At 59.1% G+C, this 57,671-nt stretch carries 51 protein-coding genes and 1 tRNA gene (2 of these 52 cut by a window edge); 19 read left to right on the forward strand and 33 right to left on the reverse strand.

Going from position 1 to position 57,671, the window contains the following annotated elements; all coding sequences use genetic code 11:
* The 3 genes from iscR to trmJ all read right to left on the reverse strand — a co-directional run.
* Positions 1-335: the 5' portion of a Fe-S cluster assembly transcriptional regulator IscR gene (gene iscR, locus J4D25_RS10030; protein WP_007903581.1), read on the reverse strand. It extends 157 nt beyond the left edge of the window; the window shows 335 of its 492 coding nt (coding positions 1-335); it begins with the start codon at positions 333-335; its stop codon lies off the left edge, out of view.
* Between the two features lie 254 nt (positions 336-589).
* Positions 590-1,366: a serine O-acetyltransferase gene (gene cysE / locus J4D25_RS10035; RefSeq protein ID WP_007982740.1), complete on the reverse strand. Its 777-nt coding sequence runs from the start codon at positions 1,364-1,366 to the stop codon at positions 590-592.
* A gap of 2 nt (positions 1,367-1,368) precedes the next feature.
* The gene (gene trmJ / locus J4D25_RS10040) at positions 1,369-2,139 is read right to left on the reverse strand and encodes a tRNA (cytosine(32)/uridine(32)-2'-O)-methyltransferase TrmJ (RefSeq protein ID WP_008053257.1); all 771 of its coding nucleotides are present in this window, start codon (positions 2,137-2,139) and stop codon (positions 1,369-1,371) included.
* A 146-nt stretch (positions 2,140-2,285) separates the two neighbouring features.
* Here trmJ and suhB point away from each other — a divergent pair, with 146 nt between their 5' ends.
* Positions 2,286-3,104: an inositol-phosphate phosphatase gene (gene suhB, locus J4D25_RS10045; RefSeq protein WP_008053258.1), complete on the forward strand. Its 819-nt coding sequence runs from the start codon at positions 2,286-2,288 to the stop codon at positions 3,102-3,104.
* Positions 3,105-3,364: 260 nt separating this feature from the next.
* Here suhB and J4D25_RS10050 read toward each other — a convergent pair whose 3' ends face one another.
* From J4D25_RS10050 to queA, 6 genes are all read right to left on the reverse strand, one after another.
* Positions 3,365-3,913, reverse strand: a complete 549-nt coding sequence (locus J4D25_RS10050; protein WP_057716304.1) for a glycine zipper 2TM domain-containing protein — start codon at positions 3,911-3,913, stop codon at positions 3,365-3,367.
* Between the two features lie 121 nt (positions 3,914-4,034).
* Positions 4,035-4,949, reverse strand: a complete 915-nt coding sequence (secF, locus tag J4D25_RS10055; RefSeq protein ID WP_057716305.1) for a protein translocase subunit SecF — start codon at positions 4,947-4,949, stop codon at positions 4,035-4,037.
* Positions 4,950-4,958: 9 nt separating this feature from the next.
* Positions 4,959-6,827: a protein translocase subunit SecD gene (gene secD / locus J4D25_RS10060; protein ID WP_057716306.1), complete on the reverse strand. Its 1,869-nt coding sequence runs from the start codon at positions 6,825-6,827 to the stop codon at positions 4,959-4,961.
* Positions 6,828-6,891: 64 nt separating this feature from the next.
* Positions 6,892-7,227 carry a preprotein translocase subunit YajC gene (gene yajC, locus J4D25_RS10065; RefSeq protein ID WP_007956696.1) on the reverse strand — a complete coding sequence of 112 codons (336 nt, stop codon included), beginning with the start codon at positions 7,225-7,227 and terminating at the stop codon, positions 6,892-6,894.
* 43 nt (positions 7,228-7,270) lie between these two features.
* Entirely contained in the window at positions 7,271-8,386 is a 1,116-nt protein-coding gene (gene tgt, locus J4D25_RS10070; protein WP_162130301.1) for a tRNA guanosine(34) transglycosylase Tgt, read from the reverse strand.
* Between the two features lie 14 nt (positions 8,387-8,400).
* On the reverse strand, positions 8,401-9,465 hold the full coding sequence (queA, locus tag J4D25_RS10075) for a tRNA preQ1(34) S-adenosylmethionine ribosyltransferase-isomerase QueA (RefSeq protein ID WP_056721282.1): 1,065 nt from the start codon (positions 9,463-9,465) through the stop codon (positions 8,401-8,403).
* A 107-nt stretch (positions 9,466-9,572) separates the two neighbouring features.
* Here queA and J4D25_RS10080 point away from each other — a divergent pair.
* Together J4D25_RS10080 and J4D25_RS10085 are read left to right on the forward strand one after the other, a co-directional pair.
* Positions 9,573-9,657: transfer RNA gene (locus tag J4D25_RS10080), tRNA-Leu, on the forward strand.
* 158 nt (positions 9,658-9,815) lie between these two features.
* On the forward strand, positions 9,816-10,145 hold the full coding sequence (locus tag J4D25_RS10085; RefSeq protein ID WP_057716307.1) for a hypothetical protein: 330 nt from the start codon (positions 9,816-9,818) through the stop codon (positions 10,143-10,145).
* Between the two features lie 795 nt (positions 10,146-10,940).
* On the opposite strand, the gene J4D25_RS10090 is transcribed toward J4D25_RS10085, so the two are convergent.
* The 4 genes from J4D25_RS10090 to J4D25_RS10105 form a co-directional block, all read right to left on the reverse strand.
* Positions 10,941-11,573 carry a hypothetical protein gene (locus J4D25_RS10090; RefSeq protein ID WP_057716308.1) on the reverse strand — a complete coding sequence of 211 codons (633 nt, stop codon included), beginning with the start codon at positions 11,571-11,573 and terminating at the stop codon, positions 10,941-10,943.
* Positions 11,574-12,023: a hypothetical protein gene (locus J4D25_RS10095; protein ID WP_131726894.1), complete on the reverse strand. Its 450-nt coding sequence runs from the start codon at positions 12,021-12,023 to the stop codon at positions 11,574-11,576. It lies immediately after the preceding gene.
* Positions 12,024-12,596: 573 nt separating this feature from the next.
* The gene (locus J4D25_RS10100) at positions 12,597-13,547 is read right to left on the reverse strand and encodes a retron St85 family RNA-directed DNA polymerase (protein ID WP_079246809.1); all 951 of its coding nucleotides are present in this window, start codon (positions 13,545-13,547) and stop codon (positions 12,597-12,599) included.
* Positions 13,544-14,491, reverse strand: coding sequence for a retron St85 family effector protein (locus J4D25_RS10105; protein WP_057716311.1), 948 nt, complete (start codon positions 14,489-14,491; stop codon positions 13,544-13,546). Before J4D25_RS10105 ends, J4D25_RS10100 begins: the two co-directional genes overlap by 4 nt.
* Positions 14,492-15,360: 869 nt before the next feature.
* Between J4D25_RS10105 and J4D25_RS10110 the strand changes: the two genes are divergently transcribed.
* The 5 genes from J4D25_RS10110 (at position 15,361) to J4D25_RS10130 (ending at position 21,550) form a co-directional block, all read left to right on the forward strand.
* Complete coding sequence (locus J4D25_RS10110) at positions 15,361-15,672, forward strand: DUF3077 domain-containing protein (protein WP_057716312.1); 312 nt, start codon at positions 15,361-15,363, stop codon at positions 15,670-15,672.
* Positions 15,673-16,423: 751 nt separating this feature from the next.
* Positions 16,424-16,900, forward strand: a complete 477-nt coding sequence (locus tag J4D25_RS10115) for a formate dehydrogenase subunit gamma (protein ID WP_057716313.1) — start codon at positions 16,424-16,426, stop codon at positions 16,898-16,900.
* The gene (locus tag J4D25_RS10120) at positions 16,900-18,459 is read left to right on the forward strand and encodes an NADH-quinone oxidoreductase subunit NuoF (protein ID WP_057716314.1); all 1,560 of its coding nucleotides are present in this window, start codon (positions 16,900-16,902) and stop codon (positions 18,457-18,459) included. The genes J4D25_RS10115 and J4D25_RS10120 overlap by 1 nt, the downstream gene beginning before the upstream one ends.
* On the forward strand, positions 18,456-21,332 hold the full coding sequence (gene fdhF, locus J4D25_RS10125) for a formate dehydrogenase subunit alpha (RefSeq protein WP_057716315.1): 2,877 nt from the start codon (positions 18,456-18,458) through the stop codon (positions 21,330-21,332). The genes J4D25_RS10120 and fdhF overlap by 4 nt, the downstream gene beginning before the upstream one ends.
* Positions 21,329-21,550 carry a formate dehydrogenase subunit delta gene (locus tag J4D25_RS10130; protein WP_057716316.1) on the forward strand — a complete coding sequence of 74 codons (222 nt, stop codon included), beginning with the start codon at positions 21,329-21,331 and terminating at the stop codon, positions 21,548-21,550. The genes fdhF and J4D25_RS10130 overlap by 4 nt, the downstream gene beginning before the upstream one ends.
* 154 nt (positions 21,551-21,704) lie before the next feature.
* Here J4D25_RS10130 and J4D25_RS10135 read toward each other — a convergent pair whose 3' ends face one another.
* From J4D25_RS10135 to J4D25_RS10170, 8 genes are all read right to left on the reverse strand, one after another.
* Positions 21,705-22,046 (reverse strand): potassium channel family protein, encoded by a 342-nt coding sequence (locus tag J4D25_RS10135; RefSeq protein WP_057716317.1) that lies wholly within the window; start codon positions 22,044-22,046, stop codon positions 21,705-21,707.
* A gap of 293 nt (positions 22,047-22,339) precedes the next feature.
* Positions 22,340-23,983 carry a fatty acid--CoA ligase gene (locus tag J4D25_RS10140; protein WP_057716318.1) on the reverse strand — a complete coding sequence of 548 codons (1,644 nt, stop codon included), beginning with the start codon at positions 23,981-23,983 and terminating at the stop codon, positions 22,340-22,342.
* Positions 23,984-24,007: 24 nt separating this feature from the next.
* The gene (locus tag J4D25_RS10145) at positions 24,008-25,786 is read right to left on the reverse strand and encodes an acyl-CoA dehydrogenase C-terminal domain-containing protein (protein ID WP_057716319.1); all 1,779 of its coding nucleotides are present in this window, start codon (positions 25,784-25,786) and stop codon (positions 24,008-24,010) included.
* Positions 25,787-25,792: 6 nt separating this feature from the next.
* Complete coding sequence (locus J4D25_RS10150; protein ID WP_057716320.1) at positions 25,793-28,312, reverse strand: RND family transporter; 2,520 nt, start codon at positions 28,310-28,312, stop codon at positions 25,793-25,795.
* Between the two features lie 16 nt (positions 28,313-28,328).
* A complete protein-coding gene (locus tag J4D25_RS10155; RefSeq protein ID WP_057716321.1) occupies positions 28,329-29,420 on the reverse strand; it encodes a YCF48-related protein in 1,092 nt (363 codons plus the stop codon).
* 246 nt (positions 29,421-29,666) lie between these two features.
* Positions 29,667-31,025 carry a DUF1329 domain-containing protein gene (locus J4D25_RS10160; RefSeq protein ID WP_057716322.1) on the reverse strand — a complete coding sequence of 453 codons (1,359 nt, stop codon included), beginning with the start codon at positions 31,023-31,025 and terminating at the stop codon, positions 29,667-29,669.
* Positions 31,026-31,066: 41 nt separating this feature from the next.
* Entirely contained in the window at positions 31,067-33,070 is a 2,004-nt protein-coding gene (locus tag J4D25_RS10165) for a DUF1302 domain-containing protein (protein ID WP_057716323.1), read from the reverse strand.
* A gap of 124 nt (positions 33,071-33,194) precedes the next feature.
* A complete protein-coding gene (locus J4D25_RS10170; RefSeq protein WP_057716669.1) occupies positions 33,195-33,761 on the reverse strand; it encodes an alpha/beta hydrolase in 567 nt (188 codons plus the stop codon).
* A gap of 356 nt (positions 33,762-34,117) precedes the next feature.
* Here J4D25_RS10170 and J4D25_RS10175 point away from each other — a divergent pair, with 356 nt between their 5' ends.
* The gene (locus J4D25_RS10175) at positions 34,118-35,134 is read left to right on the forward strand and encodes an AraC family transcriptional regulator (protein ID WP_057716324.1); all 1,017 of its coding nucleotides are present in this window, start codon (positions 34,118-34,120) and stop codon (positions 35,132-35,134) included.
* A 307-nt stretch (positions 35,135-35,441) separates the two neighbouring features.
* Here J4D25_RS10175 and J4D25_RS10180 read toward each other — a convergent pair whose 3' ends face one another.
* From J4D25_RS10180 to J4D25_RS10210, 7 genes are all read right to left on the reverse strand, one after another.
* Entirely contained in the window at positions 35,442-36,452 is a 1,011-nt protein-coding gene (locus tag J4D25_RS10180) for a YeiH family protein (protein WP_057716325.1), read from the reverse strand.
* Positions 36,449-36,775, reverse strand: a complete 327-nt coding sequence (locus J4D25_RS10185) for a Rieske 2Fe-2S domain-containing protein (protein ID WP_057716326.1) — start codon at positions 36,773-36,775, stop codon at positions 36,449-36,451. Before J4D25_RS10185 ends, J4D25_RS10180 begins: the two co-directional genes overlap by 4 nt.
* Positions 36,772-37,434 (reverse strand): DsbA family oxidoreductase, encoded by a 663-nt coding sequence (locus J4D25_RS10190; protein ID WP_057716327.1) that lies wholly within the window; start codon positions 37,432-37,434, stop codon positions 36,772-36,774. The genes J4D25_RS10185 and J4D25_RS10190 overlap by 4 nt, the downstream gene beginning before the upstream one ends.
* Entirely contained in the window at positions 37,431-38,762 is a 1,332-nt protein-coding gene (locus J4D25_RS10195; protein ID WP_057716328.1) for an MFS transporter, read from the reverse strand. The genes J4D25_RS10190 and J4D25_RS10195 overlap by 4 nt, the downstream gene beginning before the upstream one ends.
* A gap of 92 nt (positions 38,763-38,854) precedes the next feature.
* Entirely contained in the window at positions 38,855-39,907 is a 1,053-nt protein-coding gene (locus tag J4D25_RS10200; protein WP_057716329.1) for a 3-keto-5-aminohexanoate cleavage protein, read from the reverse strand.
* Between the two features lie 115 nt (positions 39,908-40,022).
* Positions 40,023-40,871, reverse strand: a complete 849-nt coding sequence (locus J4D25_RS10205) for a TauD/TfdA family dioxygenase (protein WP_057716330.1) — start codon at positions 40,869-40,871, stop codon at positions 40,023-40,025.
* Positions 40,872-40,884: 13 nt separating this feature from the next.
* Positions 40,885-41,865: a quinone oxidoreductase gene (locus tag J4D25_RS10210; protein ID WP_008050013.1), complete on the reverse strand. Its 981-nt coding sequence runs from the start codon at positions 41,863-41,865 to the stop codon at positions 40,885-40,887.
* A gap of 205 nt (positions 41,866-42,070) precedes the next feature.
* On the opposite strand from J4D25_RS10210, the gene J4D25_RS10215 reads away from it, so the two are divergent.
* Positions 42,071-43,993 carry an alkaline phosphatase D family protein gene (locus J4D25_RS10215; RefSeq protein WP_057716331.1) on the forward strand — a complete coding sequence of 641 codons (1,923 nt, stop codon included), beginning with the start codon at positions 42,071-42,073 and terminating at the stop codon, positions 43,991-43,993.
* Between the two features lie 209 nt (positions 43,994-44,202).
* On the opposite strand, the gene J4D25_RS10220 is transcribed toward J4D25_RS10215, so the two are convergent.
* The gene (locus J4D25_RS10220) at positions 44,203-45,351 is read right to left on the reverse strand and encodes a hypothetical protein (protein WP_057716332.1); all 1,149 of its coding nucleotides are present in this window, start codon (positions 45,349-45,351) and stop codon (positions 44,203-44,205) included.
* A 467-nt stretch (positions 45,352-45,818) separates the two neighbouring features.
* Between J4D25_RS10220 and J4D25_RS10225 the strand changes: the two genes are divergently transcribed.
* From J4D25_RS10225 to J4D25_RS10240, 4 genes are all read left to right on the forward strand, one after another.
* On the forward strand, positions 45,819-46,745 hold the full coding sequence (locus J4D25_RS10225) for a hypothetical protein (RefSeq protein ID WP_057716333.1): 927 nt from the start codon (positions 45,819-45,821) through the stop codon (positions 46,743-46,745).
* Between the two features lie 252 nt (positions 46,746-46,997).
* A complete protein-coding gene (locus J4D25_RS10230; protein WP_057716334.1) occupies positions 46,998-47,489 on the forward strand; it encodes an adenylate kinase in 492 nt (163 codons plus the stop codon).
* 208 nt (positions 47,490-47,697) lie between these two features.
* On the forward strand, positions 47,698-47,952 hold the full coding sequence (locus J4D25_RS10235) for a type II toxin-antitoxin system prevent-host-death family antitoxin (RefSeq protein ID WP_057716335.1): 255 nt from the start codon (positions 47,698-47,700) through the stop codon (positions 47,950-47,952).
* Positions 47,949-48,203 carry a Txe/YoeB family addiction module toxin gene (locus tag J4D25_RS10240; protein ID WP_057716336.1) on the forward strand — a complete coding sequence of 85 codons (255 nt, stop codon included), beginning with the start codon at positions 47,949-47,951 and terminating at the stop codon, positions 48,201-48,203. The genes J4D25_RS10235 and J4D25_RS10240 overlap by 4 nt, the downstream gene beginning before the upstream one ends.
* Before the next feature lie 8 nt (positions 48,204-48,211).
* On the opposite strand, the gene J4D25_RS10245 is transcribed toward J4D25_RS10240, so the two are convergent.
* Entirely contained in the window at positions 48,212-49,387 is a 1,176-nt protein-coding gene (locus J4D25_RS10245; protein WP_057716337.1) for an aspartate aminotransferase family protein, read from the reverse strand.
* Between the two features lie 102 nt (positions 49,388-49,489).
* On the opposite strand from J4D25_RS10245, the gene J4D25_RS10250 reads away from it, so the two are divergent.
* Positions 49,490-50,407 carry a LysR family transcriptional regulator gene (locus J4D25_RS10250; RefSeq protein WP_057716338.1) on the forward strand — a complete coding sequence of 306 codons (918 nt, stop codon included), beginning with the start codon at positions 49,490-49,492 and terminating at the stop codon, positions 50,405-50,407.
* Between the two features lie 9 nt (positions 50,408-50,416).
* Here J4D25_RS10250 and msrA read toward each other — a convergent pair whose 3' ends face one another.
* From msrA to msrB, 3 genes are read right to left on the reverse strand one after another with little or no spacing between them, the layout of a single operon-like run.
* Positions 50,417-51,124 (reverse strand): peptide-methionine (S)-S-oxide reductase MsrA, encoded by a 708-nt coding sequence (gene msrA / locus J4D25_RS10255; RefSeq protein ID WP_057716339.1) that lies wholly within the window; start codon positions 51,122-51,124, stop codon positions 50,417-50,419.
* Positions 51,125-51,154: 30 nt separating this feature from the next.
* Entirely contained in the window at positions 51,155-52,930 is a 1,776-nt protein-coding gene (locus J4D25_RS10260; RefSeq protein ID WP_057716340.1) for a cytochrome c biogenesis protein DipZ, read from the reverse strand.
* Between the two features lie 33 nt (positions 52,931-52,963).
* Complete coding sequence (gene msrB, locus J4D25_RS10265) at positions 52,964-53,482, reverse strand: peptide-methionine (R)-S-oxide reductase MsrB (RefSeq protein WP_057716341.1); 519 nt, start codon at positions 53,480-53,482, stop codon at positions 52,964-52,966.
* 297 nt (positions 53,483-53,779) lie between these two features.
* Between msrB and J4D25_RS10270 the strand changes: the two genes are divergently transcribed.
* The 4 genes from J4D25_RS10270 to J4D25_RS10285 form a co-directional block, all read left to right on the forward strand.
* Entirely contained in the window at positions 53,780-54,499 is a 720-nt protein-coding gene (locus J4D25_RS10270; protein WP_057716342.1) for a response regulator transcription factor, read from the forward strand.
* A complete protein-coding gene (locus J4D25_RS10275) occupies positions 54,496-56,016 on the forward strand; it encodes a HAMP domain-containing sensor histidine kinase (protein ID WP_057716343.1) in 1,521 nt (506 codons plus the stop codon). Before J4D25_RS10270 ends, J4D25_RS10275 begins: the two co-directional genes overlap by 4 nt.
* 323 nt (positions 56,017-56,339) lie before the next feature.
* On the forward strand, positions 56,340-57,044 hold the full coding sequence (locus J4D25_RS10280) for a hypothetical protein (protein WP_057716344.1): 705 nt from the start codon (positions 56,340-56,342) through the stop codon (positions 57,042-57,044).
* Positions 57,045-57,279: 235 nt separating this feature from the next.
* Positions 57,280-57,671, forward strand: the beginning of a protein-coding gene (locus J4D25_RS10285; protein WP_057716345.1) for a PLP-dependent aminotransferase family protein. The gene runs 1,039 nt beyond the window's last position; only the first 392 of its 1,431 coding nucleotides appear in the window; the start codon lies at positions 57,280-57,282; its stop codon lies beyond the right edge, outside the window.

Raw genomic sequence — 57,671 nt, forward strand, 5'->3', positions numbered from 1 at the left:
TCGCACCACAAGTGGTGGGTCAGACAGGTATCGCCTTGATGGCAATCACCCTGGCCCTGGCATTTGGTTGCATCGACCGATTCGTTCACCGCATCGATCACCTGGGCGACCTGGATGCCCTGCATGTCGCGGGACAATTGGTAGCCACCACCCGGACCACGCACGCTGGACACCAGATTGCTGCGGCGCAGCTTGGCGAAAAGCTGTTCGAGGTAGGACAGGGAGATGCCTTGGCGCTCGGAGATATCGGCCAGGGACACGGGCCCGTGCTGCGCGTGTAACGCCAGGTCAAGCATGGCGGTCACGGCGTATCGGCCTTTTGTAGTCAGTCGCATGGACAATTACCACGGAGTTCGGAATGAGGCGAGTATGCAATTCCCGAGTATTTAAGTCAACTATAAGACCTAGTACTTTAGTCAGGTTTACCCGCAAAAGAGCGGCAGCATCATAGCAAAGGCTGGCCATATACAGCCAGCAGTACCGCGTTATCGTTCATCGCGAGCAAGCTCGCTCCCACACTGGAACGCGTCAGCCTGTACAACGTGATCACCTGTGGGAGCGAGCTTGCTCGCGATGAATTCGACTCGGTTTAGCTGGCCTGACTCTGATCCTTGTCCTTCACGCAGGCGAAATCTTCTTCGCGCAGCTCAGGCAGATCTTTCGCACAGTAATTGCTGCCCAGGTCCTTCAACGCCCCGCACATCCCCTCCAGACGACCATCGACCGCCTGCAGGTGATCGAGCAACTGGTTAATGGCGCGAGCCACCGGGTCAGGCATGTCTTCAGTCACACCGTAGGCATCGAAGCCGATTTTCTCGGCCATGGCCTTACGCTTGGCATCTTGCTCTTCGTCGGATTTGACGATGATTCGCCCCGGAATACCCACCACAGTGGCACCCGGCGGCACTTCTTTAGTCACAACGGCGTTGGAACCGACCTTGGCCCCGGCACCAACCGTGAACGGGCCGAGCACCTTCGCGCCCGCCCCGACCACGACGCCATCACCCAAGGTCGGGTGACGCTTGCCCTTGTTCCAGCTGGTGCCGCCCAGGGTCACGCCCTGATAAATAGTGACGTCATCGCCGATCTCGGCGGTTTCACCGATGACGATGCCCATGCCATGGTCAATGAAGAAACGACGACCGACCTTGGCCCCCGGATGGATCTCGATTCCGGTCAGCCAGCGGCCGAAGTTCGACACCAGCCGCGCCAGCCATTTCAGGTCCGCGCGCCACAGCATCGCCGACAAACGGTGGATCCAGATGGCGTGCATGCCCGGATAGCAAGTCAGGACTTCAAAAGCGTTACGCGCCGCCGGGTCTCGGTGGAATACGCTCTGGATATCTTCACGCAAACGCTCGAACATCATTAATCCTTCCGCTTAAGGAGCTCACCACGGGCCGCTTTTTGGGTTTCCGTGAGGATGCCACGCAAAATATTCATTTCCGCCCGGCTGACCGAGCTGCGTCCGTACAACCGGCGCAGGCGCGCCATCAAGTGCCGTGGCTTTTCCGGATCGAGGAATTCGATGGCCACCAGGGTCTGCTCCAGGTGCTCATAGAATCGCTCCAGTTCGTCCATGGTCGCCAGCTCAGCGCTTTTGACCGAGGCCACTTCTTCCTTCTCGACCTTGCTCGGCTGACCTTGGGCCGCCAGCCAGGACATGCGCACTTCATAACCCAACACCTGCACCGCCGCCCCAAGGTTCAGCGAACTGAACTCAGGGTCCGATGGAATGTGCACGTGATAATGACATCGCTGCAGCTCTTCGTTGGTCAAGCCGGAATCTTCACGACCGAACACCAGAGCGATTTCCGCACCCTGCCCCGCCTCCTCGACCACCTTCGTTCCGCATTCGCGGGGATCGAGCAGCGGCCAGGGAATGCGCCGGTCGCGAGCACTGGTACCAAGCACCAGGTTGCAACCGACCAAGGCATCTTCCAAGGTGGCGACGACTTGCGCGTTTTCAAGGATGTCCCCGGCACCGGAAGCACGGGCATCGGCCTCGTGATGCGGGAACACACGAGGCTCGACCAGCACCAGCCGCGACAGCCCCATGTTCTTCATGGCACGCGCAGCCCCGCCGATATTGCCCGGATGGCTGGTATTGACCAGGACGACACGAATGTTTTGCAGCAAGGGAGGCGCTCTCGAACACAATAATCGGGAGCCGAATCTTACAGCTCATCCTACCGTTAAGCCATGAAAGCGAACGTCGTCCTTCTCCTGTAGAAACTTTCTGATAGAATGCCCGGCTTTCTTTAACAACCTTAGGTGACACATCCATGCAGCCCATGCTGAATATCGCGCTGCGCGCCGCCCGCAGCGCCAGTGAATTGATCTTCCGCTCCATCGAGCGCCTGGATACCATCAAGGTCGACGAAAAAGACGCCAAGGATTACGTATCCGAGGTGGATCGCGCCGCCGAACAGAAAATCATCGATGCCCTGCGCAAGGCGTACCCGAATCACTCGATCCTGGGTGAAGAGACCGGCATGCACGCCGGCACCGGCATCGAAGGCGAAGAGTACCTGTGGATCATCGATCCGCTGGACGGCACCACCAACTTCCTGCGCGGCATTCCTCACTTCGCTGTCAGCATCGCCTGCAAATACCGCGGTCGTCTTGAGCACGCTGTTGTTCTGGACCCGGTTCGCCAGGAAGAATTCACCGCCAGCCGTGGTCGCGGCGCTCAACTGAACGGTCGTCGCCTGCGCGTCAGCGGTCGCACCAGCCTCGACGGCGCCCTGCTGGGTACCGGCTTCCCGTTCCGTGACGACCAGATGGACAACCTCGACAACTACCTGGGCATGTTCCGTGCCCTGGTTGGCCAGACCGCCGGCATCCGCCGCGCCGGCTCTGCAAGCCTGGACCTGGCCTACGTGGCCGCCGGCCGCTTCGACGCCTTCTGGGAGTCGGGCCTGTCCGAATGGGACATGGCGGCAGGCGCCCTGCTGATCCAGGAAGCTGGCGGCTTGGTGAGCGACTTCACCGGCGGTCACGACTTCCTTGAAAAAGGCCACGTCGTTGCCGGCAACACCAAATGCTTCAAGGCAGTCCTGACGGCCATCCAGCCGCACCTGCCAGCCTCGCTGAAGCGCTAAGCTTCCAGCGACAGAAAAAGCACCCTTCGGGGTGCTTTTTTTATGCCTGGAATTTGCCCCTCAAAACACCGAAATCCTCTGTAGGAGCGAGCCTGCTCGCGAAGGTCGTCAACGATAACGCGGGAATTCTGGATAAACGCGGCGCCCTTGGGTTCTTCGCGAGCAGGCTCGCTCCTACAGGGGATTGCGGTGGCGCATAGATCGCGGGCACAAAAAAAGCACCCCGCAGGGTGCTTCTTTTTTAATCCAGCGTCAGCAGATCAGTGAGCCGTCTGATTCTCCGACAAGATCAACTTGCCTTCCTTATCCACCGGAATCTGGTTGCCTGGATCACGATCCATGCGCACCTTGCCTTCCTTGCCGTCCAGCGAATAACGCACGTCGTAACCTACAACCTTGTCACTGATGTCGTTAACCGTGTTACAGCGGGTCTGGGTGGTGGTGTAGGTATCACGCTCCTGCATGCCTTCCTGCACCTTGTTACCGGCGTAACCGCCACCGACAGCACCTGCGACCGTGGCGATCTTCTTGCCGCTGCCGCCACCGATCTGGTTACCCAGCAAACCACCTGCCAATGCACCGACCACCGTACCGGCGATCTGATGTTGATCTTTCACCGGCGCCTGCCGGGTGACCGCTACATCCTTGCACACTTCACGTGGAGTCTTGATTTGTGTCTTGACCGGCTCAACGGCGAGTACTTGTGCGAACTCCGGACCGCTTTTAACCAGGCTGTAGGTGGCCACAGCACCCCCGGCAGTCACACCGACAGCACCCAGTACAGCACCAACCAGCATCGACTTGTTCACATGAACCTCCTGGACCATCACATGCGGGATAAACCCGCGCTTCTCCCTGCCTTGGAGCACAAAAAAAGGCGCGAGTTCAACTCGCGCCTTTTTCGGACTACATCGCTGAAAGAAGCTTCCTTCAAGGACGGTCGTCGACTTCCTTCTCGGCATTGGCCGGAGGAATCAGGTCTTCCGTGCTCAGGTTCAGCCAGATCAGCACCACGTTCGCGATGTAGATCGACGAGTAAGTACCCGCCAGAACACCGATGAACAGGGCGATGGAGAAGCCGAACAGGTTGTCGCCACCGAAGAACAGCAGGGCCGCGATCGCCAGCAAGGTGGAAATCGAAGTCGCCATGGTCCGCAGCAGGGTTTGCGTGGTCGAGATGTTGATGTTCTCGATCAGGCTGGCCTTGCGCAGTACCCGGAAGTTCTCACGAACCCGGTCGAATACCACGATGGTATCGTTGAGCGAGTAACCGATGATCGCCAGCACCGCCGCCAGTACCGTCAGGTCGAAGGTGATCTGGAAGAACGACAGGATACCGATGGTCACGATCACGTCGTGGATCAGGGACACGATCGCACCGACCGCAAACTTCCACTGAAAGCGGAACGCCAGGTAGATCAGGATGCCGCCCAGCGCCATCAGCATGCCGAGGCCGCCCTGGTCGCGCAGCTCTTCACCTACCTGCGGGCCGACGAACTCGACGCGCTTGACCGTCGCCGGGTTCTCGCCGCCCACCTTCTGCAAGGCTTCGGCCACCTGGTGACCCAGTTGCGGGTCTTCGCCAGGCATGCGCACCAACAGGTCGGTGGTTGCACCGAAGTTCTGCACGATGGCTTCGTGATAACCCGCGGTCACCAGCTGCTCACGCACCTGGGTGACGTCGGCCGGACGCTCGTAGGTCAGCTCGATGAGCGTACCGCCGGTGAAGTCCAGGCCCCAGTTCATGCCCTTGGTGGCGACGCTGAACAAGGCCAGCACCGTAAGGAACAATGTGACGCCGAACGCAAAGTTGCGAACGCCCATGAAGTTGATTGTACGTAACATGGCAGCCCCTTAAATCCACAACTTCTTGAAGTCACGACCGCCGAAGATCAGGTTGACCATCGCGCGGGTCACCATGATGGCCGTGAACATCGAGGTAAAGATCCCGAGGGACATGGTCACTGCGAAGCCCTTGACCGGGCCGGTGCCCATGGCAAAGAGGATGCCGCCGACCAACAGTGTTGTCAGGTTGGCGTCGAGAATCGCGGTGAATGCCCGGCCGAAGCCTTCGTTGATTGCGCGCTGCACGGTCATGCCGGCGGCGATCTCTTCACGGATCCGCGAGAAGATCAGCACGTTGGCGTCGACCGCCATACCCATGGTCAACACGATACCGGCGATACCCGGCAGGGTCAGTGTTGCACCCAGCAGAGACATCAAGGCCAGCAGCATCACCATGTTCACCGTCAACGCGACGGTGGCGATAATGCCGAAGAAGCGGTAGATGGCGATGATGAACAGCGAGACGAACAGCATGCCCCACAGCGATGCATCGATACCCTTGGTGATGTTGTCGGCACCCAGGCTTGGACCGATGGTGCGCTCTTCAGCGAAGTACATCGGAGCGGCCAGACCACCGGCACGCAGCAACAGCGCCAGTTCGGACGACTCGCCCTGGCCATTCAGGCCAGTGATGCGGAACTGAGCACCCAGCGGCGACTGAATGGTCGCCAGGCTGATGATCTTCTTCTCTTCCTTGAAGGTCTGAACCGGCACGTCTTTCTCGACGCCGTTGACCACCTGCTTGGTGTAAGTGGTAACCGGACGCTGCTCGATGAAGATCACCGCCATGCTGCGACCGACGTTCGAACGGGTCGCACGGCTCATCAGCTCGCCGCCGTGGCCATCCAGACGGATATTCACTTCTGGCCTGCCGTGCTCGTCGAAGCCAGCCTTGGCGTCGGTTACCTGGTCACCGGTGATGATCAGGCCACGCTCGATCAGTGCAGGAGGACGGTTGCCCTCACGGAACTCGAAGGATTCGGAAGTGGCTTTCGAAGCACCCGGCTCAGCCGCCAGACGGAACTCGAGGTTGGCCGTCTTGCCGAGGATACGCTTGGCTTCGGCAGTGTCCTGCACGCCCGGCAGCTCAACCACGATGCGGTTGGCGCCCTGACGCTGGACGATCGGTTCGGCAACACCCAGCTCGTTGACGCGGTTACGTACCGTGGTCAAGTTCTGCTTGATGGAGTATTCACGGATTTCCGCCAGCTTGGCCGGGGTCATCGCCAGACGCAGCACCGGTTGACCGTTGAGGTCGGCCGGAACAATGTCGAAATCGTTGAAGTTCTTGCGGATCAGCGTACGGGCCTGTTCGCGGGCTGCTTCATCAGTGAAGCCCAGCTGAATGGCACCGCCCAGTTGCGGCAGACTGCGATAGCGCAGCTTCTCTTTACGCAGCAGGCTCTTGACGTCGCCTTCGTAGACTTTCAGGCGCGCGTCGAGGGCTTTGTCCATGTCCACTTCCAGCAGGAAGTGCACACCACCGGACAAGTCCAGACCCAGCTTCATCGGGTGCGCAGCGAGGTTGCGCAGCCATTGCGGAGTGGTTTGTGCCAGGTTCAGCGCGACGACGTAGTCATCACCCAATGCCTTGCGCACGACGTCCTTGGCCGGCAGCTGGTCTTCAGCCTTGGTCAGGCGAATCAGACCGCCCTTGCCGCCCTCTGCCAGCGTGGCAGCCTTGACGTTGATCCCGGATTCCTTGAGCGCAGCGCTCACGCGATCCAGATCAGCCTGATTGACTTGCAGCGCAGTGCTTGCACCGCTGACCTGAATGGCCGGGTCATCAGGATAAAGATTGGGAGCGGAATAAATCAGACCGACCGCCAGCACCGCCAGGATCAGAATGTATTTCCACAGAGGATATTTGTTCAGCATCACGCCGCCCGTTTATGACGCGGGGCGCCTTGCGCGCCCCGTCGATTGAAAATGAAGTTGAAACTTAGATCGCTTTGAGCGTGCCTTTTGGCAGCGTGGCGGCGATGGCGCCTTTCTGGAACTTCATTTCGACGGTGTCGGAAACTTCCAGAACGACGAAATCGTCGGCCACTTTAGTGATCTTGCCGGCGATGCCGCCGGTGGTCACAACTTCGTCGCCTTTCTGCAGGCTGCTCAGCAGGTTTTTCTGCTCTTTGGCGCGTTTGGCCTGTGGACGCCAGATCATCAGGTAGAAGATGACCAGGAAGCCGACCAGGAAAATCCACTCGAAACCGCCGCCCATAGGGGCTGCCGCAGGTGCAGCAGCGTCTGCCATGGCATTAGAGATAAAAAAGCTCATTTAGCACTCCAGTTGCAAATGTTGAATCTTGGGGTCAGTAAACTCAGTCCAAAGGCGGAACAGGCAACCCGCGTTTGGCGTAGAAGGCATCGACAAAGGCGGCCAATGTACCCTGTTGAATAGCCTCGCGCAAACCAGCCATAAGCACTTGATAATGGCGCAAGTTATGGATGGTATTGAGCATGCTTCCCAGCATTTCGCCGCACTTGTCCAGGTGATGCAGATAAGCGCGAGAGAAGTTCTGGCAGGTATAGCAATCGCAGGTCGGATCGAGCGGCGAATCATCATGGCGATGGAACGCGTTACGGATCTTCAGCACGCCGGTATCAATGAACAGATGCCCATTGCGGGCATTACGGGTTGGCATCACGCAATCGAACATGTCCACACCGCGGCGCACACCCTCAACCAAGTCTTCCGGTTTGCCAACGCCCATAAGGTAACGAGGTTTGTCAGCGGGCATCATGCCCGGCAGGTAATCCAGCACCTTGATCATCTCGTGCTTGGGCTCGCCCACCGACAGGCCGCCGATGGCCAGGCCGTCGAAGCCGATCTTGTCCAGGCCTTCCAGGGAGCGCATGCGCAGGTCCTGGTGCATGCCGCCCTGAACGATGCCGAACAGCGCCGCCGTGTTGTCGCCATGGGCTTCTTTCGAACGCTTGGCCCAACGCAGGGACAATTCCATGGAAATACGGGCAACGTCTTCGTCGGCCGGGTACGGCGTGCATTCGTCGAAAATCATCACGATGTCGGAGCCCAGGTCACGCTGGACCTGCATCGACTCTTCCGGGCCCATGAACACCTTGGCGCCGTCGACCGGAGAAGCGAAGGTCACGCCCTCCTCCTTGATCTTGCGCATGGCGCCCAGGCTGAACACCTGGAAACCGCCGGAGTCGGTCAGAATCGGGCCTTTCCACTGCATGAAATCGTGCAGGTCGCCGTGCTTCTTGATCACTTCCGTGCCCGGGCGCAGCCACAGGTGGAAGGTGTTGCCCAGAATGATTTCAGCGCCGGTCGCCTCGATATCCCGTGGCAGCATGCCCTTGACCGTGCCGTAGGTGCCCACCGGCATGAAAGCCGGGGTCTCGACGGTACCGCGCGGGAAGGTCAAACGACCGCGACGAGCCTTGCCATCAGTGGCCAGCAGCTCGAAAGACATACGACAGGTGCGACTCATACAGTTTCCTCTGGGCCCGATTCTTTAGGGGCAGTCGGCGCAGGATTACGCGTGATGAACATCGCATCACCGTAGCTGAAAAAGCGGTAACCGTTGTCGACCGCGGCCTTGTAGGCGGCCATGGTCTCGGGATAACCGGCGAACGCCGAAACCAGCATCAACAGCGTGGATTCGGGCAAATGGAAGTTGGTGACCAGGGCATCGACCACATGAAACGGCCGGCCCGGGTAGATGAAAATGTCGGTGTCGCCACTGAACGGCTTGAGCACGCCATCGCGGGCGGCGCTTTCCAGGGAACGCACACTGGTGGTCCCCACCGCCACCACACGACCGCCGCGAGCACGACAGGCGGCAACGGCATCCACCACGTCCTGGCCGACTTCCAGCCATTCGCTGTGCATGTGGTGGTCTTCGAGCTTCTCCACGCGCACCGGCTGGAACGTGCCGGCGCCGACGTGCAGGGTCACGAACGCGGTCTCGACGCCCTTGGCGGCAATCGCCTCCATCAGCACCTGATCGAAATGCAGCCCCGCCGTCGGCGCCGCCACCGCGCCCAAACGCTCGGCGTAGACGGTCTGGTAACGCTCGCGGTCGGCGCCCTCGTCCGGGCGGTCTATATAAGGAGGCAGCGGCATGTGCCCGACACGGTCGAGCAACGGCAACACCTCCTCGGCGAACCCCAGCTCGAACAACGCATCGTGCCGCGCCAGCATTTCAGCCTCGCCACCGCCGTCGATGAGAATCTTCGACCCAGGCTTGGGCGACTTGCTGGAACGCACATGGGCCAGCACGCGATGACTGTCGAGCACCCGCTCCACCAGGATTTCCAGCTTGCCGCCGGAAGCCTTCTGGCCAAACAGCCGCGCCGGAATCACCCGGGTATTGTTGAACACCATCAAGTCGCCAGGGCGCAAATGCTCCAGCAAATCAGTGAATTGACGGTGTGCCAGGGCGCCGCTGACCCCATCCAGGGTCAACAGGCGACTATTGCGCCGCTCGGCCAGCGGATGGCGGGCGATCAGCGAATCAGGGAGCTCGAAGGTAAAGTCAGCAACGCGCATGATGGGGTTCGTCTAGCAGGGCCGGGAAGTCTAGCGGAATTATCAAAAATTCTCCATGTACCTGATTGACCAGCGGTTATCTCATCTCTATACTTCGCCGCCATTGAGCCCTGATGGCGGAATTGGTAGACGCGGCGGATTCAAAATCCGTTTTCGAAAGGAGTGGGAGTTCGAGTCTCCCTCGGGGCACCAAAATTAAGAAAGGTCTTGCTTTGCAAGGCCTTTTTTTTCGTCCGCAGAAAAGCACCTGACACCCCACCGCCCCGTAGGAGCCGGCTTGCTGGCGATGCTTTTGACCCTGCTCTTCCACCCCACCCGCACCGCCGGAACATTTCACAAGGATTCCCCCCATGGAATTGCACCTGGAAACCGTCGCCCTCTTCTCCCTCAAACTGGCTTATGAGTCGGAAGGTTCAAGCCCGATTTTGCGGGATGATTTGGTGATGGGGGATTACCAGCGGGATGTGTTTGAGTTGCTGGTGCGGCGGGGGGATGTTGAGGGGATACAGGTGAAGGTGGGTGAGTGTGTGGGGTTGGCGTTGGAGGCGGTAGGGGGTGTGGATAAGCCGTTGGGGCGGGAGTTGGGGAGATTGGCGGGTGAATTTGCCAGTGTTCAGACGCTGGAGCAGCTTGATGACCCGCTCATTGCGCTGAAGGACTATTTAAAAGATATTCAATGAAGAACGCGAGGGGCCTTAAAGCGATAGTGCCCGATAACCGAACCGACGTTGGTCGTTGCGTTTTAACCGATAAAAAATCTGTCCCTTTTTTCCTCCGCCCCCTTTCCCCCGGTTTTTTTACCGTCTATTAGCGTTTAGCCAAGTCCGCTTCCGGCCAGAAGCGGACGCTTGAGCAAAAGCTTGTAAATATGGGAGTGGCCACCTCGACATATGTGTATACCCCATCAACAAGCCTGCCTGTTACTTGCAAGGCTTGGAGGGGTGGGGGGATGACTTCCTGTTGCTAAACGTCCAGATTTCACCTCGAACCCCCTACCCTTTCCTGGTTATTTTTTGCTTGTTGCTGAAAGTCCAACGGCCAGTTGTGAAATCATGCCACACACAAATAAAAACCAATTCAGCTTTAATTAAACGAATTTTTCATTGACAGAAGAGATCGATATAAAAACCCCGGTTCTTTAATGTTTTTTACGGCCTCGACAAGTATCTTTCGACATAGCTTAAAGCTACTACTCTCAACAAGTAACTTATCTTTTGAAATTGCGACTATTTGGGAATCCTGCCTTAGCAAAACTGGCGAAATGAGGCTATAGGTCATATAGGGAAACATTTCCTGAGGCGTACTATAAAATCCCCCTACTGCGTGGGTAGGTATAATTTTATAGGGCGCCTCAATTTTATACGCCCATCGGCGATACTGCCCCATATGGCGTTCTGCAACAATAGGAGATATATGTGAAGGGAAAATATTAAGCTTGAAATCTTCGTAGGCACCAACCACATAAAATCTTGGCATCAAGTCTCGCGCCCCTCTATTCCATATTTTGGATTATACGTAACAATCTTACCCTTCAGTATACTGCTTAGCTCTCTAATTGTGGAGTTGAACATGTATGTATTAGGTATAAACATTTTCTCTATATGCCTTTCTGTAAGTGCGTAGCCGCCATCTAGGCAGAACTCAAAGAGCCAAGCATGGGGGTTTGTTTCGCTGTACATAAAATCTATTACGGCAGTAGAAAAATATTTTTGAATGACAGGCTTTAAAGAGTTGCAGGCTCTGTGAGAATTTAGTTTCTCCAGTGATGGGCTGGGCAGGCTGAATAGATCTACTGTCAGTGCGTGAAACTTCTCATAATCGCAACTTACCATTTGCAGGAAGAGGTCCCTGTCGATATTTGGCTTAAGAAACCCGAACTTAAGACTCCCTGTATCAACAGGACTACCCGCCTTGAAATACTGACGATTATCAGTTAAGAACAGAATATTCATATCTATAACAATTGACCCCCTAAGAAGAGGCGGATTCCCAATAGGGGAGCCAATATTGAAATAGTCAGCCTTCAGGCTGCCATTACCGACAGAGCCAATAACATTATCAATAATATGCAGTTTGTTTAGCGTAAGCACTTTAGAGAATTTTTTCATTTACTTTGGTTTTTTACTTTTCTGTATGTGTTTTTGCCACTGTCCATTCGCCGCGCTCAAAATGCGCTGGTATCGATCTTGATATGACTCGACTTTATCAAGTGTTATTTTGTGATTTCCCTCATCATCTTCTTCCTTCTTTTTATCCATGGTAATTGTGTGACTTAGTTCGTACAGAGCGCAAACTGTAGCGATATTCATAGCCATCCTTTCTTCATACATATATTTGCTCAGAAGCTGGCCGGCCAGACTAGCCAGCGAGCTAGTTATCAGAGTGGCTACAGTGATAGAGAAAAGGGACGCTTTAGTATTGACGGCTATCAGCAAAGTGGTCAGAGAGCTCAGGAGTATCTGACCTAGTGAATATAGCTGGTTGCTCTTTTGGTTTTTGGCGCGTTTTGCATTAAACTCTGCAATGCGCCTTCCGATCTGGACTTCCAGTTCAGTCAAGCTCTTTAACTTGTGATCTGTATTCACGAAACACCATTTGTCGGTTAGTCTGCGATTCAACATACATATGACATCATATTGATGTCAATAAAAGTCATGACCACGAAGGGTATTTTTTCATCATCAAGAGAGCTTTCGAATTGGCCATAAACGACGTGGCGTCGCTAGATATAGGTAAGGCATGCAAAAGGCAGTATATGTAATTTTAATCTGGCCGAGGTGTACCAGGGAAGTTTCGATTAAGCCGGCACAGGTCTGCTGAACTGTCCTAGAATAACCATCTTCTTAGCCACCTTCAGCAATAGGCTCGACGCCGTTCTAGGGGAACTGAACGTCCCAAAGTGGCGCTTACGGTCGCTTGTCAGCAGTTGAGATCATTGAGGGTCGCTAACTGCTAATCACCAGAGTGTGCTTCTGGTCGTGAACTGCCCTCTGCGAAGGGCAACTATGGGGCGGCTGCAGCCCTTTGCGACGGGCAGCAATCGGCCAATAGCCGCCCGTCACGGAAGGACGAAAGCTAGTACTTCACTGCACCTACGGAATTAGGAGCAACTCAGGCACTAACGATTCCACTTACATTTTTTTTCCTCTCTGCCTGAGCAAATCCGAGATTAGTCGGCCTGTATACTTGCCTCTCATTTTTGCAACAAACAGCGGCTCAATATCTTGTGCGAAGCCCATCAGCCCTTGAAGATGGAGAATTGATTTTTCATCTAATTCATGATGGGCGTAACGATGTATCATGGCGCTAATCAATCTTTTTTTATCGCGCCCTAAAGAAACCTCATTATCATTGGATATAATTAGCCCAGTGATGCGACGCTGCTTTTTCTTTGAAGCATAGACTGTTTTTTCGTGATTTAACTGAAGGCGTGGGTAAGGAATGCTTCCAAGCGTTTCCAAGATAAGCTTCTCAATCTCAGATGTTGCACCCTTATCATTTGTGGAGAATGTAAGGTCATCTGCATAACGAGAGTACACTATATTACGCTCTAAGCACCAGGACTCCACTGCCAGATCAAAATAATACATTATTGAATTCGACAAAATTGGAGAGCTAGGCGCTCCAATACTGAGAGCAAGCCGAGTTGTAATCCGATCTCTAACGCAGCTTACTCTTGCAATATCTTTAATGCTTTGCACTGATAATTTTCCGCAAAGCTCGTAGGAAAGGTGTTTAACTAAGTCCGACTCGGTTATAGATCCATAAAAATTGGAGAAGTCGAACTTGGCAATATAGCTGTTCTGCTTGTGCCGCTCGGCATTTGCCTTGATACTTGAGCCTTGTCTGTAGGCGGCAGCGCATTCATGGACAGGGAGCTGAGAAAACCAGTTTTCAACAAGTAAACCTTGTATTACTTTAGTTTCTTTTGCGGGCTGTGCGATTGGCCTCACTCCGCCAGATTTTTTTGGTATGAAGTATCTTTTGTAAGCATAAGGCGCCCTTACAATCAATCGGGCCACATCATGCTCAGACAAAGACAACATCTCTGACATATGCTTGCGAAAGTCATATAGGCTCATTTTTGGCCTCCCAGTTTCGCACGGTCGATTGCTCTGTTACGGTTACGTTCGGTTCCTGTGACCTTGTAATAATCCACACACTCAACACGCAAACGCAGAGGGTCAACGGCTACACCTGATTTCAGAACAAGGCGGAGGCTGTGAAAAGTATCATCATCGCAGGCATAAAATGTTGAATCGCTGTATTCAATTTTTCTTACAAGCCTGAACTCCTGGAGAAGAAAAAGCTTTCGCCTCAAGTCGTCCCTATGCACTTCCCGACCTAAAGCTTTGATTGAATCAATCAGCTCTTTCTCCTTTAATGCGACGAATAGCTTGAGCAACTCGTAAATTAAAACGATAAGATGAATATTGTTATTCACATTAAATGATTGGGTTTTTTGAAGTTCTAATATTTCGCTGGCAATATCTTCAAGGACGTCAGTTACAACGTCTTCAGTTATGTCGCCTGGAAACTTCGGGCTCCAAGGGTATACTTTTACCCCTGTCCCATGCTTCTCTTTAATATGACGAAGAATGCCTAGATTAATGAAAGAGTTAGCACCTGCATACTCTTCAGGAACAAAAACAATCAATTTTTTATTGAAGTCTGGCAGCTGAGAAAATGCACCCAACTCTGCAATCGCACCTTCACTTTCAACAGCAATCGCCACCAATGAGCAAACACTTCCGAGATCCGCCTCGAAGTCCATCAGGTTTCTGAACACGCCATCTTCATGCCAAGACTTGATTTCTTCTGGGCGGAATATATGAGGTGACGCAGCCATCTGAAGTGCTTTGCGCTTCACCGCGTCGCGAAGGGACCTGATTGGTGGGTCGTCGGCGTCCGCATGTTCCTTTTCTGGAACGAATCCTCCGCAAAGTAAAACGATAGGATTTTTTGAGAAATGAACCTTGCTTTGCTCAAGATCAACGTCTGCAAGAATTCTTTGTCGCGGATCCATGCGATTGGGGGCTCTTTACCAAGAATCAGCCGCAGACAAGATCTGTGGACCGGAGTGAGCGAAGCGAGCGTAGGGCCGCAGATCTTGTCTGCGGAATAAAACAACGCAATGTAATTGAGTCTGGCGAACCGCCTGACTAAGCCATCGACGGAAACCGTCTAGCTATGTACGCGTAAAGAGATGCCGAATCTAGATCAGAGTGCCATCACTGTCAACGTTTCAATATCGACGCCGCCGCTCCATACCATCTAGCTGCTTTAACTGGAGGAAAATTGAAGGTGGCATATTGGGGAAAAACGCTTACGGAGCGGCGGTTGACGGATCAAGAGCAAGCGGCTCTAACTATTCGTGGCAAGCTGCTGACGCTGCTTTATGGCGAACGTCTGCTTCTGGCCGAAAGCGGACGATGAGCGTAGCGACTGCCACACGCGCAACGAACAAATCGAGGACAGAACACATTTTTCGTCTCAGGTGGTTTGGGATCGAGGCCTTTGAAGGTTGCAGGAAAAGGATCTGGACGATACCCTCCCACCGTCGCTGCCAATTCAGCGACCGGGTGTGGTAACCCGAGTTATTCAAGGCGCAACAGCGCCCCAATCACGTCATCAGGCGCTTTTTTTATGCCTGCGGCGTGAGTTATGGCGGCTGTGCGTGGGACGCCCTCGGGCGTGCCGGTTTCCTTGATTCCCGGTTTACCACCCTGCGCACAGCTGTCACCCATTCGTGTGGTAACGAACGTGGCAGCTCCTCATATCAAGGAGTTGGATAATGCGCAGTATCAATCCGTTTGAAATTTGGCTTTCCCCTTTACGCAATTCCCAATCGCGTAACGCCCTCCCCCATTGCCTCTCCATCCTCGGAGGTGGCCAATGACTGAACAACCTGAACTCAAAACTATCGGCCTGACACCTGCCATCTACTGCGCGGATCAAGCGCTGTTTCATGTCACTCGCGGCGTTCCTCTCGGCGATGCGTTGTCCATGGCCTCCGATTTTCTGTTCCTGGCCAAAACCCTCACTGAAGATGCTGCTTATGCCAGAGATACCGACCGTCACGCTTGGGCTGCGCATTATCTGACTTCGATGAGTAAGGCGTTGGTGGATGATGCGGTGAAGGTGCTTACTCGGGATCGGGATAATGATCTGGCGTCTAAGCGGACGGGGGCTAAGGCTGAGGGGTAGTGGGCGAGGCGTCAGGATAGTTTTTGGTTTCAAAAGTCAGGCGTGACGCTGTGAGAGCGGGCTTGGTTGTGGTGGCCGGGGTATTCAGCGGGACACGTGGATGCCTTGCGTTTTTCGCGAGCAAGCCCGCTTCCACAGGGGGTTGCGGTGGGCTGGCGGGCATTGTTTGGCCCCAGTGTGTGAGTGGGTTTGTGGTGCAATCTTCAGCATTGAGGGTGGTTGGGCTGGCGCTATCGCGAGCAAGCTCGCTCCCACAGGGGGGTTGTGTGGCGGGTGGTATTTCGGCTTGGCCTTGAGGTTTTTCGGGGCTTTTTGTGTTCGGTTCGGGGGGGATGGCTTTCGGTTTGTAGCGGAATGGATCGGCGGATCTGCTCCGTAAAATTGCCCACGGTTCTGATGCTTCTTCTCACCTGTAATGCTTGCTATACATCAGCCATCGACAAGCCCTCCGGGCATTAGGCCGGTGGGTGAACGCCCCTTTCGGCACTCATCTAGACTTAATGGATAGTCGTAGGCAGAACCGAGCACGTCGCTTTGGTGCAGGTCGATCAACAGCAGCGTGGCAAGCTGCCCTTTATGCCCAGTAGAGGTGCGGCGAAGACCGCGCCGGGCACAACAAGATGCCCGCTCAGGGTGCCCTGGCCAACGGCCTGAAAATGCCACGATACCGTGACGTGGTGTGAGTGCCGCAGCCGACACTTTCGGACGACCGACGACCATCTGGTTTGTCCGTGACCGTGAGGATTGCTGAATGCCTGATGAGATGTTGCACCTGCCTGTGGTCAACAGTCTGCTGGAGCGCCACAAGGGCTCTGCGGGTGCGCTGTTGCCCATTCTTCATGATATTCAGGAACGCATCGGTTACGTCCCCGATGTCGCCGTCCCCGAGATTGCTCATGCCCTCAATCTGAGCCAGGCCGAGGTTCGTGGGGTGATCAGTTTTTACCATGACTTCCGTACCGCGCCGCCGGCCAAACATATCCTGCGGCTGTGCCGGGCTGAGTCGTGCAAGAGCCGTGGTGCCGAGCAGTTGGCCGCGCAGTTGCGCGAGCGTCTGCAACTGGACGATCACGGCAGCAGCGCGGATGGCAGCATCAGTTTGCGTCCGGTGTATTGCCTCGGTGCCTGCGCCTGTTCGCCTGCCCTGGAGCTGGATGGCCGGGTGCATGCGCGGCTGAGCGCTGAGCATCTGGATGCCTTGCTCGACGCTTGCCGGGAGGACGCGTGATGCCGACTCTCTATCTGCCCTGTGATTCGCTAGCCCGTGCCGTGGGTGCCGATGAGGTATCCGTGGCCCTGATCTCTCAGGCCAAGGAACGCAATCTGCCGCTGGAGCTACAGCGCACCAGTTCGCGCGGCCTGTACTGGCTGGAACCGCTGCTGGAAGTGGACAGCCCCCAAGGCCGGATCGGTTTCGGCCCATTGACCGCTGCCGATGTGCCGTCCGTGCTCGATGCGTTGCAAGGCGAGCCGTCCAGCCATCCACTGGCCTTGGGCCTGGTGGAAGAACTGTCTTATCTGAAGACTCAACAACGCCTGTTGTTCGCCCGTGCTGGTATTACCCGGCCGCTGTCGCTGGACGATTACCGCGCGCACGGCGGTTTCGAGGGTTTGACCCGAGCCATCGCGGTGGGTGGTGAACAGACCGCGACGGAAGTGTTCGATTCAGGCCTGCGTGGCCGTGGCGGCGCGGCCTTCCCCGCCGGGATCAAGTGGCGCACGGTGCGCGCTACCGAAGCTGTGCAGAAATACATCGTGTGCAACGCCGACGAAGGCGACTCCGGCACCTTCGCCGACCGCATGTTGATGGAAGGCGACCCTTTCCTGCTGATCGAAGGCATGGCCATCGCCGGCATTACCGTCGGTGCCACTTACGGCTACATCTATGTTCGCTCGGAATATCCCGATGCTGTGGCCACGCTGCGTGCGGCGTTGAACATCGCCCGAGACGCCGGTTACCTCGGCGCCAATGTCGGCGGCAGCGGCCTGGCCTTCGATATGGAAGTGCGCGTCGGTGCCGGCGCTTACATCTGCGGTGAAGAAACCGCGTTGCTGGACTCCCTCGAAGGCAAGCGCGGGATCGTCCGCGCCAAGCCGCCAATTCCTGCCTTGAAGGGTCTGTTCGGCCTGCCGACGCTGGTGCACAACGTGCTGACTTTGGCCTCTGTGCCGCTGATTCTGGCCAAGGGTGCGCAGTTCTATCGTGATTACGGCATGGGCCGTTCTCTGGGCACCATGCCCTTCCAGTTGGCGGGCAATATTCGTCATGGCGGTCTGGTGGAACGGGCCTTTGGCCTGACCTTGCGGGAGCTGGTGGAAGACTATGGCGGAGGAACCGCCAGTGGCCGTCCGCTGAAGGCTGCGCAGGTGGGCGGCCCCCTTGGCGCCTGGGTGCCACCTTCGCAATTCGATACACCGCTGGATTACGAAGCCTTCGCCGCCATCGGCGCGATGCTCGGTCACGGTGGTGTGGTGGTGGCTGACGACAGCCTGGACATGGCCCATATGGCGCGCTTCGCGATGCAGTTTTGCGCCGAGGAATCCTGTGGCAAATGCACCCCGTGCCGCATCGGTTCGACTCGTGGCGTTGAGGTGATCGACCGCCTGCTCGCCGCGCCAGACGCGAGCGGTCGCGATGAACAGGTGATCATCCTCAAGGACCTCTGCGACACCCTGCAATACGGTTCGCTGTGCGCATTGGGCGGCATGGTTTCCTTCCCGGTCGCCAGCGCCCTCAAGCACTTCCCCGCCGACTTCGGCTTGCAGCCCTCGGAGGCCGAGCAATGATCACTCTCTTCGACCCGAAAACCGATATCGATCTGGGTACGCCTGCCCGCGACAGCCAGGTGCAAGTCACCCTGAACATCGATGGCCGCAGCATCAGCGTGCCCGAAGGCACCTCGGTGATGCGCGCCGCCGCGCTGATGGGCACCACCATTCCGAAACTCTGCGCCACCGACAGCCTGGAAGCCTTCGGCTCCTGCCGTATGTGCCTGGTGGAGATCGACGGCATGCGCGGCTATCCCGCATCCTGCACTACGCCGGTCACCGAAGGCATGACCGTGCACACCCAGACGCCGAAGCTCGCCACCCTGCGCCGTAACGTCATGGAGTTGTACATCTCCGATCACCCGCTGGACTGCCTGACCTGCTCGGCCAACGGCAACTGCGAGCTGCAAACCGTCGCCGGTCAGGTTGGCCTGCGGGAAGTGCGTTATGGCTATGAAGGCGAGAACCATCTGGAGGACGTGAAAGACACCTCCAACCCCTACTTCGATTACGACCCGAGCAAGTGCATCGTCTGCAACCGCTGCGTGCGCGCCTGCGAAGAAACCCAGGGCACCTTTGCCCTGACCATTACCGGGCGCGGTTTTGAGTCCCGCGTGGCTGCCGCCGGTGGCGAGAACTTCCTCGATTCGGAATGCGTGTCCTGCGGTGCCTGTGTGCAGGCCTGCCCTACCGCGACGCTGATGGAAAAAAGCGTGGTCGAGCTGGGCCAGCCGGAACGCAGCGTGATCACCACCTGTGCCTATTGCGGCGTGGGTTGCTCGTTCCGCGCCGAGATGAAAGGCGACCAGTTGGTGCGTATGGTTCCGGACAAGAACGGCCAGGCTAACCATGGCCACTCTTGCGTCAAAGGGCGCTTTGCCTGGGGCTACGCCACCCACCCGGATCGCATCACCAAGCCGATGATCCGCAAAAACATCAGCGACCCTTGGCAGGAAGTCAGCTGGGATGAAGCGGTGACTTACGCCGCCAGCGAATTCCGACGTCTGCAGCAAAAATATGGCCGCGACTCCATCGGTGGCATCACCTCCAGCCGTTGCACCAACGAAGAAACCTATCTGGTGCAGAAACTGGTGCGCGCCGCCTTCGGCAACAATAACGTCGACACCTGTGCGCGGGTCTGCCACTCGCCGACCGGCTATGGCCTGAAACAAACCTTGGGTGAGTCCGCCGGCACCCAGAGTTTCGACTCGGTGATGCAGGCCGACGTGATCCTGGTGATGGGCGCCAACCCCAGCGACGCCCACCCAGTGTTCGCCTCGCAACTCAAGCGCCGTCTGCGTGAAGGCGCGCGGCTGATCGTCATCGATCCGCGACGCATCGATCTGGTGGACACGGTGCACGCCCGCGCCGAATATCACTTGGCTCTGCGCCCTGGCACCAACGTCGCCATGCTCAATGCCTTGGCCCACGTGATCATCACTGAAGGCCTGCAAAACCAGGCCTTTATCGACGCCCGTTGCGAGGGTAGCGATTTCGCGATCTGGAGTGAGTTTGTCAGCCGCGCGGAAAACTCGCCGGAAGCCCTTGGCCCGATCTGCGGTGTACCCGCTGCCGACATTCGTGCCGCCGCGCGCCTGTATGCCACCGGTGGCAACGCGGCGATCTACTACGGCCTGGGCGTTACCGAGCACAGCCAGGGCAGTACTTCCGTGATGGGCATCGCCAACCTGGCCATGGCCACCGGCAACATCGGCCGCGAAGGCGTGGGCGTGAACCCGCTGCGGGGGCAGAACAACGTTCAGGGCTCCTGCGACATGGGCTCCTTCCCCCACGAACTACCTGGCTACCGGCACATCTCCAACGAGGTGGTGCGGGCGCAGTTCGAACAGGCCTGGAACGTCACCCTGCAACCCGATCCCGGCCTGCGCATCCCCAACATGTTCGAGTCGGCCCTGGCCGGCAGTTTCAAGGGCCTGTATTGCCAGGGCGAAGACATCGCCCAGAGCGATCCGAACACCCAGCACGTCACCGCCGCTTTGTCGGCCATGGAGTGCGTGGTGGTGCAGGATATTTTCCTCAACGAAACCGCCAAGTTCGCCCATGTGTTCCTGCCGGGCAGTTCGTTCCTGGAAAAAGACGGCACCTTTACCAACGCCGAGCGGCGTATCTCGCGGGTACGCAAAGTCATGGACCCGCTGGGCGGCAAGGCCGACTGGGAAGGCACGGTGGCCCTGGCCAATGCCTTGGGCTACCCGATGAACTACACGCACCCGTCGCAAATCATGGATGAGATCGCCAGCCTGACGCCGACCTTCACCAACGTCAGCTACGCCGCGCTGGATAGCCACGGCAGCCTGCAATGGCCGTGCAACGCCGAAGCACCGGACGGCACGCCGACCATGCACATTGAGGAATTCGTGCGCGGCAAGGGGCGCTTCATGCTCACCGGCTACGTGCCCACCGAGGAGAAGGTCAACAGTCGCTATCCGCTGCTGCTGACCACCGGGCGCATCCTCAGCCAGTACAACGTCGGTGCTCAAACCCGGCGTACCGACAACGTCGCCTGGCATGACGAAGACCGCCTGGAAATCCACCCAACCGACGCCGAAAGCCGTGGTATCAACGAAGGTGACTGGGTCGGTATCGGCAGCCGAGCCGGGCAAACCGTGCTGCGTGCGCGGATCACCGAACGGGTCGCCCCGGGCGTGGTGTACACCACGTTCCACTTCCCGGAATCGGGCGCCAACGTGATCACCACCGACAACTCGGACTGGGCCACCAACTGTCCGGAGTACAAGGTCACCGCCGTGGAAGTCAGCCGCGTTTATCACCCTTCGGAGTGGCAAAAACGCTTCCAGGAATTCAGCGATGAACAGCATCGTCTGCTCAAGGACCGGGGCCGTGGCGCCAAAGCGGAGGTACGCCGATGAGCACGAACAACCTGATCAAGATGGCCAACCAGATCGCCCAGTACTTTGCCAGCCAGCCGGACCAGCAACAGGCGGTGCTGAGCGTGCGCAATCATATGCAGATGTACTGGGCGCCCAGCATGCGCAAGGAGTTGCTGGCGTGGCAGACGGAACATCAGGGGGCGGACTTGCACCCGCTGGTGCAGGCGGCGGTGACCGGGGCGGGTTGGGAGGCTTAGCCTGCTGGCTGCAAAAAACTGTGGGAGCGAGCTTGCTCGCGATGAGGGCTTAACATTCAGCATTTTTGCTGGCTGATACACCGCTATCGCGAGCAAGCTCGCTCCCACAGGGGTTTTGTGTTGGGGTTTGGCTTCGGGTTGACCAGGCTACACCCTATTCCTCCTTCCTCGCCGCCGTCACCGTCACTTCAATGGCCCGGACACTGATCGCCGCGAATGTCGCGGTCATCAGCACGCCGTTGAAACCCAGCAGGATCGCCAGCACTCGCGACACACCCAGTTTGGGCACCAGCTCTCCATAGCCGATGGTCAGGCCGGTCACGAAGGCGAAGTAGATACCGTCTAACGGGCCCCAGCCTTCCAGGTGGGCGATGATGAGGCCGAACGCAATGATCACCAAAAGCAGTATCGAGAAGATCGGCCACACCACTTTTAAATAGAACCAGACAGCTTTGTAGAACTCGTGGCGGACGTTTGATGCACGGGCGAGGTTCATGGCATGGGCTTCCTGGGGTTTGACTGACCTGCAGTTGAATGCGCGGCGCTAATTCCCCGTTCAGCTTGGCACAGGCGCTGAAAACTGCGACTTACGGGGCGTTATCTCAGACGAGGACTATGACAAAGATGACGCCCCGCAAACTATCCAGAAACCGCCCACTGTTGAATTCGTTGTAGGAGCGAGCTCGCTCGCGATGGTCGTCAACGATAACGCGTGTTTACAGGATAAACGCGGCGCCCTTGAGTCCATCGCGAGCAAGCTCGCTCCTACAGTGTTCGGGTCAGTTCGTGTCAGTTCGCTTCAGTTTCCCGAATCAGCTTCTTGTTGATCTTGCCGACGCTGGTCTTGGGGATTTCGGCGACGAATTTGAACTGCTTGGGAATCGCCCATTTGTTGATGCGGCCGCCATCGACAAAGGCTTGCAGGTGCGTCTCCAGAATCTTGCGGTCGAGGTATTGCCCGGGCTCGCAAACGACCATGGCCATCGGGCGTTCACCCCATTGTTCGTCGGCAATGCCCACCACGGCGACGGACATCACGCCCGGGTGTTCGCTGATCAGGCTTTCCAGTTCCAGGGAGCTGATCCACTCACCGCCCGTCTTGATCACGTCCTTGATGCGGTCCTTGATTTCCACGCCGCCCAGCTTGTCGATCGAGGCCATGTCGCCGGTGTGCAACCAGCCGTTGTGCCACAACTCCGCGCCTTTGTCCGGGGCTTTCAGATAGCCCTGGGTCAGCCACGGCGCGCGCACCACGATCTCGCCCAGGGACTCACCGTCATGGGGCACATCGTTGCCATCGGCGTCGATGATCTTCAGGTCGACCAATGGCACCGGGGTGCCGGTCTTGATGCGGATCGGCAGTTGCGCTTCGGCGGACAGCTGCAGGTCTTCATCGCGCAGGTACGTCAGGCACAGCAACGGGCAGGTCTCGGACATGCCGTAGCCTGCGTGCACCACCATGCCTTTGGCATTGGCTTCGCTGGCCACGCCGAGGGTCAGCGCGCTGCCGCCCAGGAGCATTTTCCAGCCATCGAAACGGGTCGCCTTGCCTTCCTCGCAGTTGAGGATCATCTGCAGGATGGTCGGCACGCAGTGGGAGAAGGTCACCTTCTCTTCACGGTACAGCTTGACCAGGCTGTTGGGTTCGTAGCGGCCCGGGTAGACCTGCTTGATGCCCATCAGGGTCGCGACATACGGCACGCCCCACGCATGCACATGGAACATCGGCGTGATCGGCATGTACACGTCGTCGGAGCGCAGCAGCGGCTGGCCCTGATAGACGCCCAGGGTGCCGACGGCATTCAGGGTGTGCAGCACCAACTGGCGGTGGCTGAAGTACACACCTTTCGGGTCGCCGGTGGTGCCGGTGGTGTAGAACAGCGTGGCGACCGAGTTCTCGTCGAAATCGGGGAAGTCGTACTGGTCCGAGGCCAGGGACAGCAGGTGCTCGTACTCGCCCAACACCGGCAGCGAGGTCGTGGTCGCCTCGTCATCGGTGAGCTGCAGGTAGCCTTTTACGGTTTCCAGCCGACCGTGGATCTGCTCGACCAGGGGCAGGAAATCATCATGCACCAGCACCAGGTCATCCTCGGCGTGGTTCATGGTGAACAGCACCTGCTCCGGCGACAGGCGAATGTTCACCGTGTGCAGCACCGCGCCGATCATCGGCACGGCGAAGAAGCATTCCAGGTAGCGGTGGCTATCCCAATCGAGCAGGGCCACGGTGTCACCGGCCTTGACCCCGGCTGCGGTCAGCGCATTGGCCAGGCGGCGAATACGCTTGTTGAGAGTCTGGTAGCTGTAGCGCAGCTTGTCGGCGTAGACGATTTCCCGGCCCGGCTCGTAGCGCACGCCGGACAGCAGCAATTGCTTGATCAGCAAGGGGTAGGCATAGGCGCCGTCGGCGGGCGGAATTATTTTTGTCGCCATCATGTTTAAGGTTCCTTGTCCTTTCGATCAGAACTGATCGGCTTGCAGCTCGTAGAGGCAGTCGCTGCCGGCCTTGGCCGATGCGCTCAACGAGTGGATACGCGGCAGCAACCGGGCGAAGTAGAAACGCGCGGTGGCCAGTTTGCTGGTGTAGAAATCGTCCTCGCCATCGCCGCTCATGACGGCCTTGGCCATGCGCGCCCACATGTAGGCATAAGCGGTGTAGCCGAACACATGCAGGTACTCGACCGAGGCCGCGCCGATTTCGTTCGGGTTGTTTTGTGCCCGGTCCAGCAGCCACGCGGTCAGGTCGTCGAGAGTGTCGACGGCGGCGTTCAGCGGTTGGATGAACTCGGCAAGGTCAGCGCCAACGTTGGCGGTGAAGTTGCGGATTTCCGAAGCGAACAAGCGGTAGAGCGCCCCGCCGCTGCCGACGATCTTGCGCCCGGCCAGGTCCAGGGACTGGATGCCGTTGGTGCCTTCGTAGATCTGGGTGATGCGCACATCACGCACCAGTTGCTCCTGACCCCACTCGCGGATGTAGCCGTGGCCGCCGAAGATCTGCTGGCCATGGAGGGTGGTTTCCAGGCCCATGTCGGTGAGGAAAGCCTTGGCCACCGGCGTCAGCAGCGATACCAGATCCTGCGCGCGCTGGCGTGTCGGTGCGTCTTCGCTGTACTTGGCGATGTCCAGTTGCAGGGCCACGTAGCTGGAGAACGCACGGCCGCCTTCGTTCAAGGCTTTCATGGTCAACAGCATGCGGCGCACGTCCGGGTGCACGATGATCGGGTCGGCGGCCTTGTCCTTGAATTGCGCACCGGTTGGCGCACGGCTTTGCAGACGGTCACGGGCGTATTCGACGGCGTTCTGGTACGAGCGCTCGCCTTGGGCCAAGCCCTGGATGCCCACGCCCAGACGCTCGTAGTTCATCATGGTGAACATCGCCGCCAGGCCTTTGTTCGGTGCGTCGACGATCCAGCCGGTGGCGCCATCGAAGTTCATCACGCAGGTGGCGGACGCCTTGATGCCCATCTTGTGTTCGATGGAGCCGCAGGACAGCGTGTTGTTTTCACCCAGCGAACCGTCGGCGTTGACCAGCACTTTCGGCACCAGGAACAGCGAGATGCCTTTCGGGCCGGCCGGTGCATCGGGCAGCCGCGCCAGTACCAGATGGATGATGTTTTCCGTCAGGTCGTGCTCGCCACCGGTGATGAAAATCTTGCTGCCGCTGACCTTGTAGCTGCCATCGGCCTGGGGTTCGGCCTTGGTGCGGATCAGGCCCAGGTCGGTGCCGGAATGGGCTTCGGTCAGGCACATCGAACCGGTCCAGGTGCCGGCGTACATGTTCGGCAAGTAAGCCGCTTTCAGTTCTTCGCTGGCGTGGGCCTTGATCGACAGGCAGGCACCGGCGGTCAGCATCGGGTACAGGCCGAACGACAGGCTGGCCGAGTTGACCATCTCTTCGACCTGGGCCGAAATCGCCTTGGGCATGCCCATGCCGCCGTACTGCGGATCACCGCCGACACCCACCCAACCGCCCTCGGCGAAGGCTTGATAGGCCTGGGCAAAACCGTCCGGGGCGGTGACCGCGCCGTCGTTCCAGGTGCAGCCCTGTTCGTCGCTGGCGCGGTTCAGTGGCGCGATCACTTCGCCGCTGATCTTGCCGGCCTCTTCGAGGATGGCGGCGGCGGTCTCTTCATCGATCACGTCGGCCAGGCCGGGCAATTGTGCCCAGAGCCGGGACACCTGGAAAACCTCGTTGAGTACGAAGCGCATGTCGCGCAGGGGAGCTTTGTAATCAGACATCTTGGCTTACTCGGAAGTGGTCACGGCATGGGGCATGCCGGGACGTTCAGTGGATTCGGTGTTTTCGGTTGCCGCGACAGAACCGGGCTTGGGTGCCCGTTCGCGCAGCAGGAAGTACGACAGAGCGGGAATCAGGATCAGCGCGCCGAGCATGTTCCACAGGAACATGAAGGTCAGCAGGATGCCCATGTCGGCCTGGAACTTGATCGGCGACCAGACCCAGCACACCACACCGGCGGCGAGGGTGATGCCCACCAGCCCGACCACGCGGCCGGTGAAGGACACGGCGTTGCGATAGGCCTGGGACAGCGGCAAGCCCTGGCGCTGGAAGTGCAATTGCACGCTGAGCAGGTACAAGGCGTAGTCGACGCCGATGCCCACCCCGAGGGCGATCACCGGCAAGGTCGCGACCTTCACGCCGATACCCATGGCCACCATCAAGGCTTCGCAGAGGATCGAGGTCAGCACCAGCGGCAACAGGGCCACCAGTGTGGCGCGCCAACTGCGGAAGGTGATCAGGCAGAACAGCGTCACCGCCGCATACACGTACAGCAGCATGGTGCGGTTGGCTTCGCGCACCACGATGTTGGTCGCCGCCTCAATCCCGGCAGTGCCGGCGGCGAGCAGGAACTGGCGATCCTCGCTGCTGTTTTCCTTGGCGAACTTGTCGGCAATCGCCACCACGGCATCGAGGGTTTCAGCCTTGTGATCCTTGAGGAAGGTGATCACCGGCATCAGCGAGCAGTCGGTGTTGAACAACTCCGGCGAGTTGACCGAGGCTTGCTGGGCGGCGTAGTTGAGCACGTCCTGGTTGCGCTGGATGCTGTTGAGCTTGGGGTTTCCTTCATAAGTACCGGCAGTGATCTGCCGTACCGCGTTGACCAAGGACGCGGTCGCCTGCACGCCCGGATACTGTTGCAGCTCCCAGGCCAGGCGGTCGGCGAGCACCAGGGTCTTGTAGTTCAGGCAGCCTTCCGGCGCGGTCTTGATCATCACCGCGAACAGGTCGCTGGACAGCGCGTAGTGGCTGGTGATGTAGGCGTTGTCGCGGTTGTAGCGCGAGTCGGCGCGCAGCTCCGGCGCCCCGCTTTCCAGGTCGCCGATCTTCAGGTTCAGGCTGACCATGAAACCGCCGATGCCCATCAACACTGCGACCAATACGGCACCGGTGGCCCACTTGCGCGTGGTGAAGCGGTCGAGCAGGTCCCACAGTTTGCCGAAGCCTTTGTGGTGTTCGGCGCGGTTGTCGATTTTCAGCGCACGCTCGGCGGCTTTCGCGCCCACACCGACATAGGACAGCGCCACCGGCATCAGCAACAGCGAGGTGAAGATCAGCACCGCGACGCCGATGCTGGCGGTGATCGCCAGGTCCTGGATCACCGGAATATCGATCAGCATCAACACGGCGAAGCCCACGGCGTCGGCCAGCAACGCGGTGACACCGGCGATGAACAGACGGCGGAAGGTGTAGCGCGCAGCGATCAGTTTGTGGGTGCCGCGGGCGATGTCCTGCATGATGCCGTTCATCTTCTGCGCCGCGTGGGACACACCGATGGCGAAGATCAGGAACGGCACCAGCACCGAGTACGGATCGATGGCGTAGCCGAGCCAGGCGACGATACCCAGTTGCCAGACCACCGCGATCAGCGAGCAGCCGACCACCAGCAGGGTGCTGCGCACGCAACGGGTGTAGGCGTAGATGATGATCAGCGACGTGACGACGGCCAGGCCGAAGAACATCATCACCTGGATCAGGCCGTCGATCAGGTCGCCCATGAGTTTGGCGAAGCCGATCACCCGCACCTTGTAATGCCCGGTGCCTTCGACCCCGGATTTACGCGCAGCGCTGTCACCGGCGTATTCGATCTTGTCGCGCAACTGCTCTTCGAGCATCTGCGAGAAGGCGTGGTAGTTGATGCGTTGACCGCCGGCGGCGGCTTTGTCCATCAGCGGCACGATCAGCATGGTCGACTTGAAATCACTGGCTACCAGACTGCCCACCACACCGGCGCGGGAGATGTTCTGGCGCAACTGTTCGATCTGTTCAGGCTGCCCCGAATAGGTGTCGGGCATCACCGGGCCACCCTGGAAACCGTCCTCGGTGACTTCGGTCCAGCGCACGGCCGGGCTCCACAGCGACTTCATCCAAGCGCGGTCGACGCCTTCGGTGAGGAACAGCTGGTCGTTGACCTGCTTGAGCACGTCCAGGTAATCGGGGTCGAAAATATCGCCCTGGGTGTTCTCGACCACCACGCGCACCGAGTTGCCCAGACCGCGCAACGACTGGCGGTTTTCCAGGAAGTTCTGGATGTAGGGCTGGCTCTGGGGAATCATTTTTTCGAAGCTTGGGCGCAACTCCAGGCGAGTCACGGCCATGAAGCCCAGCACCACGGTGGCGAGCGCCATCAGCAGCATGAACAGCGGGCGGTAGTTGAACACCAGCCGCTCGAGGAGGTTGCCGGAGCGGTGGTCGAAATCCCGCAGTTCGCGGATCACCGGCATGGCGTCTTGTTTGATATTGCCCATGTCTGGGTTCTCGCTCTTAGGGTTCGAGGGCTGGATCGGCGGACAGCGTCCGGGCACCACGGCTGCCTGCCAGCACCAAGGCGCCATCGGCGGACTGGGTGGCGCCGGCGACCGGGGTCGGTGCCGGTTGCTGCTTCAGATGCAACTGCGCGCCCGTCCCTTGGCTGACCAGCATCTGCCCGCCCTGGGTGAACAAGCGATAATTGCCACGGGCATCGATCAGGCCCGCGGTGATGCTGACGTGCAGGCCCGTGTCCAGTGCGGTCCAGCTCTGGCCGCCGTCGGTGCTGCGCAGCACGTTGCCGCGCAGGCCATAGATCAGCACTTCGCCAGGCTTGCCGAGCACGCCGAAGAAGCTGCCTTGATAAGGCGTCGGTACCGCGTTGAAGCGTTGGGCGCTGTCGTCCCATTTGAGCAGCAGGCCTTGCTCACCCGCGATGTACAAACCGTCGCCGGTAGAGGCGATGGCGTTGAGGTGGAAACCCTGGGGGTTGTCGGTGCGGTCCTGGAACGGGGTCCAGGTCAGGCCACCGTCGTCGGTGCGCAGGATCAGGTTGAATACCCCGACCACATAGCCGGTTTTGTCGTTGGCGAACCAGACGCCGAGCAGCGGTTTGTCCGCGCCCTGATCGGCTAGTCGTTGGCCTTCCATGGCCAACTGGGGCCATTGCTCATTGCCCGGTTCGGCGCTGGCCAGCGCCGTGTAATGCTTGACCAGCAAGGCGCCGATCTGACGACCGTCGAGCTGCTTTTGCCAAGTCGCGCCGGCGTCGCTGCTGTGCAGCACCACGCCGTCATTACCCACCGCCCAGCCTTGGGTGGTGGTCGGAAAATTCACCGCAGTGAGGTCGGCACTGGCCGGTACGGCGGCCTGTTGCCAGTGGTTTCCCGAATCATCGGAAAACAGAATATGGCCACGCTGGCCGACGGCAATCACGCGCCCGCCGGCGCGGGTCATGCCGGACAACGGGCTGTTGATCGCCAAGGCACTGACTCTGGCGGGCAGGTCCAGTACATCGACGTAATCGGCCGCCTGGGCGATGCCCTGCGACAGGCCGAGCACAACGCCAAACGCCAGCTGCAAAATATTATTTTTATACGAACACATACTGCGTCCTCTTCGGAAAACCGCGCCGGGACACACATCGGTGTGCCTGACGTTCAAACCTTGCGCCGTGCAGGTCATGTGGGAGCGAGCTGTGGCGAGGGGGCTTGCCCCCGTTTGAGTGCGCAGCACTCACAAGATCTTCGATACATCGGAAATTTTGGGGCTGCTTCGCAGCCCAACGGGGGCAAGCCCCCTCGCCACAGCTCGCTCCCACAGTGGATCGTGCGAGCGTCGCTTGCAGTTGGCTTAGCGAATACCGGCGCCGGCCAGGGATTCCGATGACCACTGGGCCTTGGAGAGCGGCTCGATGTACTTGATGCCGCCGTAAGGGCCGACTACGCCGTTGATGTTGTAGGAACCACCGACCAGGTCGTAGATCATGAACGGCGTGGAGTCCGGAACCTGCTTGTCATAGCTCTGGCTCAGGAAGGCGAAGGAACCGCGATAGAGCTGACCACGAGCGTCATATTGATCCGAGGCCAAAGCGGTCCAGCTGTCTTCGTCGAGGTAGAAGCGGCGCTTCTGGTAGATGTGACGAGCACCGGCCTTGAGGTTGCCTTCGACGACCCATACACGGTGTTTTTCCCAGCGTACGAAGTCAGGTGACAGGTGATTGGCGGTGGTCAGCGACTTCGGATCCTGCACGTAGGTCAGCTTGTAAGTGTTGTAGGGCACGATCATTTCCTGCTTGCCCACCAGCTTCCAGTCGTAGCGATCCAGCGCACCGTTGAAGACGAACACGTCATCGTAGGTGCCCGCACCGGCGGTACCCGGGTTTGGCGTGTCGTAAGCCAGGCTCGGAGCCAGTTTCACTCGACGCTGCCCCGGCAAGTACTGCCAGGCGCGACGCGGTTGCTGCAACGGGTTGGCGGCGTCCTTGAGCATGATCGCCTCACCGGCGCGGCGCGCAGGGCCGGTGTATGCCAGCTTCATCTGGTAGTACACGTCGGCGCTGCTGATCGGCTGCGAGAGGTTTTCATAGATCGGGTAGGAGATGTTCGCTTGCCCGGTGGTCGCCAGGCTTGGAACGCCCGCGGAGTCAACGTTCCAGGAGTCGTACTTGGAGCTGATGCTGACGCCTTGGTAGCGCAACAGGAAGTTCCACATCGCTTCATTGCCCGACTGCGGAATCGGGAATGGAATGCCCGGCAGCACGTTGTCGATGGCCAGGCCACCTTCCAGGGACTTGGCGCCGCTGGCGTTCTTCACGCCGTTATCCAGAATCGCTTGAGGCAGCGAAACGGTGCGGTGCGTCGGGAACACGTCGACACGGAACGTCGGGAAACGCTTGGCCAGTTCTACCGTGGTCGCCGTGAGCATGCCCTTGTACTGGTCGACGTTCTTGCCGTCGATCACCAGTACCGGCTTTTCACTGGCAAACGGGTCCGGGCGCATGCTGTCGCCGGCCTTGAAGCTGGCCGGCGGGGTGGTCAGGCCACCGTTGTAGGCAGGAATGGAACCATCAGCGTTCCCGGCTTTTTCAGCCCCTACCTGTGTCAGGCTGGTGCCCAGCTTGGCAGCTTCCTGGGTTGAAACAGCAGCCTGTGCCTGAGCGGCGAAGACCATGGCCAGCGAAGCGGCCAACACGGTTTTTACAAATTTCATCTTGTTATTCTCCTGCTTGCATTGAGCAAATCAGTGGTGAATCAGAATGTTGTTTTCATCGTCAGGTACACGGCGCCACGGTCCTCAGTCGTGGCACCACCTCCAGAGAAGGACGAGTAGCCACCTGCGTAACAGGCGTAGTTTTCGTTGCCGCTGAAGGCGTTCGGGGTGGAGCCGTCACCGCCCTTGGAGCCGGTGCTCACACCGCTGACGTTGCACTTGTCGGTTTCGCCAAAGGAGTCCACGTACTTCAGGTCGACAAAATATTTGTTGTAGACAATGGCACCCACGCCCACGGCATAGTTGCCGGTGTCCTTGGCACCGCCACCGGAGACCGGTGACACACCGTCAAGACCGACGTTGACGGACATCGGCGCGTTGAGATCGACACCCGGGAAGACCTGGTACCAGGTCGGTGTGAAGTTGACCGCCAGACCCCAGTTGTCACGGGTCGGCGCGTCGATGCCGCGATAGCTGTCCTTACCCTTGTAGAGCGCTTCGTTCTTGCTATCGAGCTTGAGCAGGTTGCTGTAGTACAGCTCGGCAAGCACAGTCGCCTGATCGAACACCGGCGTTTTCGGCAGGGTCATCAGACCGTTTAGCGTCCAGTGCAGGGTGTCACCGGTGGCGCTCATGCTGTCGCCACGGCTCGGGGTGTCATAGACCACACCGGTGGCATCCGTACGCGCTGGCAGCAGGCCAAGCCCTTGCCCCAGGCCCAGCGGGCTGCGGGTACTGACGATCGCCGGGATACTGGCCAGCGGCATGTTGTGACGAACGTTCAGGTCCGAGCCCACGCTCACGCCACCCACGTCCTTGGACAAGCTCAGGCCAAGGATCTTGATGTTGTCGGCATAGGCCAGTTGATAGGTGGCGGTGTCCAGCGAATTGAGGGTGTTGATTACCGCTGGCACCTGCCCCGCCGGACGGGTGCCGTTCGGGTTGGCCGAGGTAATGCCCCTGGCGTCCAGATAGGCTTGGGGCAGGATTTCCGAGGTTTCGCGGTAGTAAACGCCGAGGGTGCCATCCAGCCAGGCCGGCGACCATTTGGCCATGACGCCCCAGTCACCGCTGTCATGCGGAGTCAGGTCCTTGCCACGACGCACATTGGTCAAGGCGTTGCACGGCGCCAGGCCACAACCTAGCGGGCTGCCCGGTACCACGGCGTTGGTGTTGCCCAACAGGAACGATTGCGCGCCGAAGCCGACCAGGTCGGAACCGCCGTAATAGGTGCCCGCTTCCGGCAGACGCGCGGCATCCCAATTCAGGAAATACTGGGCACCCACGGTCAGTTCGGGATTGACGGTGAACGACATCGACAACTGGTTACGCGGAACGAACAGTTCCTTGGCCTCGGTACCCGGCGACGCGGCAAGCTTGGCCAGGTCGAGGCCGGACTGGCCATAGCTGACCGAGTGCACCGGGTTGAGAATGGTCTCGCCCCAGAACACGTTGTGCTGACCGGCCTTGGCGCTGAACATCGACTCCTCGCCCACTTCGGTGCTGTAGAACACGAAGGCATCGAGGATTTCGCCCGAAAGACCGCTGTAGTAGCGCTGGGCATAATTGCTCAGGTGCGAGCTGCCGTTGCCGACGTTGTCACGGGTGACCCCGGCCAGGCGCGGGTCATTGGCGATCAGGCCCGAGGTCGATCCATTGCCGTTGACGAACGGGTTGGAGTTGGAGCCGGTGTTGTCATAGGCCTTGTCGTACCAGCTGGCGGCGCTGACGCGAAAGCCCATGGCGTTCTTGTAGACCACGTCCATTTCGGTCAACAGATCGATACGGTTGGTGATGTTGGTCCCGGCCTTGCGGAAGTTGTAGTCGCCGTCGTTATTGTTCGGCGTTCCCAACATGCGTTTGTCGGCACTTTCGGTGCGCACGCCATAGTTGTACTTGATGGTGTTATCCACGCGGACGTTCCAGTCCGGATTCCCCGTCTCGATCTCGACCGCATGGGCCGCAGGTACCGTTGCCGCAAGAATGGCTGAGGCCAGCAAGGTGTAGCGTGGAGCGGTGAAGCCGTGACTCTTATTGTTGTGCATTGCGTTGTCTCCGCTTTTTTGTCTTTGTTTTAAGCGCAGCCGCCCTCGCGCAAACATTGATGGGTTTGCGTTTAAGGAATGAGGGCAAATGCCGGTTGGCGTACTGCCAGTCCAGCTCCTTGTACTAGCGATCGAGCTCCAGGATGAGTGCTTCAGCTTGCTGCCAGTGGCCAAATCCTGCGGCCGGATTGAGGTGGCCGACATCGCCCAGATTGAGCAATTCGGCGCCCCAGCCTTCTGCCATGCGGGTGACCGCAGGAAGGCTGGCCAAGTGATCGTTGGTGCTGCCGGCCACGATGCTGCGAAATGGCAGCGGGCCTTGTGGCAGAGGATTCCAGCCCTGGCTACGCAGGGTTTCGGAAGACGGATAGTTTGACGGCCAGACCGCATCGAGGTCCGGTGGCGCGGCCAGCAAAGCGCCCTTGATCGGACGGCTGTAGTGCGCAGCCCAGTGCGCGACCATCAGCACACCGGCGCTGTGGGCCACCAGAATCACGGGGCCGTCGATTTGTTCGAGTTCGTGTTGAATCGCCCGCACACGGGCCATGCAATCGAGTTTGTCGGTCTCCAGCGGCGCAACACTGCGCACGTTGCTCAGCCTGGCGGCAAGCAATGTTTGCCAATGTTCGGCCACGTGCTCGCGCAGACCCGGAACGATCAGAATGGTGGCGGCAGTTTGCAGTTTGTCCACGGTCAACACCTTCGCTTTCTCGATAACTCGACTGGCTGTTTTCGCCAGGGGCTTTTTGTAGTGTCGACATTAAAGAGCGCCCACCCGAAGCGCTTTACATTGGACGTCATGCACTTTTCTTTTGATGACAAATTGTCCGACAGCAGGACAGTGCGACCACTGGTCGAAAATCCCCGCAGGTTGGCGCAAGGTCACTGTAATCAACGGATGAGCGCTGATGGCTCCATGCAGCGTAGAAGATTGGCGACCGTACAGCATGAAATCCATCAACGACATGACAACTGTTCAACTGTTGATACGCTGGATATAGTCGCCACGCTCACGCCAACCGCCATCGGCACAGGGAAGACTTTCGCATGACCAAGCTTGTTCGCGCCGCTGTCTTGACCAACTACCTGGAGGTCACCCAGTACCTGGGTTTCAACCCGCGCGACGTGCTGGCCGCTGTCGGCTTGAGCAGGGCCCAACTGCAAGCCCCTGAACACCGCATCCATATCGATGCCGCCGTCCGTTTGCTGGAAGACTCGGCCGCCGCCAGCGGCTGCCAGACCTTCGGCCTGAGCATGGCCGAATCGCGCCAGCTCTCGGACTTCGGCGTGGTCAGCCTGCTGCTCAGCCACCAGCGCACGCTGCGCGATGCCTTGCAGGTCGTAGTGGATTACCGGCACCTGATGAATGACTCGCTGGCCATCTTCATTGAGGAGGCCGGCAAGATGGTGATCATTCGCGAAGAGGTGGTCACCGAAACGCCGATGCCCAGCCGCCAGGCCACGGAGCTGGCCATCGGTGTAATGTTCCGGCTGTGCTCGGCCCTGCTGGGCTCACACTGGCATCCCTACAGCGTCAACTTCATGCACCAGCCACCGGACAACCTGCACCTGCATCGCCGCCTGTTCGGCTGCAACCTGGAGTTCGGCAGCGAGTTCAACGGCATCGTCTGCCCTGACATCAGCCTCGACATGACCAACCCCAACGCAGACCCGGCCATGGCCCGCTATGCCCAGGGCTACCTCGACTCGCTGCAGAACCACGAAGGCGCCTCGATGCTGTTCGAGGTGCGCAAGGCCATCTACCTGCTGCTGCCCATGGGGCGCGCCACCATTGAGCAGGTGGCCCAGAGCCAGGGCATGAACGTGCGCACCCTGCAACGCCGCCTCAAGGACGACGGCTGCGCCTTCAACGACGTGATCAACGACGTGCGCCGCGACCTGGTGCTGCGTTACCTGGACAACCCCAACTACTCCCTCAGCCGCATTGCCGACATGCTCGGCTACTCGATGGCGAGTTCGTTTACCCGCTGGTTCATCAGCCAGTTCGGCATGCCGCCGGCGACGTGGCGTGCGCAGAAGCAGGCTGGGGCGAAACCGTCCTGACAGCAGGGCAAAAAAAAACGGCGACTGCTGGTACAGTCGCCGAAAGCGCGCGATTGGAGCTGCAATCCTTGTAGGAGCGAGCCTGCTCGCGATGGTCGTGAACGATTACGCGTAATACCAGATGCCCCGCGGTGCTCTTGGTTTTTTCGCGAGCAGGCTCGCTCCTACAGGGATCTACGCACATCCTGTAGGAGCGAGCTCGCTCGCGATGGTCGTGAACGATTACGCGTAAAACCAGATGCCCCGCGGTGCTCTTGGGTTTTTCGCGAGCAGGCTCGCTCCTACAGGTTTTAATCCTGGCCGATGTTCAGAGCCCCCAGCGCAGCAACAACAGCACCAGCACGACCAGGAACACCGTCTCCCCCACCATCAGCAGAATCGGCTTGATCCCGACCGCTGCCAGTTCGCGCAAGCGGGTCTTCATGCCCAGGGCACTGATGGAAATCACCAGGCACCAGCGCGACAGTTCGTTGACCGATCCTTGCACCGCAGGCGCTATCCATCCGGTGCTGTTGATGCAGGCCAGAATCAGAAAGCCGACGGCGAACCACGGCAACAGCGGCGGGCGCTTGCCGGTCGGATCGGCGCCTTGCATGCGGGTGATCATCGCCGCAGTGACGATCACCGGCAGCAGCATCGCAACGCGCATCAGCTTGACCACCGTGGCCGTGTCGCCGGTCTCGGTCGACATGCTGTAGCCGGCGCCGACCACCTGGGCCACGTCGTGGATCGTGGCGCCGAGGAACACACCCGCCACCTGCGGCGACAACTGCAGCCAGTTGGCGATCATCGGATAGACAATCATCGCCAGAGTCGACAACGCCGAAACGCCGATGACGGTGAACAGGGTTGCCCGCTCTTTCTGCGGATGGTTCGGTAGCGCCGCTGCCAGCGCCAAGGCCGCCGAAGCGCCACAGATGGCCGTCGCGCCGCCGGTGAGCATGCCGAACAGGCGCTGGAAGCCCAGGGCCTTGGCGGCGATCACAGACACGCTGATGGTCACCACCACCAGGATCACCACCAGTGCAATCGGCTTCCAGCCCAGCGCGGCCATTTGCTCCAGGGTGATGCGCATGCCCAGCAGCGCCACGCCGATGCGCAGCACGGTGCGGGCGGTGAACTCGATACCGGCCTTGCAGGGGCCGTCATCGGCGAGAAAATTCAGGGCCATGCCCAACAGCAAGGCAAACAGCATGACCGGCGCACCGTAGTGCTCGGACAAGAACGACGCGGCGGCCGCGACAATCAGACTGACGATTAACCCAGGTGCCAGTTCGCGCGTGCGAGTGTGGATACGGGTAAGAGCAATGGCGCTCATGGCGCGGACTCCTCGGATGCGATGACGATAAACGCCTGGCCGTCGATGATCTCGACCGGGTAGTTGGTGACTTTGACCTGCCTGGAGTTGAGCAGGTAGCCGCTGTGCAAATCGAAGCGCAAACCATGGGCGAGGCATTGAATCACCCGGCCTTCAAGACGCCCTCCGCATAGGGAAGAGCCCTGGTGCGGGCAGCTGTCGTCAATGGCAAACAACTGCCCGTCGACGTTGAACAGCGCCAGGCTTTTGTCTTCGAACTCGAACAGCGCCCGGCCTCCAGCCTGCGGGTGTTTGCCGGCTGGCACGGGAATGCGTCGGGTCATGCTGGCTGCCGCTCGCGATCACTTTCCTTGAGGGCTTCGGTCATGGCCGCGAGCAGCGCCTGAGCAGGTTGTGCGCCGATCACCGTCATGCGGTTGTCGAACTTGAAGCTCGGCACGCCACTGGTCGCCTCGGGGGATCCTTCAAACGGCGTGGCATCGCCCTTCAGGCAATCGAGCACCCCGTCCGGAGCGACGCCGCAGGAGCGGGCAATGGCAAGCAAGGTCTCACGGCAACCGAGGTTTTCGCGCCTCAGGAAATAAGCGGCGAACAGTCGCTCGAGCAACATTTCACGCTGACTGGCATTGCCCAGTGCGCTGGCACGCTCGAACAAACGATGGGCGTCCGCGGTGTTGGGCATCGTCTCGATACGGCTGAGGTCGATGGCCAGTCCAACCGCCCCGGCAGCCTGCTGTACCTGATTCTGGCGCATGGTCATTGCGTCGGCATTGCCCAGGCGCTTGCGGTAGAAATCGGCGAAAGGTTCACCTTCTACCGGTATCTGGGGCAGCAACTGCACGCCATGCCACACCGTGGTGATCTGCACATCCGGGTGACGACTGCGAAACTGCACCTGCGCATGCTCCAGTTGGCGTTTGCCGATCAGGCACCAAGGGCAGATAAAATCGAAAAACACATCAATACGTAAACGACGACTCACAACTTCACCTCTATCCCGGCTGCACTGACGGGCTCAGGCACGCTCTGACCCTCAAGCCGGGCGATATCTTTTTGGTAATGACACTTGGCATAGAAGAACACCGCTGCCGCCGCGAGGCTGACCAGTGGCACTAATTGAAAAGCGGCATGCAGGCCGATGAGGTCGGACACACGGCCAGTCAGGAACGGCCCGGGTGCCAGCCCCAGCAGGTTATTGGCCAGGGTCAGCGTGGCGAACGCCGTACCGTGGACGGAGTAATGGGTCAGGTTGGCAACCATCGCACCGGCGGGGCCGGTGGTGCCGGTGGCAATCGCCATGCCCAGACAGATCAGCGCCAGTTGCACAGGCCCTGCCGACAATGCGAACGCTGCCGACAGCAACAGGCAACTGCCCAGGCAAAAACCAATGGCCAGGCTGACCTTGCGCTCCGGCGAGTTCCGACACAGGCGATCGCTGAGCATGCCGCACAGGATCATCCCCGCACCGCTGCACAACACGATGACTGCCGCCATGCCACCGGCCTTGTCGGTAGGCATGTCGTAGTAGCGGTTGAGGTAGCTGGGAATCCACACCATCACCGTACCACCGACGAACAACTGCAAGCCGCTGGCGATGTAGGTCGACACCACCGAACGGCTGGACCACAGCGTGCGCAGCGGACGCTTGACCGCGGCAGCCGTCTTGTTCGCAATCTGCGCGGCACGTCGTGGCGCTATGCGCGCTTCCTTGACGATGAGCGGATAGAGCATCGCCAGCACCAGGCCAAACAGCGACATGCCGGCGAACGACCAGCGCCAGCCCAGCTTGGCGGCAATCGCACCGCCCAAAGCCATGCCCAACACCGAACCGAACATGCCGCCAGCCATGAAGGCACTGGCCAGGGTGGCCCGCATGTGTTTGGGGAACACCGAAATCACCACCGCGATGCCCACGCTGCCGTAGGCGGCTTCGCCGACGCCGACCATGAACCGCGCAATGAACATCTGCTGGTAGTCCTGAGCCAGTGCGCAACCCAGGGTCGCCACGCTCCACAGGAAAGCCATCAGCGCCAGGCTCTTGACCCGACCGAAGCGGTCGGCCATCAACGACAGGGGAAATGTCAGCAGGCCGACCATCAGGGCAACGATGCCGCTAAGCAGACCCAGTTGTCCGTCGCTCAACGCCCACTCAGTCTTGAGCAGAGGGAATACCGCGTTCAGTACCTGACGCGACATGTAATCGGAAATCAACAGACCGAACGTCAGGGCAAAGACGATCCAGGCATATTGGCGCGCAACGCCGACTCCGCAGGAGTCGTCATCGTCAGCGGCTATTGGGTGAAAGGCCATGCAGCCTCCTCAAGAGCTTTGTTTTATTTTTCTTATCAAGCGTGTAACGGTCAGGCGGACGAGAGGTCACGGCCTCTCGCCCCGACCCTAGGTCAACCGCGTTGCGGTACACCTTTCTGCCCAGCCTTGCGGTTGGGGGCCATGCCGTTGGCCAACAGGGTTTCTTCGATGGTTTCGTACTGCACGCCGATGCGGTAGATCTCGCGGGCTTCTTTGCCGGTGGCGATTTCACGGCCCAGTTCATGGGCAATGCGCACGGTTTGCTGGATCTGTGCAACCGAGCCGAAACGATCGCCCTTGTGATCAATGATAGTGTCTTCATTGCCCACGCGCGGGTGCATGCCCATGGCCATCGACATGGTGTTGAACGGCATGACGTTCTTGAGCAGCGATTCGGAGGTCAGGGTGCAACCGTCCGGCGCGCGGTGGATGAAGTTGAAGAAGTTGAACGGGTTCGGGCCGTCGAAACCGCCGCCGATGCCGATCCAGGTCAGGTTCAGCGGGCCCTTGTAGATGCCCCTGCGCACCAGGCGCTCGAGGGTTTCCATGGCGTGCATGCCGGTCAACTGGAAGTGTGGCTGGATGCCGTTGTCCATCAGGCGCTTGAGGTGCTCGGCCACCCAGGCCGGACCTGCCGGTACGGTCATTTCGCTGTAGGCGGCGTGGATCAACGGGTTGTCCAGGGAGGTGCCCTTCAGGTACTCCGGATACAACAGCTCCATGATGTTCATTTGCGTGGTGTTGATCGCAACCGTGACCTGATCCGGTTTCGGCGTCAGCTCGGCCAGCATGTGGCGAGTGTCGTCGGACAGCCACTTGGCCGCTTCGCCATCGCTTTCCGGAGCGAAGGAAATCGAGCCGCCAACCTGGATGATCATGTCTGGCACGGCTTCACGCACACCGGCGATCAGCTCGTTGAACTTCGACAGGCGCTTGGAGCCCTTGCCGTCCAGTTCGCGCACATGCAGGTGCAGCACGGTGGCGCCGGCTTCATAGCATTCGACCGCTTTCTGGACTTGCTCATCCATGGTCAACGGGATGTCTTCCGGGAAGTCTTCCGGCATCCACTCCGGGCCGTACGGGGCCACGGTAATGACTACCTTTTCCATGTTTTCGGGGTGCAGGGAATCGTCGAAGAATTGCATGGTTAACTCCAGTTCTTATGCCAGTTCTTATGATTGTTCCGCCCACCCGGGGTCGTGCCGGGCAGACGTGTTTACGAGTGCGAATGCTGCGAGTGCGGATGCAGGTGGCGTTCGATCAGAACGTCTTGTCGCCGATAATCCCGGCACGCTCCATCTTGCGATGGCACGGCGGGTAATCCATGACGGCGTAATGCTGGGTACTGCGGTTGTCCCAGATGGCGATGCTGTTGGGCTTCCAGCGCCAGCGCACCTGATACTCAGGGATGTACGCCTGGCTGATCAGGTAACGCAGCAACTCGCCGGCGCCGGGGTTGGCGTCCTGGCCGAAGCGCACCCGCTCAGGGGTGTGGTAGTTGCTGAAGTGGGTGGTGAAAGCGTTGACGAACAGCACCTTCTCGCCGGTTTCCGGATGGGTGCGCACCACCGGGTGTTCGGCGTCCGGGTACATCGCCTTGAGCGCCAGGCGTTTTTCAATCGGCATGGCGGCACCGAAGCTCGCTTCGATGCTGTGGCGGGCACGCAGGTCGGCGATCTTGACCTTTACGTCTTCCGGCAAGTTCGCATAGGCCTGGACCATGTTGGCCCACATGGTGTCGCCACCCACTGGCGGGCATTCCACGCAACGCAGCACGCAGCCCATCGGCGGTGCTTCGCGCCAGGTGGCGTCGGTGTGCCAGGCGTTTTCATAGCGGTCCATCGGCTGGTCAGGATTCTTGTAGATCTGCACCAGCCCCGGATGCTCCGGATCACTGCCGGCCACCGGATGATCCTCCAGCTCGCCGAAGCGCCGGGCGAAGGCCACGTGCTCGGCGCGGGTGATGTCCTGATCACGCAGGAACACCACGCGGTGCTTGAGCAACTGGGCACGAATCTCGGCAAACAGACCATCGTCATGCACCGCGTCGGCCAGGTTGACGCCGATTAGTTCGGCGCCAATGCTGCAGGTCAATTGTTCGACTTTCATGGCTGGCCGCTCCTTAAACGACGAAAATCGATGAGCCGGTAGTCTTGCGCGATTCAAGGTCGCGATGAGCCTGCACGGCGTCCTGCAGGGCGTAGTGCTGGTTGATCTCGATCTTGATCCGGCCGCTGCCGACATGGTCGAACAACTCGCCGGCCAGGGCGGCTTTTTCCGCAGGGTCGCTGATGTAGTTGGCCAGGGCAGGACGGGTCAGGTACAGCGAACCTTTCATCGCCAGCATCACCGGGTCGAACGCCGGGATCGGGCCGGACGCGGTACCCACGCAGACCATCAGGCCACGGGGTTTCAACGAATCCAGCGAACCCATGAAGGTGTTTTTGCCAACGCTGTCGAACACCACGTTGACGCCCACGCCATCGGTCAGTTCGCGAACGCGAGCGGCGACGTCTTCATGGCTGTAATTGATCGTATGGTCACAACCGTGAGCCCGGGCGATTTCCGCTTTTTGCTCGGTCGAAACCGTGCCGATCACGTTCAGGCCCAGCAACTTGGCCCACTGCGAAACGATCAGACCGACACCGCCAGCGGCGGCATGCAACAGAATGCTGTCGCCCGGTTTGAAGTCGTAGATGCGGCGCATCAGGTACGAGGACGTCAGGCCACGCATGGTCATCGCGGCAGCGGTCTCGAAGCTGATGGTTTCCGGCAGCTTGATCAGCGGCGCGGCCGGGATCAGGCGCTCGGTGCTGTAAGCGCCGAGGGTGTTGAGGAACCCGGTATAGGTGACGCGATCACCGACCTCGACGTTGGTGACCCCTTCACCAACGGCCTGGACTACGCCAGAGGCCTCGACGCCCATGCCGTTGGGCATCGGAATCGGGTAGGTACCGTTACGGAAATAGGTGTCGGCATAGTTCAGGCCAACCGCCACATGACGAAGGCGAACCTGGCCGGGACCGGGTTCGCCGACTTCGACGTCCTCATAACGTAGAACTTCGGGACCACCGGTTTCGTAGAAGCGTACGGCTTTGGCCATTTTTCTTATTCTCCAATCTGCAATATGGGCGTGTTGCATCGAATTGCGCTGATTGGACTGTAGGACGAGGCCCTTTGAGACGCTTCTCATCAGACGACAATGGCTTTTCATTTGGTGACAGGCAGAAACGGGATCGTTCTAGCCGGTCCCGTCGTCACCTGCGCTATCATCGCCCGCCTCGATTCCCCAAGAGCCTTGACCCCGGATGTCCGAAGCACTGCCACTGTCCAACGATCACCCAGCCCTGCCGCCGGTCTTGGCCGGCCCGCTGTTGCGGCGTCTTGAGCCCATGCGGCTGGTGCTGTGGCTGGTGGGTTCCCGGGCGCTGGCGCTGACCTTGCGCTTGCAGGGCGTCGGCAATATCCGACTCGATACCGGGCAATGCACAGTGATTGCGGTGGGGGCTCATGCCTTTGTGCACTTGATCGATGTGCAACTCGATTGCGCCCTGCCCCGGGATGAATCGATCGACTATGACCTGCTGATCGATGGCACAGAAAAAGGCATCGCCGACTGGGCACCGCACCTGCTGTATGGCGATGCCCATTGCCCGAACTTCGTCCTGCGCGCACGGGTCGATCAGTTGCTGCACGGTTCTTGCCGCAAACCTCATCACCCGGCGACAGACGGCTTGCTGTGCGTCGACCGGTTGCTGGCCCAGGAACACGCGGCAAAGGACCGCCCGGCACTGCTGATGATGACTGGCGATCAGGTCTACGCCGACGATGTCGCGGGGCCGATGTTGCGGGCGATTCACGCCTTGATCGAGCGTCTGGGCCTGTTCGGGGAGCACCTCGAAGGCGCGGTGGTCAGCGACAGCGCCAGGCTCTACGAGCATCCGGCCAGTTACTACCACCGCGCGGATCTGCTGCCGGCACTGCAAAGCAATGAAACCCTGCGCGAGCGATTTTTCGGTGGCGCGCGCAAGCCGATTTTCACCAGCAGCAGCGCCGACAATCACCTGGTGACCTTCGCCGAAGTCATGGCCATGTACTTGTTGGTCTGGTCGCCAGTGCCCTGGACCCTGATCGCGCCCCAGGCACCGACGCTGACGCCGCAAAGGCTCAAGCGCTACGCCCTTGAGCAGACGCGCATCGATGCCTTCAAGGCAGGCCTTGGCGACGTCGCGCGGGCACTGGCGCATCTGCCGACGCTGATGATTTTCGACGACCACGACATCACCGATGACTGGAACCTTTCCGCGCAATGGGAGGAAACGGCCTACGGCCATCCGTTCTCCCGGCGCATCATCGGCAACGCGCTGCTGGCGTACATGTTGTGCCAGGGCTGGGGCAACAACCCGGATGCGTTCACTACCCTGCTGGAAAAGTCCGGAGCCTTGAGCGACAGTGCACGCGACCTTCACCTCGACAGCACGGTTCAGGATGACTTGATCAGTGATCTGCTGAAGTTTCAGCACTGGCATTACGTGCTGCCGACCACCCCGGCCATGGTGGTGATCGACACCCGCACCCGGCGCTGGCGCAGCGAGATGAACCTCAAGCAGCCTTCCGGTTTGCTCGACTGGGAAGCCCTCAGCGAACTGCAACAGGAACTGCTGGACCACCCGAGCGCGATCATCGTTTCGCCGGCACCGATCTTCGGCGTCAAACTGATCGAAACCGTGCAGCGGGTATTCAGCTGGTGCGGTTATCCACTGCTGGTGGACGCGGAAAACTGGATGGCCCATCGCGGCGCGGCCCAGGTGATCCTGAACATTTTCCGCCACTCGCGCACCCCGGGTAACTACGTGGTGTTGTCGGGGGATGTGCACTATTCCTTCGTCTACGAAGTGCTGATCCGCCACCGCAAGGCCGGACCGCGCATCTGGCAGATCACCAGCAGCGGCATCAAGAATGAATTCCCGCCCAGCCTGCTCGAGTGGTTCGACCGCCTCAACCGCTGGCTGTACTCGCCACGCTCACCGTTGAACTGGCTGACCAAGCGTCGACGCATGCGCATCGTGCCCCACGTGCCCGAACACGCCGAAGCGGGTGAGCGGCTATGGAACTCGGCGGGGATCGGCCAGGTGTATTTCAATGACCTGGGACAGCCGCAGACCATCTATCAGCACAATTCGAACGGCTCACCGAAGACCCGGATGATTGCGCCGGCAAGCGATGATTGAGGCAGAGAAGACACCACAAAAAACTGTGGAAGCGACGGTGCGGCGATCTGACCTGCTCCGGGCGGCGTACCGACGAATGCTGTCTGTCAGACTCTACAATTGTGACTGTCATACCGCCTTCGCGAGCAGGCTCGCACACACTGGATTTCTGGCGTATACACTTCTTGTGCTATTTCCAGATCCTGTGGGCCTGCTCGCGAAGAGGCCAGTTAAATATTGGGAGAATCCATTCTGTAACCCGCCCCCGGCGTACCTTCATGGAGTGCCACCTGAATTTTCGAATACAAGGCATTCGCCTCAGCAGTGGTGATTGATCGCGAACAATCACGCAGTACAACACGTAGTAGCACATTCTCCTGCCCCGGCAGCAATCCGAGGCGATCAATGGCCTGCAGAGGCAGTTCTGTGAACGCCCAGCGCCCTTTGATCTGCATTTCCTCGATCCAATCTGAACAATCGCCAGCTGCCTGCAACATCCTTTCAGTCAACACCTCCTCGCTCAGCCCCGGCGTTACCGCTAACGAAATATCTCGAGTAATCGAAGGCAACCGAGAGACGGCGCTCCACAGATTCAGATCATGCATCTGTGCCTGTACTCGTTCGTTCTGATCACGTAGCAAACGAATATCCGGGATGCCTTTGCGCAGCATGGTCAAGCGATCCAATCCCATTCCCAGCGCCAGTCCTCCATGACGCAAAGGATCGATCTTCAGTCGCTCCAATAATGATTTGGCAATTCGACCGCACTCCAGAACCTCTACCGGGACGCCGTCATTCAACAGGTTTACTTCGATCCCGCCCTCAGTGTAGTGATGCGGACTATCACTGTAGATCCAAGGCATATCTGGCACGGCAGATTTGAGGATATCGCCGACCAAGCAAAGTAAATGCTCATGCGTCGACAAATCAGGATCACCGAGCACCCAGATATCCATCTGATGGGGTTCCGCACAATGCCAACGATCCCGGCTGTCGCGACGAAAAGTGATACCAGGCGCGGCCAATAATATTGACTGCCCCGGTTGCCGTAGCTGGGCAGCTCGCTGAAGCGCTGCTGGAATTTGACTGGTGGTTTGCGTTCGCAGCAACGAACACTCATCGACCCAGCGGGTGTGTGCACTTCCGAGAGTGATTTCTGCTGGGTCATAACCGAGCAATCCGTAGTTTTCTTCAGCGGAGACAATTCTCGGCCCCGTCTGCACTTGCGCTTGTGGCCAGCCTTTATCCGTTAATCCTTGAAGGACCTCCTTGAGTAATAATCGAATGGCGTGATCGGGTGCAGCGGGTTCTGTTAGATCAGCCAGTAACAAGGCTTGGTGTACGGACGTATCCGTCAGATATTTCTTTGATTCCTGCACTAAACAACCCCTTATTAACAATTGAATGTAGCCCCCCGTAAAAAGAGCCCCATAGACCAACCTAACGATTTCAGATCGTCCATCACAACCAAATTCGGTGAAAAACTAAATTTTCAGAAGAGGACTACAGCCACTACTTACACAAATAACAAAGAGCCTCTTACAAGACACTTCACAAGCATCATTAGTTCTAAAAAAACCTCAAGCAACCTATTTAATACATCAAAAAAACCTGTATTAATTATTTCGCCCCCTCAGGACCACCAGGGAGCACAAAACCAACAAAATGAAAAAAATGACGATCAAATGAAAAAGAAAAATGTCGTTAAAGAAAAGCTCACCCGCATAACTTCCGGCCCGGAAAATTTTGGCTGGGCGCCGTTAGCTTGGGCTCATACTGAAGAGTAAATGATGAAAATGGGCGTCAAGATCACTCTTGCCGCCCACCGACAAAAAAGGAGGTTCCAATGTTATCCAGAACGATGATAACAACGCTCTTTGATCAAGAAGAGCCTTCCATAATTGCGGACTTTGAGGAGTTCCTCCAAGAGTGCTCTAATTTAGGATTCAAGACACTCAACATTTCTGACATCGACAGACTCCCCAAAAACAGCATCATCTTTTCATTCACTAATGATGCAGCGAAAAAGACATTTGAAACTGCGAAAAATACCAAACACAAAAAAAGCATCTTTTGTGCAACACAAGTATTCGAGCCTACTTTAAAAGCAGCACTTTATAGTTTGAATCTGTTATTGATAAGCGACTTTCAACAAGCGCTAAGCACACAAAGACGTGTACTGAACATGCTCAATTCACACAACTCATTTTTCTTGACCGGAAATGACGCTGACGCGCAAATAACGATAGCCCCTCACGCTCAGCCTTATGCTTTGATTAACGAGGATATAGAAAACGATTTCATTCAGTCCGTGGCGGAGTTTTTTGAAGTCCATTATGCTCACATGAAGCCACAAGAGCCGAGTCCGTTTTCCTTTCACGGAACATTAAAAATATCCGGAATACTTACAGTTCTTAGAAGACCCAACCCAGCTTTACCAGAAGGCTTAAATACTTCTTTAAAATGGTTGAGTGATCGCATATCTGAAGAAGGCGCACTATTGACCATTGAAGAAAACACAATCACCTCACTGAAAATAAATGGCAATGAACACATAAAACTATTGGATCTTGCAGCAGGACCTAGAGGTCTCAAGCTGACTGAGTTTGCTATTGGAGTAAACGAAACAATCGCAAGTAGCATTGACTACAAAATCAACTCTCAATTAAACGAAGGAATTAATGGCGTTCATATAGCAATTGGGGACGGTTCCTCTGGCTATCACATAGATTTCCTGAGCCCAGCAGTAAAGGTAAGCCCAACTCACAACTGAGCCAACCTAATCGCCCTCACTACAACCACCCACATCACAGCGATGTCTAAAAACTGACACTATAAAAGGGCTTACAGAAATGATGAGCAGTGACGCACGGCAAGTTACCGATGGACCTCAAGGCGCACAGGCCGGCAGATTCTGGTGTACCTGCAGGCTTGCCCGCGATAAGACCAGCACATCCAGCATCAATGCTGACTGAAGCACCGCTTTCGCGAGCAGGTTCACACCCACAATTGATCGGTGTCTCTCATGAACCTCACCCGAACCTTGATCATCGGCAACTCCGGCTCGGGCAAGAGCTGGCTGGCGCAGCGGCTGGCCGAGCAACTGCGTGTGCCCTGGACCGATCTTGACCGGATTCACTGGCTGTCCGACGAACACAGCATCCCCCGCCCCCGAAATGAAGCGCTGGGAATGGCGCGGATCGCTGCCGATGAAGAGCGCTGGGTGATCGAAGGGGGTTACGGCTGGATCGTCAGTGAAATCCTGCCACGAGCGACTGCGCTGATCTGGCTGAGTGTAGGGGACGAGGAATGCGTGGCCAACATTCGACAACGCGAGGGCGGGCGCGATGAACAGGACCTGTTGCTTATCGCCTTGCTGGAGTGGGCGGGCAGTTATCGCCAGCGGCTGGGGTCCAGTGGGTTTGCGGCGCATCAGCAACTGTTCGAGGGGTTTTGCGGTGCGAAAATCCGGCTGGAAGACCGGGAGGAAATCACCGCACTAGCTCGTCACTCGTAAGTATCCGGAGCTGTGGTCTGACACAAACCTGATGGATGGCATGTAGCTCAGAATGGGATTACACCTGTCTCGGAAACGTCCTGAAGAACATTCGGCGATACTTGATACAAATGTGGATGCACTTTCTACGTAACAACCACTCGTAGGTATCGCCTTGCTAACATGTACTCATTTCTGTACGTTCTCTGCATCAAGCGAGGACAAACACATGGAAACCATCAACTACACCAACGCTCGGGCACATCTGGCGCAAACCATGGACCGGGTGAATGAAGATCGCGCCCCGCTACTGGTAACTCGTCAGAAAGGCGAGCCGGTAGTGATGATGTCATTGGCCGAATACAACGCTCTCGAAGAGACCGCCTATCTGCTCCGTTCCCCAGCCAATGCTGAACGCTTGATCAAATCAATCGGTAACCTGCGAGCCGGCAAAACCAAAGCCAGGCAACTGATTGAAGAATGAATATCGAGTTCACCCCTGAAGCCTGGGACGATTATCTCTGGTTCCAGCAGAACGATAAGGCAGGGCTCAAACGTATCAACCTGTTGATCAAAGCTATCCAACGTGAGCCTTTCGACGGCCTTGGAAAACCCGAACCGCTCAAGCATAACTTGAGCGGGTTCTGGTCACGCCGGATTACGGCTGAGCATCGTCTGGTCTACGCCATTGAAGACGGAGAAATACACGTCGTGATGTGCAGATACCATTACTGAGCAGAACCTCAGCCAGCGTTCACTACCCGACCCACCCCTCTGACAATCATCTCCACCTCCCGCTCATCAAGGGTCAGCGGCGGCAGCAGGCGAATGGTGTTGCCCCGCGTGACATTGATCAACAAGCCATGATCCCGGGCGGCGATCAGGCTCAGGTCGCGGATCGGTTGCTTGAGTTCGATGCCGATCATCAGGCCCTGGCCGCGTATTTGCGAGACGTTCGGGTTGCCCGCCAGTTCTGTGCGCAATCTTTCGAGCAGGCGCGCCCCCTGAAGCCGGGCGTTTTCCAGCAGCCCTTGTTCTTCGACGATATCCAGCACGGTGCATCCGACTCGACAGGCCAGCGGATTACCGCCGAACGTGCTGCCGTGGCTGCCCGGCGTGAAAAGTTCGGCCGCCTTGCCACGGGCCAGGCAAGCGCCGATGGGCACGCCGTTGCCCAGGCCTTTGGCCAAGGTCATGACGTCCGGGACGATGCCTTCGTGCTGGAACGCGAACCACTGGCCGGTGCGGCCGATACCGGTCTGGATTTCATCGAGCATCAACAGCCACGAACGCCGGTTGCACAGTTCGCGCACGGCGCTGAGATAACCCGGCGGCGCCAGTTGCACGCCGCTTTCGCCCTGGATCGGCTCCATCAGCACCGCCACGATCCGCGAGCCAAAGGCCTGTTGCACCTTGTCCAGCGCGCCGAGGTCGCCGAACGGCACTTTGACGAAGTCTCCCGGCAGCTTGTTGAAACCCAGGCGCACCGCCGGGCCATCGCTGGCAGACAAGGTGCCGAGGGTGCGGCCATGGAACGCATTCTCCATGACCACTACCAGCGGCTGCTCGATACCCTTGTGCCATCCATGCAGCCGGGCGATTTTCAGTGCGGTTTCGTTGGCTTCGGCCCCGGAGTTGTTGAAAAACGCCCGGTCCATGCCCGCCAGCTGCGTCAGTTTCTGCGCCAGCCGTTGCTGCCAGTCGATGCTGTAGAGGTTCGAGGTGTGCAGCAGCAACCCGGCCTGCTCGGTAATGGCGGCAACGATTTTCGGATGGGAGTGGCCGACGTTGGTCACCGCCACACCGGCGACCGCATCCAGGTATTCGCGACCGGCCTGATCCCATAGGCGAGTGCCCAGGCCCTTGTTGAAACTCAAGGCCAGGGGTTGGTAAGTGCTCATCAGGCAGGCGGCGGTCATGACATCAAGCTCCAGCAAGGGTCGGTGTTTTTGCAGTATGGTTAGCCACCAGAGCTGGATAAACACTGTAAAACTTCAATCATTTAAAAGCAGAGCTTGATAATGGATTTATTCCAGGCAATGACCGTCTACGTGAAAGTGGTGGAGACCGGCAGCATGACCGCCGCCGCCTTGCAGTGTGAAATGTCCACGACCATGGTCGGCAATCACCTCAAGGCCCTGGAACAACGGCTGGGTGTGCGTCTGCTCAACCGCACGACGCGGCGCCAGCGGCTGACCGAGTTCGGCGCCGCGTATTACCAGCGCTGCCTGGAAGTGCTGGGGTTGTTGGCCGATTCCGAGCGACTGGCCGAGCAGGCTCTGGACGAACCGAGCGGCACCTTGCGCATCACCGCGCCCCTGACCTTCGGGACCGAGCGCCTGGCCCCGGCATTGAGTGAGTTCAGCCGGCAAAACCCGCGGGTGAAACTCGACGTGGTGCTGACCAACCGACGCCCGGATCTGCTGGAAAACGGCCTCGATGTAGCGTTTCGCCTCGGGGCACTGGAGCCTTCCAACCTGATCGCCCGCCCGCTGATCGACTACACCCTGACCATGTGCGCGTCACCGGACTACCTGGCCCGTCGCGGCACTCCGCAAACACCTGAAGACCTGCGCCATCACGACTGCCTGTCCTTTGCCTATCCGGCCGGAGATGACTGGCAATCGGTGCAAAAGGAATGGCGCCTGGCCGGTCCCGATGGCGAAGTCAGCGTGGGGGTCGGCGGGCCGATGCTGATCAACAGTTCCGCCGGACTGCATCAAGCGGCGCGCACCGGCATGGGCATCGTGATGATGCCCGACGCCTTGGTCGAGCAGGACCTCAAGGATGGAAAGCTGTTGGCCCTGATGCCCGATTACTGTCCGCCCAGCCGGCCGATGCACTTGGTCTATGCCCAGGATCGCCACCGTTTGCCGAAGTTGCGCCGTTTCGTTGAATTCGCCGTACAGAGGTGGGGCAAACACCCGTCGGCCGAATAGGCCATGCATTTACATCCCCGCCTTCACCAGCACCGGCTGTTCCTGATAACGATCCGGGTACAGCTGCTTCAACTGCGCCACTTTTGGCAAATCGTTGATCACGATGTATGGATAGGTCGGATGCTCGGTCAGGAAATCCTGATGCTCCTCCTCCGCCGGGTAGAAACCGTTGAAGGTTTCAAGCTTGGTCACGATCGGTTTGTCGAAGACTTGCGCGGCGTCGAGCTGGGTGATGTAGGCCTGTGCGACCCGCTGCTGCTCAGCGTTTTTGGTAAAGATCGCCGAGCGGTACTGGGTGCCGCTGTCCGGGCCCTGGCGGTTGAGTTCGGTCGGGTTGTGCGCCACGGAAAAGTAGATCTGCAGCAAGGTGCCGTAACTGACCTGGGCTGGATCGAACGTGACTTCGACCGACTCCGCATGGCCGGTATTGCCGTTGCTGACGCGCTCGTATTGCGCGGTATTGGCCGCCCCGCCCGCGTAGCCGGAGACAGCGTTCTTCACGCCTTTGACATGCTGGAACACCCCTTGGACGCCCCAGAAGCAGCCGCCGGCGAACACCGCGGTTTCGCTGCGGGCCTGGGTGATTTCATCAAGGGCCGGCGGTGGAAGGATGACCGCCTTTTCGGCACCGCCGAAAGTGAAGGCCGAGCATTGGCTGATGATGCCGGCAGCCGCCAGCCCCAGCAGGGTACGGCGCCAGGTGAAGAGGGTTTTCATGGGGCGAACTCCTGAGTCGTTGAACAGTGATCAGCCGAAGGTGAAGGCGTACGCCGACGCACCCGGATCAAGAAACTCGATACTGAAGGTCCGGTCGGTCACGCCGCCGCTCTGGCGTACCAGTTGATACAAACGCTGGTCCGTCACGGTGCCGCTGCCATCGGGTGCCACGTCCATGCCATGGGCATCGCCGGGGGCCTTGCCGTCGATCAGCACCTTGAAACGCACCGGTTTGCCATCGGCACCAGGGCCGAGCACCAAATGCAAATCACGGGCGTGGAAGCGATAGACGATGCGGCTGGCCGGGGCGCTGGCGGTGGCCCGCTCCGGGCCGACATGCCACTGGCCGCCCAGGCTCCAGTCGTTGAGGGCCAGTTGCGCCGGCGGGTTGTAGGCCGCGACCTTGTCCGGCACCAGCGCGGTTTCGGGCACGAAATGCTCAGCGCGCTGGTAGCCGACATAGGTTTCCGGCGACTGCACGGCGTCCTTGTCCGGGGCCATTTGCACGCCATCGGCCTTGGCACTGATCAGCCCGTCGGCGACCTTGGCCGCCCCCGCCTCGCGCAGCAATTGCTGGATGACCCGCTCCGATTCGGCGTACGCGCCTTCGCCGAAATGGTGATAACGAATGCGTCCCTGGGCGTCGGCAAAGTAATGCGCCGGCCAGTACTCGTTGTTGAAGGCGCGCCAGATCTTGAACTCGTTATCGATGGCCACCGGGTAGTTGATGCCCAGGTCTTTCATGGCCTTGGTGACGTTGCTGACGTCGCGTTCGAAGGCAAACTCCGGCGCATGCACGCCGATCACCACCAGGCCCTGATCGCGATACTTCTCGGCCCAGGCTTTCACATAGGGCAGCGAGCGCAGGCAGTTGATGCAGGAGTAGGTCCAGAAATCCACCAGCACGACCTTGCCTTTCAAGGCCTGGGCATCGAGGGGTGGCGAGTTGAGCCATTGCACGGCGCCCTCCAGTGACGGCAGGTTGCCTTCGACCGGCAAGGTGCCCGGGGTTTTGTCAGCCACTTGCACCGCGCCGGCGGAGGTCGAGTTTTGCGCCATCATCGCCCCGCTGTTACGCGGTAACTTGCCGGACAGTTTCTCCACCAGCGCTTGCTCGATACCACTGGTCGACGCCGTGGAAAACCGCGCCAGAATCCCCGTATCCAGACCCAGGGCAATCGCTGCCACACCGGCCAGCATCGCCGCGCCAAGTCCGCGACGCAGCCATTCGCCCGCGCCAATCGAACGCTTCATCGCGGTGAAGACTTTGCCGCCCAGCAACAAAGCCAGCGCGAGGGAAGTGGCGGCACCGGCGGCGTACGCCAGCAGCAAAAAGGTGGTTTGAATACTGGCGCCTTGCAGCGCCGCACCGGTCAGCAGCAGGCCCAGGATCGGCCCGGCGCACGGCGCCCACAGCAGGCCGGTGGCCACGCCGATCAGGAGCGAAGCACCGGGACGTGGCCGTGCATCGGCGCCCGCCGCCTCCGACAAACGACTGCCCGCCGCCACCAGTGGCCGGGTCAGACGCTCGGCCAGTTGCGGCAGCAACAGCGTCAGACCGAACAACGCCACGAACACCAGCGCCAGCCAGCGCCCGTACTGATTGAGTTGCACCACCCAGCCGCCGCCCACCGCCGCCAACGTGGCGACCAGCGCGAAGGTCAGCGCCATGCCCACCAGCAGCGGCAACCCGCTTTTGACGAAGGGTTGCCCGGTGCGGGCGAAGACAAACGGCAATACCGGCAGAATGCACGGGCTGACAATCGTCAGCACACCACCGAGATAAGCGAGGACCAGCAGCCACATGGCGATTACCTGCAAAAAGTGAGTGGAATGGAATCACACCGTCATGGGCACGAATTTCATCGCCAGGCCGTTCATGCAGTAACGCAGACCGGTGGGTTTCGGGCCGTCGTCGAAGACATGCCCCAGATGCCCGCCACAGCGCCGGCAATGAACCTCTTCACGGACCATGCCGAACGCACGGTCCTGGCGGGTCGCCACGGCCTTGTCCAGCGGTGCCCAGAAACTTGGCCAACCGGTGCGGCTGTCGAATTTGGTCGCCGAGGAAAACAGCGGCAGCTCGCAACCGGCACAGACGAACGTGCCATCGCGGTGCTCGTTGTTCAGCGGGCTGCTGTAGGCTCGCTCGGTGCCCTCTTCGCGAAGGATTTCGTATTGCTCGTCGCTCAGAAGAGCGTGCCATTCGCTGTCGCTGTGGGTCACTTCGAATACCTCCGCTGCGCTGGCTTCACTGATCAAGGCCGAGCCTGTGGAAAACTTCGGCAACAGGTCGATCACCAGGGCTGCCACCCCCAGCCCGCCGCTCGCTACAAGAAATTGCCGTCGTGAATACATGTTCGTCTCCAAAAATCCAGGGGGGTTTCATAGAACACAGCCTAGGCTTTGGGTGATCGCCAAATCCTCACGGGAAGTTAAACAATTCGTGATAACTCGGGCGCCGAAAAACCCGCACAATGCATATGCCAATTTTGAACAATGCATTTCCTGTGGGAGCGAGCTTGCTCGCGATGACGATTGCACAGTCAGCATCGTCGTTGACTGACATTGCGCCATCGCGAGCAAGCTCGCTCCCACAGTTTTTGCACCTTGACCGAGTGGCATTACGCACAATGCGCCGAAGGATTGAGCTGTATGGAACAGACCAAACGCGTCCTGGTGGTCGAGGACGATATGCATATCGCCGACCTGATCTGCCTGCATCTTCGCGACGAGCAGTTCGAGGTGGTGCACAGCGCCGATGGCAATGAAGGCATGCGCCTGCTGCAGCAAGGCAACTGGGACGCACTGGTCCTCGACCTGATGCTGCCCGGTGTCGACGGCCTGGAAATCTGCCGCCGCGCCCGCGCCATGGCCCGCTACACGCCGATCATCATCACCAGCGCGCGCTCCAGCGAAGTGCACCGGATTCTCGGCCTCGAACTGGGTGCCGACGACTATCTGGCCAAGCCCTTTTCCATGCTTGAACTGGTGGCCCGGGTCAAGGCGTTGCTGCGCCGGGTCGATGCCATGGCGCGCAACCTGAAAATGGACGCCGGCAGCCTGCTCACCGACGGCCTGGCCATCGACCCGATCACCCGCGAAGTGTCCCTCGATGGACGACGCCTGGACCTCACGCCCCGGGAGTTCGACTTGCTGTATTTCTTCGCCCGCCAGCCCGGCAAGGTGTTTTCGCGCATGGATCTGCTCAATGCCGTGTGGGGCTACAGCCACGAAGGCTACGAGCACACGGTCAACACCCACATCAACCGACTGCGCGCCAAGATCGAGGCCGACCCGGCGCAACCGGTGCGCATCCTCACGGTCTGGGGGCGCGGCTACAAATTCGCCACCGGGGAGGAACCACAGCCATGAGGCTGACCCTGACGCAACGCCTGTCCCTGGTGTTCGCCGTGCTGCTGCTGGTGTGCTGCGGCACGTCGGCGTGGATGCAGGTGCGCTCCAACCAGATGCATGAGCAGGAAGTGGTGCAAGGCTTGTCCCGGGACCTGGCGCAGCACATTGCCCGCGACACGGTGTTGATGGACACCCAGGGCCTGATGCCCAATGCCGTGCGTGACCTGTTCAGCAAGCTGATGCAGGTCAACCCGAGTGTCGAGGTGTACCTGCTGGACACCGCGGGCAAGATTGTCGGCAGCGCCGCGCCCGAAGGCCGGATCCGTCGTGAGCGGATCGACCTGGCGCCGATCCAGCGCCTGTTGCGGGGCGATGCCCTGCCGATTCTCGGCGACGACCCGCGCAGCGTCGATGCGCGCAAGGTGTTCAGTGCTGCGCCGCTGAAGGTCGACGGCAAGCCGGCCGGTTATCTCTACGTGGTGTTGCTCGGTGAAGACCACGACCGCCTGGCCGAACGCGGCGCGACCAGTGCAGCGCTCAACACCGCGCTGTTGTCCATCGGGCTGGTGGCGTTGCTGTGCCTGATTGCCGGTCTCACCGCATTTGCCCTGATCACCCGGCCGTTACGCCGCTTGACCGAAACCGTCAGCCAGTTCGACATCGATGGGGTGCCGGTCACACCGGCCCTGCCCGTCGCGGTGGAAAAAGCCGCGAGTCACGATGAAATCGCCGTACTCGATGCGGCGTTCCGACAGATGCAGACACGCCTGGGCGAGCAATGGCGCTCGTTGACCCGCCAGGATCAGGAGCGCCGCGAACTGGTGGCGAACATCTCCCACGACTTGCGCACGCCGCTGGCCTCGTTGCACGGTTATCTGGAAACCCTGTCGCTCAAGGACGCCACGCTGTCCCCTGCCGACCGCCGTCGCTATCTGGGCATCGCGCTGGACCAGAGCCGCAAGGTGGGTGGTCTGGCGCAGTCGCTGCTGGAACTGGTGCGGCTGGAACATGGCTTCGTACAGCCGGTGCTGGAACGCTTTTCCCTGACTGACCTGGCCCAGGACATCTTCCAGAAATTCGAACTCACCGCCGAAGCGCGTCAAGTCGAGTTGAAGGCCACTTTTGCCGCCAACGTCTCGGCGGCCTGCGCCGACCTTGGGCTAATCGAGCGGGTGCTGACCAACCTGTTCGACAACGCCCTGCGCCATACCCCGGCCGGTGGCGAGGTCGAACTGGGCCTGCGCCCGCAAGGCTCATTCATCGAAGTCACGGTCAGCGATACCGGCCCCGGCATCGCCCCGGAACTGCGCGAAGGGTTGTTCCTGCGGCCGTTCAATATCGGCGGCGCACGCCGTGATGGCGGGTTGGGGTTGCGGATCGTGCATCGCATCCTGCAATTGCACGGGCGCGAGATTCAATTGATCGATGTGCCGGGGCGGGGTGCGACGTTCCGGTTTTCACTGCCGATCGATGAGGAAACGGCGACTGCGTTGGCGGTGCGGTCGATGAACCTCAATACACCGAGGCAGGCCTGAAAAACTTTGGTGCTGACAAGGCCCCATCGCGAGCAAGCTCGCTCCCACAGTTTTTTCGGGTGCTTACAGATTTTGCGTACCCCCACTAACCCTGTGGGAGCGAGCTTGCTCGCGATGGTCTCAAGGGCACCGCGTTCATCCAGAATGAACGCGTTATCGTTAACGTCCATCGCGAGCAGGCTCGCTCCTACAGGGGAGCAAAAACATGACCGGCCGCCTGTTGATCCGTGACAACACCGTCCCGGTCCAATAGATTAGTCGGCCTGAAAAAGCCCCCGGGCTTTTTCGCCCCTATTCAAGTTCAAAGAAGTAGTGAAATTTCAATGTCCGATTCCAATACCGCTGAAACCGTAGTCACCTTGTCGTCCAAAGCGGAATACGAAAACTCCATCAATCTTTCACAACACGTGCCTCAGGCCAAGACCATCAGCGAGATGGTGCTGGACGCGTTCCAGTCCACCCGCGAAAGCGACCAGATCCGCGAACTGCGCGCCGCGATCCGCCAGGCCCACGACAGCTTCGATGACGATAAAGCCTACGAACTGATGGGCCAGCTCAAGCAGCTCAAGGACGCCGAGGCTGCCGATATCGCAGCCCTCGAAGACCTGAGCGGCAAATTCCCGATCAGCCGCATCCTGTCCAGCTTCAAGGACGATCCGGCGTTCCAGGAAATCGTCTACGGCCTGGCCCTGAAGGTGCTGAACCAGACCCACCAGGCCATCAGCAACCCGAGCGGCGGCAAGAGCAAAGCCGCCAAGGCGAAGAAAGAAGTCGAAGTATTCACCATCAGCAAGGACGGCATCAGCGTCACCCTGCCGCTGCGCACCCCGCGCTCGCGCCTGAGCGTCGACCGTGAAGCCCTGGAATTCCTCGGCCTCACCTTCGTTGGCGAAGGCGAAGAGGCGGAACTGGAAAGCGAGACGTTCCTGGACAACAGCGGCGCCGAGCAAGCGGTCAACCGCAAGAACATCATCACCGCTCTGCAGCAGCAGACCGCGTTCGACGGGTACAGCATCGCCGCGCAGTAATACCTGTTGTTTGTGGCAAGCCCTCTCGCCACAAGGTCCTGAGCGACCGACTCAAGAGCCCCGCCATCAGTGCGGGGCTTTTTATTGCCCGTGATTCGGGCAAAACCGCGATTACTCTTCCAGTATCGACGCAGAACACCACTTCCCTACACCCATGAGCACCACGGGTCCGCCTGCGGGGAGCGTCAACTCACTTTCCAGCCCAGACCTCAGTGGTGCAACTGCCGAGGTCATCATGAACACGCCCCCCTTGTATCGCCAGCTGGCCAACCACTACCTGGACGCTATCCGCAGCGGCACCCTGAAAACCGGTGAACGCCTGCCCTCGATTCGGTTGATGATGGAAAAACACGCCGTCAGCCTGTCGACCGCCGTGCAGGTGTGCCGGGAGCTGGAGGACTATGGCGTGCTGGAAGCCCGGCCACGCTCCGGCAACTACATTCGCCAGCCCGACACCCTGCCCAGGCCCGCCCCGACGACCTCGGCGCCAGCGCTGGATACCCGCGCGTATGTCGGCATTCATGAACAGGTCTGTGCGGTGCTCAAGGCCAGTCAGCGCGCGACGATCAAGGTCAATTTCGCCAGCGCCTACTGCGCGCCGCAGCTTTACCCACTGAAGACCTTGCA

It is taken from the genome of Pseudomonas sp. GW456-L13, from assembly GCF_017350115.1.
GTDB lineage: Bacteria > Pseudomonadota > Gammaproteobacteria > Pseudomonadales > Pseudomonadaceae > Aquipseudomonas > Aquipseudomonas jessenii.

What these genes read in the sequence shown, in the direction of transcription:
- cysE (WP_007982740.1), bottom strand. Translation starts at nt 1,366, where the DNA reads ATGTTCGAGCGTTTGCGTGAAGATATCCAGAGCGTATTCCACCGAGAC.
- suhB (WP_008053258.1), top strand. Translation starts at nt 2,286, where the DNA reads ATGCAGCCCATGCTGAATATCGCGCTGCGCGCCGCCCGCAGCGCCAGT.
- secF (WP_057716305.1), bottom strand. Translation starts at nt 4,949, where the DNA reads ATGTTACGTACAATCAACTTCATGGGCGTTCGCAACTTTGCGTTCGGC.
- secD (WP_057716306.1), bottom strand. Translation starts at nt 6,827, where the DNA reads ATGCTGAACAAATATCCTCTGTGGAAATACATTCTGATCCTGGCGGTG.
- yajC (WP_007956696.1), bottom strand. Translation starts at nt 7,227, where the DNA reads ATGAGCTTTTTTATCTCTAATGCCATGGCAGACGCTGCTGCACCTGCG.
- tgt (WP_162130301.1), bottom strand. Translation starts at nt 8,386, where the DNA reads ATGTCTTTCGAGCTGCTGGCCACTGATGGCAAGGCTCGTCGCGGTCGT.
- queA (WP_056721282.1), bottom strand. Translation starts at nt 9,465, where the DNA reads ATGCGCGTTGCTGACTTTACCTTCGAGCTCCCTGATTCGCTGATCGCC.
- J4D25_RS10085 (WP_057716307.1), top strand. Translation starts at nt 9,816, where the DNA reads ATGGAATTGCACCTGGAAACCGTCGCCCTCTTCTCCCTCAAACTGGCT.
- J4D25_RS10090 (WP_057716308.1), bottom strand. Translation starts at nt 11,573, where the DNA reads ATGAAAAAATTCTCTAAAGTGCTTACGCTAAACAAACTGCATATTATT.
- J4D25_RS10100 (WP_079246809.1), bottom strand. Translation starts at nt 13,547, where the DNA reads ATGAGCCTATATGACTTTCGCAAGCATATGTCAGAGATGTTGTCTTTG.
- J4D25_RS10105 (WP_057716311.1), bottom strand. Translation starts at nt 14,491, where the DNA reads ATGGATCCGCGACAAAGAATTCTTGCAGACGTTGATCTTGAGCAAAGC.
- J4D25_RS10110 (WP_057716312.1), top strand. Translation starts at nt 15,361, where the DNA reads ATGACTGAACAACCTGAACTCAAAACTATCGGCCTGACACCTGCCATC.
- J4D25_RS10115 (WP_057716313.1), top strand. Translation starts at nt 16,424, where the DNA reads ATGCCTGATGAGATGTTGCACCTGCCTGTGGTCAACAGTCTGCTGGAG.
- J4D25_RS10120 (WP_057716314.1), top strand. Translation starts at nt 16,900, where the DNA reads ATGCCGACTCTCTATCTGCCCTGTGATTCGCTAGCCCGTGCCGTGGGT.
- fdhF (WP_057716315.1), top strand. Translation starts at nt 18,456, where the DNA reads ATGATCACTCTCTTCGACCCGAAAACCGATATCGATCTGGGTACGCCT.
- J4D25_RS10130 (WP_057716316.1), top strand. Translation starts at nt 21,329, where the DNA reads ATGAGCACGAACAACCTGATCAAGATGGCCAACCAGATCGCCCAGTAC.
- J4D25_RS10135 (WP_057716317.1), bottom strand. Translation starts at nt 22,046, where the DNA reads ATGAACCTCGCCCGTGCATCAAACGTCCGCCACGAGTTCTACAAAGCT.
- J4D25_RS10140 (WP_057716318.1), bottom strand. Translation starts at nt 23,983, where the DNA reads ATGATGGCGACAAAAATAATTCCGCCCGCCGACGGCGCCTATGCCTAC.
- J4D25_RS10145 (WP_057716319.1), bottom strand. Translation starts at nt 25,786, where the DNA reads ATGTCTGATTACAAAGCTCCCCTGCGCGACATGCGCTTCGTACTCAAC.
- J4D25_RS10150 (WP_057716320.1), bottom strand. Translation starts at nt 28,312, where the DNA reads ATGGGCAATATCAAACAAGACGCCATGCCGGTGATCCGCGAACTGCGG.
- J4D25_RS10155 (WP_057716321.1), bottom strand. Translation starts at nt 29,420, where the DNA reads ATGTGTTCGTATAAAAATAATATTTTGCAGCTGGCGTTTGGCGTTGTG.
- J4D25_RS10160 (WP_057716322.1), bottom strand. Translation starts at nt 31,025, where the DNA reads ATGAAATTTGTAAAAACCGTGTTGGCCGCTTCGCTGGCCATGGTCTTC.
- J4D25_RS10165 (WP_057716323.1), bottom strand. Translation starts at nt 33,070, where the DNA reads ATGCACAACAATAAGAGTCACGGCTTCACCGCTCCACGCTACACCTTG.
- J4D25_RS10175 (WP_057716324.1), top strand. Translation starts at nt 34,118, where the DNA reads ATGACCAAGCTTGTTCGCGCCGCTGTCTTGACCAACTACCTGGAGGTC.
- J4D25_RS10180 (WP_057716325.1), bottom strand. Translation starts at nt 36,452, where the DNA reads ATGAGCGCCATTGCTCTTACCCGTATCCACACTCGCACGCGCGAACTG.
- J4D25_RS10185 (WP_057716326.1), bottom strand. Translation starts at nt 36,775, where the DNA reads ATGACCCGACGCATTCCCGTGCCAGCCGGCAAACACCCGCAGGCTGGA.
- J4D25_RS10195 (WP_057716328.1), bottom strand. Translation starts at nt 38,762, where the DNA reads ATGGCCTTTCACCCAATAGCCGCTGACGATGACGACTCCTGCGGAGTC.
- J4D25_RS10200 (WP_057716329.1), bottom strand. Translation starts at nt 39,907, where the DNA reads ATGCAATTCTTCGACGATTCCCTGCACCCCGAAAACATGGAAAAGGTA.
- J4D25_RS10205 (WP_057716330.1), bottom strand. Translation starts at nt 40,871, where the DNA reads ATGAAAGTCGAACAATTGACCTGCAGCATTGGCGCCGAACTAATCGGC.
- J4D25_RS10210 (WP_008050013.1), bottom strand. Translation starts at nt 41,865, where the DNA reads ATGGCCAAAGCCGTACGCTTCTACGAAACCGGTGGTCCCGAAGTTCTA.
- J4D25_RS10215 (WP_057716331.1), top strand. Translation starts at nt 42,071, where the DNA reads ATGTCCGAAGCACTGCCACTGTCCAACGATCACCCAGCCCTGCCGCCG.
- J4D25_RS10225 (WP_057716333.1), top strand. Translation starts at nt 45,819, where the DNA reads ATGTTATCCAGAACGATGATAACAACGCTCTTTGATCAAGAAGAGCCT.
- J4D25_RS10230 (WP_057716334.1), top strand. Translation starts at nt 46,998, where the DNA reads ATGAACCTCACCCGAACCTTGATCATCGGCAACTCCGGCTCGGGCAAG.
- J4D25_RS10235 (WP_057716335.1), top strand. Translation starts at nt 47,698, where the DNA reads ATGGAAACCATCAACTACACCAACGCTCGGGCACATCTGGCGCAAACC.
- J4D25_RS10240 (WP_057716336.1), top strand. Translation starts at nt 47,949, where the DNA reads ATGAATATCGAGTTCACCCCTGAAGCCTGGGACGATTATCTCTGGTTC.
- J4D25_RS10245 (WP_057716337.1), bottom strand. Translation starts at nt 49,387, where the DNA reads ATGACCGCCGCCTGCCTGATGAGCACTTACCAACCCCTGGCCTTGAGT.
- J4D25_RS10250 (WP_057716338.1), top strand. Translation starts at nt 49,490, where the DNA reads ATGGATTTATTCCAGGCAATGACCGTCTACGTGAAAGTGGTGGAGACC.
- msrA (WP_057716339.1), bottom strand. Translation starts at nt 51,124, where the DNA reads ATGAAAACCCTCTTCACCTGGCGCCGTACCCTGCTGGGGCTGGCGGCT.
- J4D25_RS10260 (WP_057716340.1), bottom strand. Translation starts at nt 52,930, where the DNA reads ATGTGGCTGCTGGTCCTCGCTTATCTCGGTGGTGTGCTGACGATTGTC.
- msrB (WP_057716341.1), bottom strand. Translation starts at nt 53,482, where the DNA reads ATGTATTCACGACGGCAATTTCTTGTAGCGAGCGGCGGGCTGGGGGTG.
- J4D25_RS10270 (WP_057716342.1), top strand. Translation starts at nt 53,780, where the DNA reads ATGGAACAGACCAAACGCGTCCTGGTGGTCGAGGACGATATGCATATC.
- J4D25_RS10275 (WP_057716343.1), top strand. Translation starts at nt 54,496, where the DNA reads ATGAGGCTGACCCTGACGCAACGCCTGTCCCTGGTGTTCGCCGTGCTG.
- J4D25_RS10280 (WP_057716344.1), top strand. Translation starts at nt 56,340, where the DNA reads ATGTCCGATTCCAATACCGCTGAAACCGTAGTCACCTTGTCGTCCAAA.